Annotated in this window: 42 protein-coding genes and 5 pseudogenes (2 of these 47 cut by a window edge); 18 read left to right on the forward strand and 29 right to left on the reverse strand. The window is 57.6% G+C overall.

Annotated elements, in window-relative coordinates; genetic code table 11:
• Both P0D84_RS34780 and P0D84_RS34785 read right to left on the reverse strand, forming a co-directional pair.
• Window positions 1-388 carry the 5' portion of a substrate-binding domain-containing protein gene (locus P0D84_RS34780; RefSeq protein ID WP_408344469.1) on the reverse strand. The gene continues 935 nt to the left of window position 1, outside the view, so only the first 388 of its 1,323 coding nucleotides appear in the window; the start codon lies at window positions 386-388; its stop codon lies beyond the left edge, outside the window.
• Between the two features lie 657 nt (window positions 389-1,045).
• A complete protein-coding gene (locus P0D84_RS34785; RefSeq protein ID WP_408344472.1) occupies window positions 1,046-2,044 on the reverse strand; it encodes an aldo/keto reductase in 999 nt (332 codons plus the stop codon).
• A 411-nt stretch (window positions 2,045-2,455) separates the two neighbouring features.
• Between P0D84_RS34785 and P0D84_RS34790 the strand changes: the two genes are divergently transcribed.
• On the forward strand, window positions 2,456-3,673 hold the full coding sequence (locus P0D84_RS34790) for an MFS transporter (protein ID WP_408344475.1): 1,218 nt from the start codon (window positions 2,456-2,458) through the stop codon (window positions 3,671-3,673).
• Between the two features lie 129 nt (window positions 3,674-3,802).
• Here P0D84_RS34790 and P0D84_RS34795 read toward each other — a convergent pair whose 3' ends face one another.
• The 5 genes from P0D84_RS34795 to P0D84_RS34815 form a co-directional block, all read right to left on the reverse strand.
• Window positions 3,803-4,807 (reverse strand): transketolase family protein, encoded by a 1,005-nt coding sequence (locus P0D84_RS34795; protein WP_408344478.1) that lies wholly within the window; start codon window positions 4,805-4,807, stop codon window positions 3,803-3,805.
• Window positions 4,808-4,809: 2 nt separating this feature from the next.
• A complete protein-coding gene (locus P0D84_RS34800; RefSeq protein WP_408344481.1) occupies window positions 4,810-5,646 on the reverse strand; it encodes a transketolase in 837 nt (278 codons plus the stop codon).
• Window positions 5,647-5,689: 43 nt separating this feature from the next.
• Window positions 5,690-7,018 (reverse strand): MFS transporter, encoded by a 1,329-nt coding sequence (locus P0D84_RS34805; protein ID WP_408344484.1) that lies wholly within the window; start codon window positions 7,016-7,018, stop codon window positions 5,690-5,692.
• Between the two features lie 257 nt (window positions 7,019-7,275).
• The gene (locus tag P0D84_RS34810) at window positions 7,276-8,025 is read right to left on the reverse strand and encodes an SDR family NAD(P)-dependent oxidoreductase (protein WP_408344487.1); all 750 of its coding nucleotides are present in this window, start codon (window positions 8,023-8,025) and stop codon (window positions 7,276-7,278) included.
• 189 nt (window positions 8,026-8,214) lie between these two features.
• Window positions 8,215-9,105 (reverse strand): LysR substrate-binding domain-containing protein, encoded by an 891-nt coding sequence (locus P0D84_RS34815; RefSeq protein WP_408344490.1) that lies wholly within the window; start codon window positions 9,103-9,105, stop codon window positions 8,215-8,217.
• 297 nt (window positions 9,106-9,402) lie between these two features.
• Between P0D84_RS34815 and P0D84_RS34820 the strand changes: the two genes are divergently transcribed.
• Both P0D84_RS34820 and P0D84_RS34825 read left to right on the forward strand, forming a co-directional pair.
• Window positions 9,403-10,473 (forward strand): alpha/beta fold hydrolase, encoded by a 1,071-nt coding sequence (locus P0D84_RS34820; protein ID WP_408344493.1) that lies wholly within the window; start codon window positions 9,403-9,405, stop codon window positions 10,471-10,473.
• Window positions 10,474-10,703: 230 nt separating this feature from the next.
• On the forward strand, window positions 10,704-11,660 hold the full coding sequence (locus P0D84_RS34825; protein WP_408344496.1) for a hypothetical protein: 957 nt from the start codon (window positions 10,704-10,706) through the stop codon (window positions 11,658-11,660).
• A gap of 37 nt (window positions 11,661-11,697) precedes the next feature.
• Here P0D84_RS34825 and P0D84_RS34830 read toward each other — a convergent pair whose 3' ends face one another.
• The gene (locus tag P0D84_RS34830; protein WP_408344499.1) at window positions 11,698-12,393 is read right to left on the reverse strand and encodes a LuxR C-terminal-related transcriptional regulator; all 696 of its coding nucleotides are present in this window, start codon (window positions 12,391-12,393) and stop codon (window positions 11,698-11,700) included.
• 36 nt (window positions 12,394-12,429) lie between these two features.
• Between P0D84_RS34830 and P0D84_RS34835 the strand changes: the two genes are divergently transcribed.
• Window positions 12,430-13,710, forward strand: a complete 1,281-nt coding sequence (locus P0D84_RS34835) for an MFS transporter (protein WP_408344502.1) — start codon at window positions 12,430-12,432, stop codon at window positions 13,708-13,710.
• 1 nt (window position 13,711) lies between these two features.
• Window positions 13,712-14,716 carry an alpha/beta fold hydrolase gene (locus P0D84_RS34840; RefSeq protein WP_408344505.1) on the forward strand — a complete coding sequence of 335 codons (1,005 nt, stop codon included), beginning with the start codon at window positions 13,712-13,714 and terminating at the stop codon, window positions 14,714-14,716.
• A gap of 126 nt (window positions 14,717-14,842) precedes the next feature.
• Here P0D84_RS34840 and P0D84_RS34845 read toward each other — a convergent pair whose 3' ends face one another.
• Complete coding sequence (locus P0D84_RS34845) at window positions 14,843-15,061, reverse strand: reverse transcriptase domain-containing protein (RefSeq protein WP_459252223.1); 219 nt, start codon at window positions 15,059-15,061, stop codon at window positions 14,843-14,845.
• Between the two features lie 291 nt (window positions 15,062-15,352).
• Between P0D84_RS34845 and P0D84_RS34850 the strand changes: the two genes are divergently transcribed.
• Complete coding sequence (locus tag P0D84_RS34850) at window positions 15,353-16,939, forward strand: methyl-accepting chemotaxis protein (RefSeq protein WP_408344511.1); 1,587 nt, start codon at window positions 15,353-15,355, stop codon at window positions 16,937-16,939.
• Window positions 16,940-17,125: 186 nt separating this feature from the next.
• On the opposite strand, the gene P0D84_RS34855 is transcribed toward P0D84_RS34850, so the two are convergent.
• Window positions 17,126-18,229: an alpha/beta hydrolase gene (locus P0D84_RS34855; protein WP_408344514.1), complete on the reverse strand. Its 1,104-nt coding sequence runs from the start codon at window positions 18,227-18,229 to the stop codon at window positions 17,126-17,128.
• A gap of 1,411 nt (window positions 18,230-19,640) precedes the next feature.
• On the opposite strand from P0D84_RS34855, the gene P0D84_RS34860 reads away from it, so the two are divergent.
• A complete protein-coding gene (locus tag P0D84_RS34860) occupies window positions 19,641-19,838 on the forward strand; it encodes a hypothetical protein (protein WP_408344517.1) in 198 nt (65 codons plus the stop codon).
• Between the two features lie 124 nt (window positions 19,839-19,962).
• On the opposite strand, the gene P0D84_RS34865 is transcribed toward P0D84_RS34860, so the two are convergent.
• Complete coding sequence (locus tag P0D84_RS34865; protein ID WP_408344520.1) at window positions 19,963-20,148, reverse strand: hypothetical protein; 186 nt, start codon at window positions 20,146-20,148, stop codon at window positions 19,963-19,965.
• 541 nt (window positions 20,149-20,689) lie between these two features.
• Between P0D84_RS34865 and P0D84_RS34870 the strand changes: the two genes are divergently transcribed.
• Window positions 20,690-21,685, forward strand: a complete 996-nt coding sequence (locus tag P0D84_RS34870) for a helix-turn-helix domain-containing protein (RefSeq protein ID WP_408344523.1) — start codon at window positions 20,690-20,692, stop codon at window positions 21,683-21,685.
• 65 nt (window positions 21,686-21,750) lie between these two features.
• Window positions 21,751-21,912 (forward strand): annotated as a pseudogene (locus tag P0D84_RS34875) (IS5/IS1182 family transposase); the annotation flags it as partial.
• Window positions 21,913-21,921: 9 nt separating this feature from the next.
• Here the strand turns inward: P0D84_RS34875 and P0D84_RS34880 are convergent.
• The 3 genes from P0D84_RS34880 to pgaA all read right to left on the reverse strand — a co-directional run bounded on the left by P0D84_RS34880 (window position 21,922) and on the right by pgaA (window position 26,364).
• On the reverse strand, window positions 21,922-22,170 hold the full coding sequence (locus P0D84_RS34880; protein ID WP_408344526.1) for a DUF2513 domain-containing protein: 249 nt from the start codon (window positions 22,168-22,170) through the stop codon (window positions 21,922-21,924).
• Window positions 22,171-22,254: 84 nt separating this feature from the next.
• Window positions 22,255-24,297 (reverse strand): poly-beta-1,6-N-acetyl-D-glucosamine N-deacetylase PgaB, encoded by a 2,043-nt coding sequence (gene pgaB / locus P0D84_RS34885; protein ID WP_408344529.1) that lies wholly within the window; start codon window positions 24,295-24,297, stop codon window positions 22,255-22,257.
• A 6-nt stretch (window positions 24,298-24,303) separates the two neighbouring features.
• Window positions 24,304-26,364 carry a poly-beta-1,6 N-acetyl-D-glucosamine export porin PgaA gene (pgaA, locus tag P0D84_RS34890; RefSeq protein ID WP_408344532.1) on the reverse strand — a complete coding sequence of 687 codons (2,061 nt, stop codon included), beginning with the start codon at window positions 26,362-26,364 and terminating at the stop codon, window positions 24,304-24,306.
• Window positions 26,365-28,520: 2,156 nt separating this feature from the next.
• Between pgaA and P0D84_RS34895 the strand changes: the two genes are divergently transcribed.
• Both P0D84_RS34895 and P0D84_RS34900 read left to right on the forward strand, forming a co-directional pair.
• Window positions 28,521-29,537 (forward strand): GlxA family transcriptional regulator, encoded by a 1,017-nt coding sequence (locus P0D84_RS34895; protein WP_408344535.1) that lies wholly within the window; start codon window positions 28,521-28,523, stop codon window positions 29,535-29,537.
• A gap of 205 nt (window positions 29,538-29,742) precedes the next feature.
• A pseudogene (locus tag P0D84_RS34900) lies at window positions 29,743-30,956 on the forward strand (ISL3 family transposase).
• A 244-nt stretch (window positions 30,957-31,200) separates the two neighbouring features.
• On the opposite strand, the gene P0D84_RS34905 reads toward P0D84_RS34900, so the two are convergent.
• Window positions 31,201-32,127 carry a GlxA family transcriptional regulator gene (locus P0D84_RS34905; protein ID WP_408344538.1) on the reverse strand — a complete coding sequence of 309 codons (927 nt, stop codon included), beginning with the start codon at window positions 32,125-32,127 and terminating at the stop codon, window positions 31,201-31,203.
• Between the two features lie 261 nt (window positions 32,128-32,388).
• Here P0D84_RS34905 and P0D84_RS34910 point away from each other — a divergent pair, with 261 nt between their 5' ends.
• From P0D84_RS34910 to P0D84_RS34925, 4 genes and pseudogenes are all read left to right on the forward strand, one after another.
• Window positions 32,389-32,901: an NUDIX domain-containing protein gene (locus P0D84_RS34910; protein WP_408344541.1), complete on the forward strand. Its 513-nt coding sequence runs from the start codon at window positions 32,389-32,391 to the stop codon at window positions 32,899-32,901.
• Window positions 32,902-32,964: 63 nt separating this feature from the next.
• A complete protein-coding gene (gene istA / locus P0D84_RS34915) occupies window positions 32,965-33,975 on the forward strand; it encodes an IS21 family transposase (RefSeq protein WP_408346272.1) in 1,011 nt (336 codons plus the stop codon).
• Complete coding sequence (gene istB / locus P0D84_RS34920) at window positions 33,972-34,760, forward strand: IS21-like element helper ATPase IstB (protein ID WP_408344544.1); 789 nt, start codon at window positions 33,972-33,974, stop codon at window positions 34,758-34,760. The genes istA and istB overlap by 4 nt, the downstream gene beginning before the upstream one ends.
• Before the next feature lie 496 nt (window positions 34,761-35,256).
• Window positions 35,257-35,994, forward strand: a pseudogene (locus tag P0D84_RS34925) (IS3 family transposase); the annotation flags it as partial.
• Here the strand turns inward: P0D84_RS34925 and P0D84_RS34930 are convergent.
• Window positions 35,918-37,288: an IS30 family transposase gene (locus P0D84_RS34930; protein WP_408344547.1), complete on the reverse strand. Its 1,371-nt coding sequence runs from the start codon at window positions 37,286-37,288 to the stop codon at window positions 35,918-35,920. The pseudogene P0D84_RS34925 and the gene P0D84_RS34930 overlap by 77 nt on opposite strands.
• 344 nt (window positions 37,289-37,632) lie before the next feature.
• On the opposite strand from P0D84_RS34930, the pseudogene P0D84_RS34935 reads away from it, so the two are divergent.
• Window positions 37,633-37,879, forward strand: a pseudogene (locus tag P0D84_RS34935) (IS110 family RNA-guided transposase); the annotation flags it as partial.
• Between the two features lie 228 nt (window positions 37,880-38,107).
• Here the strand turns inward: P0D84_RS34935 and P0D84_RS34940 are convergent.
• Window positions 38,108-38,374 (reverse strand): annotated as a pseudogene (locus P0D84_RS34940) (transposase); the annotation flags it as partial.
• A gap of 136 nt (window positions 38,375-38,510) precedes the next feature.
• Complete coding sequence (locus P0D84_RS34945; protein ID WP_408346275.1) at window positions 38,511-39,755, reverse strand: glycosyltransferase WbuB; 1,245 nt, start codon at window positions 39,753-39,755, stop codon at window positions 38,511-38,513.
• A gap of 1,240 nt (window positions 39,756-40,995) precedes the next feature.
• On the opposite strand from P0D84_RS34945, the gene P0D84_RS34950 reads away from it, so the two are divergent.
• Together P0D84_RS34950 and P0D84_RS34955 are read left to right on the forward strand one after the other, a co-directional pair.
• Window positions 40,996-41,820: a glycosyltransferase family 2 protein gene (locus P0D84_RS34950; protein ID WP_408346278.1), complete on the forward strand. Its 825-nt coding sequence runs from the start codon at window positions 40,996-40,998 to the stop codon at window positions 41,818-41,820.
• Window positions 41,821-41,988: 168 nt separating this feature from the next.
• Window positions 41,989-43,137, forward strand: coding sequence for a glycosyltransferase family 4 protein (locus P0D84_RS34955; RefSeq protein WP_408344553.1), 1,149 nt, complete (start codon window positions 41,989-41,991; stop codon window positions 43,135-43,137).
• Between the two features lie 511 nt (window positions 43,138-43,648).
• Here P0D84_RS34955 and P0D84_RS34960 read toward each other — a convergent pair.
• The 11 genes from P0D84_RS34960 to P0D84_RS35010 all read right to left on the reverse strand — a co-directional run.
• Window positions 43,649-45,628 (reverse strand): hypothetical protein, encoded by a 1,980-nt coding sequence (locus tag P0D84_RS34960; RefSeq protein ID WP_408344556.1) that lies wholly within the window; start codon window positions 45,626-45,628, stop codon window positions 43,649-43,651.
• A gap of 91 nt (window positions 45,629-45,719) precedes the next feature.
• A complete protein-coding gene (locus tag P0D84_RS34965) occupies window positions 45,720-47,114 on the reverse strand; it encodes an O-antigen polymerase (protein ID WP_408344559.1) in 1,395 nt (464 codons plus the stop codon).
• A gap of 24 nt (window positions 47,115-47,138) precedes the next feature.
• Window positions 47,139-48,350, reverse strand: a complete 1,212-nt coding sequence (locus P0D84_RS34970) for a glycosyltransferase (RefSeq protein WP_408344562.1) — start codon at window positions 48,348-48,350, stop codon at window positions 47,139-47,141.
• Window positions 48,347-49,582 carry a polysaccharide pyruvyl transferase family protein gene (locus P0D84_RS34975; protein WP_408344565.1) on the reverse strand — a complete coding sequence of 412 codons (1,236 nt, stop codon included), beginning with the start codon at window positions 49,580-49,582 and terminating at the stop codon, window positions 48,347-48,349. Before P0D84_RS34975 ends, P0D84_RS34970 begins: the two co-directional genes overlap by 4 nt.
• Window positions 49,573-50,721 carry a glycosyltransferase gene (locus P0D84_RS34980; protein WP_408344568.1) on the reverse strand — a complete coding sequence of 383 codons (1,149 nt, stop codon included), beginning with the start codon at window positions 50,719-50,721 and terminating at the stop codon, window positions 49,573-49,575. Before P0D84_RS34980 ends, P0D84_RS34975 begins: the two co-directional genes overlap by 10 nt.
• Window positions 50,696-52,006, reverse strand: a complete 1,311-nt coding sequence (locus P0D84_RS34985; RefSeq protein ID WP_408344571.1) for a lipopolysaccharide biosynthesis protein — start codon at window positions 52,004-52,006, stop codon at window positions 50,696-50,698. Before P0D84_RS34985 ends, P0D84_RS34980 begins: the two co-directional genes overlap by 26 nt.
• 54 nt (window positions 52,007-52,060) lie before the next feature.
• The gene (locus tag P0D84_RS34990) at window positions 52,061-54,295 is read right to left on the reverse strand and encodes a polysaccharide biosynthesis tyrosine autokinase (protein ID WP_408344574.1); all 2,235 of its coding nucleotides are present in this window, start codon (window positions 54,293-54,295) and stop codon (window positions 52,061-52,063) included.
• 85 nt (window positions 54,296-54,380) lie between these two features.
• Window positions 54,381-54,863 (reverse strand): low molecular weight protein-tyrosine-phosphatase, encoded by a 483-nt coding sequence (locus P0D84_RS34995; RefSeq protein ID WP_408344577.1) that lies wholly within the window; start codon window positions 54,861-54,863, stop codon window positions 54,381-54,383.
• Window positions 54,864-55,017: 154 nt separating this feature from the next.
• Window positions 55,018-55,989, reverse strand: coding sequence for a GDP-L-fucose synthase family protein (locus tag P0D84_RS35000; protein WP_408344580.1), 972 nt, complete (start codon window positions 55,987-55,989; stop codon window positions 55,018-55,020).
• 4 nt (window positions 55,990-55,993) lie between these two features.
• Window positions 55,994-57,112 carry a GDP-mannose 4,6-dehydratase gene (gmd, locus tag P0D84_RS35005; RefSeq protein WP_408344583.1) on the reverse strand — a complete coding sequence of 373 codons (1,119 nt, stop codon included), beginning with the start codon at window positions 57,110-57,112 and terminating at the stop codon, window positions 55,994-55,996.
• A 123-nt stretch (window positions 57,113-57,235) separates the two neighbouring features.
• Window positions 57,236-57,671 carry the 3' portion of a polysaccharide biosynthesis/export family protein gene (locus P0D84_RS35010; RefSeq protein WP_459252224.1) on the reverse strand. It continues 740 nt past the right edge of the window, so the window shows 436 of its 1,176 coding nt (coding positions 741-1,176); the start codon falls outside the window, past its right edge — the gene reads right to left on this strand; it ends in the stop codon at window positions 57,236-57,238.

A 57,671-nucleotide genomic window follows, 5' to 3' on the forward strand; every position in this document is an offset into this window, starting at 1 on the left:
TGAAACCGACGCATTTGAGCGTCCGTGCCGATTTGTAGGTCGGCAGCATGTTGGGACAGTTTTCGCTGATCACATCCACCTGCCCGTTGAGCAGCAATGCAGTTGCATTGGTGTCGTTGACCTTGAGCCCTTCGGGTGCTGGGTCGATCCCGATACCGACATCCTTGAACCAGCCCTTCTTCATCGCAATGACGTAGAACGTATTGTCGGCAAATGGACGCATGCCGAACTTCACCTGCTGCTGGGGGATGCTCGTCCCTGCTTCAGGCGGCGCGGGCACGAAGCGGTCCGCGGCAAATGCCGAGATGCTCGTCATGAGTCCCAGACCGGCCAGCGCGATCGCCACGCTTGCCCGCTTGAAGGGATGGAAAAGATCTGATTTCGACATCGTCAACTTCCTTATAGTCAAAAACCCGTTGGCAGCTGAAAAAAATAAAGGAGTGCAATTCAGGTGGGTGTTGCGAAAAGACTCGGCAAGCGGCACGGTTCACCCGGCCCGCAGCAGTCATGGTGCTACACGACTGGCAATCAAGATATCGCGTCAATAATCGCCGCGAGACGCCGTTCCCGCACATTGGAAAGACAAAAAAATATTTTTATCTTTCAATGACTTATAGTTTTTTAAGGATGAGATGAAGTGCAAGCGACAGCGCGCCTGACGTGATGCTGATGGGCTTATGCTGATACGTGACCTGGTCCGCTCAAAAAACCCGAGCAGCTTGTTCCAGCAGGACTTCAAAGCAGGAATGGCGTTGTGCGAATTGCAGGGCAAAGCACCCGGGCTCCTCTGCAACCGTCTCGGCATGGGGCCAGACGGACCGGCATTGGTCTACCGGATCTCTTCGCGCTATGTTTGGGCGTTTTAATTCTGCGAGGCTTGCATGTTGCCCATTCCGGAGGAACTGGCGTTCCTGCAGACACGGGTCGCGCGGCCGCACTGGCAGGCGCGACCCATCTCACTCGCATTCGCACCGGAGCGGATGCCCAGCAGCGCGGCGCAACCGACGACATGAGTCGCCGGTTGCGCATGTTCAACGGCGCCGTGTCACGCAGCGAGGACACGTTCCGGCGGCGCCATGAACTCCGGCCCCACGGGATCCTTGACGAACTGCGCGACAATTGCGTCGATCTGCTTGAACGCCTTCTCGTCGAGGCGCCAGCCGAACACATCTTCAATCCCGTCCAGCTGGGCCGGACGACGTGCGCCCCACAGCGCGATCGTCGGGCCGCGATCGAGCACCCAGCGCACCGCCAGCGCGAGCACCGACTTGTCGAAGTTATCGCGCGCGAACACGTTGAGTGCTTTCACGGCCGCGACATACTGCTCGCGACGCGGCTCGCAAAACTTCGGGTCGCGCTGACGCAGGTCGTCGCCCTCGAAGCGTGTCTCGACGCCGATGCGCCCCGCCAGCAGCCCACGGCATAACGCACCGTAGGCAAGCGCGACGAGCCCATGCTGTTTTGCGTACGGCAGCACGTCACGGTCGATATCGCGTTCGAACAGGTTGTACGGCGGCTGCGTGGCCGACAGCGGCGCCACGCTCCGGAACGCATCCATTTGCGCCGGCGAGAAGTTGCTGACACCCAGCGCCCGCACCTTGCCTTCCTTGCGCAGATCGTCGAGCACCGCGGCGGTCTCTTCGATCGGCACCAGCGGATCGGGCCAGTGGACCTGATACAGGTCGATGTAATCTGTGCGCAAGCGCCGCAGCGTATCCTCTACTTCCTGGCGAATGCGCTCTGGCGACGAATTACGGAACACCGCGCCGTCGTGCCATTCCAATGCGACCTTGGTCGCGATGACTGCCTTGTGCCGATACCCATCGGCCAGCGCCTTGCCGACGATCTCCTCTGAAGCGCCGAAGCCGTACACCGGCGCTGTATCGATCAGGTTGACACCGCTATCGAGCGCCCGGCGGATCACCGCGATCGAGTCTTTCTCGTCGGTGCCGCCCCACATCCATCCGCCGATTGCCCAGGTGCCCAGGCCGATACGTGAGACGGGGGTCGTTAAACCTTCAATTGCGATTGTTTCAATAGTCATGTGAAGCTCTTTAATCAAAGTACTGCATAAAGCACCGCATCCGGGTCGAATGCGATCCGACCAACGGCGACGTGCCCCTCGGACGGGCAGGCGATCCGATTATTTCAGCGGCATCCGGCGATCACAAGAAGGCACCTGACGGTTTCATACTTTCCCAATGGAAACTAATTGCTACGACGGCGCTTACGCGCACGACAACCCGCAAAACAAACCGACGACCTGGCGCGGAACATCATCGGGCAGATTGTGGACAGGACAAATGGACGATCCTTGTCATCGATGCGCCCGGCACGCATGGCGAGACGCGTTTTTCGCGAGAGCGAAGCTTATGGCCACGGTCTCGCCGCCAGCAGAGCTGCGAGAAATTGCCCATAATTGCGCGCAGTCTTCTAGCAACCGTTGGAACGTTTAATGAAAGCAGTTTCTGTCACACCGCAATCCCCGATCGCATTTCTGGCGGTAGCGCTAGCGTTCACGATCAACATGATGGGTACAACGCTACCCACGGCGGTCTATCGGTACTACCAGCTGCAGTATGGTTTTACACCGACCGTCATCACGATCATCTATGCCTCGTATGCAATCGGAGTGCTGGGTGCACTGTTGCTGGTCGGAAATTGGTCCGATCAGCTTGGTCGTCGTCGCATGCTGCTGGCGGGACTCTGTGCGTCGGCTGCGTCGGCGCTGACGTTCCTGTTCAGCGACGGAATGGCGCTTCTGATGCTAGGCCGCCTGCTGTCGGGAATCTCAGCCGGCATTTTCACAGGAACCGCCACCGTCGCCGTGATTGAACTCGCGCCGCCTGCGTGGCGCGGCAAAGCCATGCTCGCGGCTACCGCATCCAATATGCTCGGGCTGGGTTTCGGTCCTTTGCTAAGCGGCATCCTGGTCGAACTATTTCCCTGGCCGATGCAGTTGCCCTATGCGGTGCATCTGGCGCTGGTCGGCGTCGCTGCACTATTCGTCCTTGGCGTGCCGGAGACCGCTGCGATTCCGGCGCGGGTGAAGCTCGGCATTCAGAAAATTTCGCTTCCTGCCGAAGTGCGCCGTGCGTTCATTCCTGCCGCGCTGGCTGGGTTTGCCGGTTTCGTCGTAGTGGGCTTCTTTGCGGCGGTCGCCCCTCAACTGATTCGGGTCGTGCTCGGGATTCACAGCGGCATCGTGACCGGTTCGATTGTGTTCCTGCTGTTCGCGTGCTCCGCCCTCGGGCAGATCGTGCAGACGATCATTGCTACCCGGTGGCGGCAAGCGGCCGGCTGCATTGGACTCGTGGTGGGACTGATATGTGTCGGCCTGTGCGTGCCGGAGCGCTCGCTCGGCGCGCTTCTGCTCGGCACCGCCCTGGCTGGGATCGGGCAGGGCATCAGCTTCCGCGCAGGGTTGGGCGAGATCGCGGCCGCGACACCTGCGCACCGGCGAGCGGAAGTCACGTCCAGCTTTTTCGTCGTGCTTTACGTGGCGCTCTCACTGCCTGTGATCGGCTTTGGCATTGCGGTGCAACTCGCCGACATTCAACGCGCGACGCTGCTCTTCGTCGGCTTGACGATCGTTCTTGTGCTTATCGCGCTGCTCCTGCTGATGCGCGGGCAAGCGAAGCGGGAGCCAGACGCCAAAGCGATCGGTGACTGAAAATAGATGGGCGATGAACGGTGCGTCGATGGAACTGACGCACCATCCCCTCAAACTAGCGAAAGACTCGTTTCACACGCAGGCGGACCGCGTTCTGTCGTACTGCGGCCTCTCGATGACACCTTGAACTCATCCAAGCCAGCCCTTGATGGTATCGGCCATGACGTTGGTCGAGATGCCATAGCGATCGTGCAGGGTCGGCAGCGCGCCCGCAGCGAGGAACTCATCGGGCAGTGCGATCTGACGGTACATCGGCGTGACGCCTGCCGTGAGCAGCGGGGTCGCGACCGCTTCGCCAAGCCCGCCGATCACCGAGTGATTCTCGGCGACCACCACCAAGCGACCCGTGCGCCGGGCTTCGCGCAGGATCGTCTCAGTGTCGAGCGGCTTGATGGTCGGCACGTGCAATACACCCACTCCCACGTTGTCCGCGCCCAGCAATTTCGCCACCTCCAGCGAGCGCATCGTCATGATGCCCGACGAGATGATGAGAACTTCGGCGCCGTCGCGCAGCAGCTTGGCCTTGCCGAGTTCGAACTGGTAGTCATATTCGTCGAGCACGGCCGGCACGTTGCCACGCAGCAGACGCGCATACACCGGGCCGTTGTGCGCAGCAATCGCAGGCACCATTTGCTCGGTGTCGAGCGCGTCGCACGGATCGATGACCGTCATGTTCGGCATCGCGCGCATCAGCGCGAGATCCTCGGCCGCCTGATGGCTCGGACCGTAGCCGGTCGTTAGACCCGGCAGCGCGCAGATGATCTTCACGTCGAGGTTGTCCTCTGCGATAGCCTGGTGCATGAAGTCATACGCACGGCGGGTCGCGAACACGGCGTAGGTGGTCACGAACGGTTGGGCACCTTCATGCGCCATACCAGCGGCCGCGCCCATCAGCAACTGCTCGGCCATGCCCATCTGATAGTAGCGGTCTGGAAACTCCTTCCCGAAGATATGCAGGTCGGTGTACTTGCCGAGGTCGGCGGTCATGCCGACCACGTTCTTCTTCTCCCGGGCCAATTGGACCAACGCATGGCCGAACGGCGCGGAACGCGTGACTTGTCCTTCGCCGGCAATGGAAGCGATCATCGCCGAGGTCTTCAGGCGCGGCTTCCTGGTAAGAGTGGTGTCGCTCATGCTTATCTCCCTGCTTCGAGTGCTGCGAGCGCCAGTTGCCACTCATGGGCATCGACGCGGATGAAATGGTTCTTTTCCCGTTCTTCGAGGAACGGCACGCCGCAGCCCATGCGGGTATCGCATACGATAATCCGGGGCTGCGCTTGCGGATGACTGCGTGCGGCATCGAACGCTGCCTTCACTGCGTCAATGTCGTTGCCGTCCACGCGCTGCGTGAACCAGCCGAACGCTTCGAGCTTCTCGACGAGCGGCTCGAACGCCATGATCTTCGAGGAGGGACCGTCGGCTTGCTGGTTGTTGACGTCGACCATGGCGATCAGGTTGTCCAGCTTCCAGTGAGCGGCCGACATAAGGCCCTCCCAGATCGCGCCTTCATCGAGTTCGCCGTCGGAGAAGAGCGTGTAGACGAAGGCGTCCGAGCCCTTGCGCTTGAGTCCCAGGCAGCGGCCCACCGCGATCGTGAGACCGTGGCCGAGCGAGCCGCCGGACATCTCCATGCCGGGCGTGTAGTTCGCCATACCGGACATGGGCAACCGGCTGTCGTCGCTGCCGTAGGTTTCGAGTTCTTCCGGTGGCAGGAAGCCGGCTTCGAAAAGCGCTGCATAAAGCGCTATCGCATAGTGGCCGTTGGATAGCAGAAAGCGGTCGCGGCCTTCCCATTCGGGATCGTCGGCCCGGTAGCGCATCGCGCCGAAGTAGGAAACCGCGAGTACATCGGCGATGTCGAGTGCCTGGCCGATATAGCCTTGACCTTGTACTTCGCCCATCAGCAAGGCGTTTCTGCGAATCCGATAGGCGCGCTCGGCGAGCGTCACCGCATCTGATGAAGGACTGTTCATGGTGTCTCCTTGAATTAAGAGTGAGTCTTTGCAGCAAACGGTGTCAGCGATTGACGGTTTTGGCTGGCACGAGGAAAACAAGCCCGGCACCGATGACGACAGCGACGGAGATAAAGATGAGCCCGGCCGTCGACTTACCGGTCAGGTCGTTCAACCAGCCGACAATGGCCGGCGAGAAGAAGCCTGCGAGATTGGCGAAGCAGTTCACCGCGGCGATACCCGCCGCTGCGGACATGCCCCCGAGAAGCGCGGTCGGCAGTGACCAGAACTGTGACGACGAGGCGAGGATGCCGGCGGCGGCCACACTGACACACACCAGCGACGCGCCGACTCCGCCCAGCATCGGAAGCGTTGCAAAGCCTGCCGCCGATACGAGCATCGGGATCGCAAGATGCAGACGCCGTTCGCGATGGCGGTCAGCGCTTGCTCCCACCAGCGGCAGCGCGATGATGGCGCAGAGGTAAGGAATGGCCGTGAAGATACCGACCCACAGAGGGTCAGCGACACCGGACTTGCGGATGATCGTCGGCAGCCAGAACGTCAGCCCATACTGACCGAGCACGACGCAGAAGTAGATGGCGGCCATCAACCACAAACGACGATCGCCGATGAAAGAACCGATCGACACATGGGCGACCTTGTGGGCATTGTCGTTCGCCACGTTGCGTGCGAGGAGCGCCTTCTCCGCATCCGTGAGCCACTTCGCGGCAGCGATACCGTTGTCGAGGTAGAGCAGGATAGCGACGCCAAGAAGCAGCGACGGCAGCGCTTCGAGGATAAAGAGCCACTTCCAGCCGGCGAGACCCTGTACGCCCTGGAACGCATGCAGGATGTAACCCGACAGCGGCCCGCCGACAATTCCAGCAAGCGGGATCGCCATGAAGAAGAGGGAGAGCGCCTTGGCGCGCCGCGCCGACGGAAACCAGTAAGTCAGATACAGGATGACGCCCGGCGCGAACCCGGCCTCCGCCACACCCAATAGAAAGCGCAGAACATAGAAGGTAGTGGGCGATTTGACGAAGACGAAGCAGGCCGAGATCACCGCCCACGTCAGCATGATCCGAGCGAGCCAGTTTCGGGCGCCCACTTTGTGCAACATGAGATTACTCGGTACTTCGAAGAGAAAATAACCGAGAAAGAAAATACCGGCGCCGAAGCCATACACGGTTTCGCTGAATCGCAGGTCGTTGAGCATCTGCAGTTTCGCGAAGCCCACGTTGACACGATCGAGATAAGCGCCCAGATAGCACAGCATCAGGAACGGTATCAAGCGCCGTCCGACTTTCGCATACGTTTTTGATTCAAAGCTCGCCGGATCGACGAGCGATGTGAGATCGCCCGTCATTGACGGCGCAGTGGCCTTCGTTTTCATGATTGTCTCCTGTCGGCCAGAGTTAGCGCTTTAGCTGTCGATCAGAGTTAGCGCTTTAGCTGTCGATCAGAGTTAGCGCTTTAGCGCTTACTCTGATCCCATGCAAAGCTCTTACTCTGATCCCATGCAAAGCTCTTACTCTGATCCCATGCAAAGCTCTTACTCTGGCCCCATGCAAGATTCTTGCGGACATATCGCCCCCGGTTTTACCGCCGGGTGCCTTGACCCATCCGCCGCAATCGCGACGGATGGCGTACTCAGTGGATCAACATGCCGCCGTTGACGTCGAGCGTGATGCCGGTGAGGTAGGCCGACAGGTCGCTCGAGAGGAACAGACAGGCATTCGCGACGTCGGCCGCATCGCCGAGCCGACCGAGCGGAATGCCCTTGATGATGTCGGCGCGCATCTCCGTCGTGAGCTTGTCGCCGGTGATATCCGTCTGGATCAGGCCCGGTGTGATCGAGTTGACGCGGATGTTGTCCGCTCCGAGTTCACGCGCCATGGCACGAGCGAGGCCGAGTACGCCCGCTTTTGCGGCGCTGTAGTGAGGACCGCCGAAGATACCGCCGCCGCGTTGCGCGGAAACCGATGACATGCAGACGATGCTGCCGCTCTTTTGCTCTCTCATTTGCGGAATGACCGCTTGCGACATGTAGAGCGTACCGCGCAGATTCACGTCGATGACCGCATCGAAGTTATCGGCTCCGATGTCCATCGTCTTCAAAGGCTGGGTGATGCCCGCGTTGTTGATCAAGCCGTCGACACGGCCGTACTTCTCGATGATCGCCTTGGCGGCAGCCATGCATGCGGCCTTGTCGGTCACATCGCAAGCGAGGCCGAGGTGTTCTTCGCCGAGCTCACGCGCGGCACGCTCGGCGTCTTCCTTGCGAAGGTCCAGAATCACCACTCGCGCGCCTTGCGCGGCAAGCGCTTTGGCGGTCGCCTTGCCGATGCCACGCGGCGAAGCTGCACCGGTTACGATTACTACTTTGCTGTCGAGCAACATATTTGTCTCCATCGATCACGTTAGTTGGTAGACGCAGTTTCAGCGCTTCAACCATCTCGATCAATGCAGTTCGGCTCAACTATTGCTGAAGAATTTTCAGGTGTCGCCGCACCGTGGAGTCAGGGGCGTCAGAAAGCACCCCTTTCGCATCAGGCAGCGCGCTGGCGTCCCGCCTGGCGCGGCCTGGCGCTATACGGCGTCACGGCTGATCTCTTGCTCGACCCAGGCCAAAAATTTAGCCACGCGCGGCAAGTCCGCGTTCTGGGAAGGGTAAACGAGGTGATGGGCTCCGACCTCGACCGCATACGTGCGATCGAAGACCCGTACGAGCGAACCGCGTTTTAGATGGACCGATGCGAGCATCGTGCTTTCGAGCGCGATGCCGTGTCCCAATGCCGCGGCCTCGAGCGACATGTACGAGCGGTCGAACGCGAAATCGTATGCCTTGCGCGACACCGCGACGCCGAACTTGCCGAACCATTGCTTCCACTGCACGAGAGGCGTCTCCGAGAAGATCAGGCGCCGCTCGAGCAGATCCTCGGGGGTACGCACCGGGTGTCGTCCAAGGTATTCCTCCGATGCGAGAGGCGCGATGAACTCGTTGCGTAGCGTTTTGATCTCGCCATCGGTCCAATGGGCGTAGCCATGCCGTACGTCGATGTCATAGTAGCCAGAGGTGAACGACACGTCCTCATACGAGCACGCGAGATTCAACTGAATGTCGCCGTTCGCTTCCTGGAACAAAGCCAGCCGCGGCAGCAGCCACATCAACCCAAAGCTGGGGCTCGAGTGAATGCGAAGAATCTCGACACCCGACTGACTCGATGCGCGCTCGGTCGCGCGGCTCAGATCGGCGAGCGATCCGGTGACATCGGCCAGATATTGCTGACCCGTCGGCGTCAGCACGAGTCCTCGCCCCAGTCTTGTGAACAAGGGCCTTCCCACGATGGATTCGAGGTTGGCGATTTGATGGCTGATCGCCGATGGTGTTAGCCCTAATTCATCAGCGGCCCGATTGACGCTCTTGGTCCGGGCGACACTTTCGAACGCGACGATGGCTTTTAGTGGCGGGATGCGCATTGTTCTCGGGTGCAGGGCTCGCGAACCGTCTTGCTTCGGGATGTTCTGCTCGCTACTGGCGATTCCAGAAATGTCGCGTATCCGGGAGGTAAAGGCAATCCGGGGTTCGGCCGATAGGCAATCGCTTCACAGGGGCGCGAGACGTTTCCCTGGCCGCTTCTATTTGATCGGTCTGTGCTATTTCAGGGAAAGGTATTTGTAAAAGAGCGAACGACCACGTTCTCCCCTGGAGGATGTCGGCACCTTTTAATTCGTCGTTTAATTTCTCGTTGACTGCCGGATGCCATGCCAGCCTCCATGCCGTCTCTAAAGCAGGAAATACGCCTTTGCACCGGCGGCGACGGGGTGCGTATTGCGTATGCAACATGCGGAAGCGGCCCGCCGATCGTCAAGGCCGCGAATTGGCTCAGTCACCTCGAATTCGATTTGAAGAGTCCCGTCTGGAGTCATCTGATCGCGGAGTTATGCCTGCAGCACAGATTGATCCGTTATGACCAGCGCGGCTGCGGACTGTCCGATCGCGATCCGGCCGAGATTTCATTCGACGCCTGGCAGCGCGATCTCGACACCGTAATCAACGCCAGTGGCGTGCGGCGCTTTGCCTTGCTCGGCATCTCACAAGGGGCTTCGATTGCCATAGCGTACGCAGTGGCGCAGCCCGAGCGTGTCAGTCACCTGATCCTCTATGGCGGATATGCGCGCGGCAAGCTTAAGCGGTCGGCGGATGCGCGGCTACGCGAAGAAGCGGAAACACTTGTCAAGCTCGCAGAACTGGGCTGGGGTCAACAGAACCCCGCATTTCGCCAGTTCTTTACGACGCAGTTCATTCCGGGCGGCAGCCCGGAACAGCATCACTGGTTCAACGAACTGGAGCGTCTGACGACGACACCGCGCAACGCGGCACGCATCATGCGCGTGTTCAACGAAATCGACGTGGTCGATCTGCTCCCGCTGGTTCAATGCCCGACGCTCGTGCTGCATGCAAGTGGCGATGCGCGCGTGCCGTTCGAGGAAGGCCGCCTGCTCGCCGGCCTCATTCCAGGCGCGCGTTTCGTTCCGCTCGATAGCGAAAACCACCTGCTGCTCGACTCGGAACCGGCGTGGTTGCGCTGGCGCGACGAGTTGCGCACGTTCCTGCCGGTGACGCAGTCCGCTGATCCGGCGTTCGCGACATTGACGCCGCGCGAACGCGACATCGTCGGCTTGATCGCGGGCGGTCGCGATAACGCGCAAATTGCCGCGCATCTCGGTTTGAGCGAAAAGACCGTTCGCAATCACATCACAAGCATCTTTTCGAAACTCGAAGTCGAGAATCGCGCGCAGGCAATCGTGCTGGCCCGCAAGGCCGGATTCGACGCGCCTGCCTGACGCCTGTCTGGCGACTGCAATCAGGACACCTGTCCCAACCAGGCGCGTCTATTTGCGCGTGTCCCGGTGATGATCTGGGACTGCCGCCTCATGTCCGCGAGCCGATCGATCCGGAAAATGCATTCTCGAACGGCGACGCAGCGAACCCTCTCGTGCCGCTCGATACGGGTGCCGCCTGGCGCCCTTCAATGCAAACGCCTCCGCTATCAGGAGGCCTCTGGAGAATAAGCATGAATGATGTCAGCAGCGAAAGTCCGTCCGCACGCTACGCGAAATGCATCGAAGTGTCTCGTCGTATCCGCTGGGATATTGACCGCGATGTGATTCGCGGCCGCCAGCTCGATCCCGTGCACAAGTTTCTGCCGGACGGACTCGCACAAGTCGACCGTCTGCCGTTCCTGACCCCTGCGCAACGTTTGCTGATGTCTCAAGTGCAGGGACGCACGTACGCCAACATGTTCCGGCTCGTGGAGCGCTTCGTCAGCGCGAAGATGCTCGAAGTCAGCCGCAATCATGCACTTGGCGATCAGACGGCGCTGGAAGCGGTTGTGCGTTTCACGGACGAAGAGCTGAAGCATCAAGAACTGTTCCGCCGCATCGAACTGCTGGCTGCGGATAGCATGCTCCCCGGTTATCGCTTCATGCCAAAGGCCGACGAAGTCGCGTCCTTCGTGCTTGGCAAATCCACCTGGTCCGTGCTGGCATTGACCTGTTGCATCGAGATTGTCACGCAGGTTCATTACCGGGAGAGCATGGAGCTGGACTCAGGCCTTTCGCCGCTCTTCAAGGATGTGTTCCTGTTCCACTGGAAAGAGGAATCGCAGCACGCGATTATCGACGAACTGGAATGGGAGCGCGAGGACGCGCAACTGACCGACGCTCGGCGCGACGCAGCAATCGACGATCTGATCGAACTCGTGAACGCCGTGGATGGACTGCTGCAAGTGCAGGCCGCGGCAGACGCCGGATACTTCCTCGTGCACGCTGGCGGCACGATGAGCGTCGGCGAACGGCATGCCGTAAGTGCGGCATTGCTCGACGCATATCGCTGGCAGTACATCGTGTCGGGCGTCACGCAGCCGCGGTTTTCGAAACTGCTGTACAGAATGATCACGCCCGCACAAGCGGAGCATATCGGCGACGCGCTGGCGCCGATCATGCAGCGGACGTCAAATATCGACGCGTAGGTGTCGGCGCGCAGACCGGCTTTCCCGCGGCGAAGCTTCAAAGCGTCAACAGGTTCTTGCACAGGTCAACCGTGTTGCTGACCGAGTATTTGCGCAGCAAGCTCGCACGATGAACATGCACAGTTCGTGGACTGATCTCCAGCCGTCTTGCGATTTCCTTGCTGCTGCAACCCTCGAGCAGCAGCATGGCGATTTCCCGCTCGCGCGGCGTGAGCGAAGCGCGTATGGCCGACACCATTTGCGGTTCAACCGACAAATCTAAAAACGTCCAGATTGCGCGGGCATACGGGGCGCGCCTGTCGACGGTCGTCCCGCTTACATGGCTCCAGAACATTTCCCCATTCAGCCGCTTCATTAGCCAGTTGTCGGAGTAGCTGCCGCGCTTCGCGAGTATTGGACCAATCTTCTTTCCCCGCATATCGAAGTCGCTCTCGCCTGCGTAAAGCACCGCGAACGACAGCCCGATTATCTCTGCACGCGTTCCGCGCCAGATGCTCGCGAACAGCTCGTTGCAATCGACGATGGTGCGCTGATCCAGAACAGCGCAGGCGATAGGGCAGAGCTCGAAAACCTGACGGTAATCAAGTGGTTCGCCAGATACAACCCCGTTCTCTTTCACAATCAACCCTCTCTCTTTGCAGCGCTTACCTAGGTAAACGAAACATTTTGAATCATGTTTTCGGCCCGTTAAACTCGATTTTGCATTACCTAGACGAGTAAGTAAAAGGGCCATCACGCGCAACCCTGCCCGACACTTCACGGAGCAAAAATGGAAATATCGGAATCGCTGGGCATCGCAGAGGTCCGGCCGAGCCCACATCGGGCTATCGTGGCGACTGTTATCGGCAACGGCCTCGAGTGGTTCGATTTCACGGTGTACAGCTATTTCGCCGTGATCCTGGCCAAAGTGTTTTTCCCGACCGGAAACGATTTCAGTTCGCTGCTGCTTGCGGTCGCGACATTCGGCGTCGGGTTTTTCATGCGTCCTATCGGCGGCATCGTGCTGGGCGTCTATGCGGACAAGAAAGGGCGTAAGGCCGCCATGACGCTCACCATCATGATCATGGCCGCCGGCACGACCTTGATCGCGGTGACGCCGTCATACGAATCGATCGGCCCGATCGCGCCATTGATCATCGTGGTCGCGCGTCTGATGCAGGGCTTTTCCGCGGGCGGTGAAATGGGCACGGCCGCGGCTTTTTTGACCGAGCATGCGCCTGAAGGCCGCCGGGCCTATTACTCGAGCTGGGTGCTGTCGAGCATTGGCTTCGCCGTCCTGCTTGGCGCCGCCGCCGGCACATTCGTGACAACGGTCCTCGATCCTGCGTCCGTCAGAAGTTGGGGGTGGCGTTTGCCGTTCCTGCTCGGCCTCCTGATCGGTCCGGTGGGGTTCTATTTCCGCTCCAGGATTACTGAAACACCCGTCTATGAGAACACAACGCATCGTGTTGCTGCGTCGCCGCTGCGGGAATCCATAACGACGCACGCCAGAGACACATTCGGCTGTTTCGCGATGGTCATGCTATGGACAGTCGCCATCTACGTGCTGCTGTTCTATATGCCGACGTATGCGGCAAGTGTCCTGCATCTCCCGCCGTCGGACGGTTTCATTTCGGGAATGGTCGGCGGTTTTGCCATGATGTGCAGCGCGCCACTTGCCGGTTTGCTCGCCGATAGGGTGGGACCGGGACGGGTGTTGGCGCCATCGGCGGTACTTGTTTTTCTGCTCGCGTGGCCAATGTTTACCTACATTAATGCTGTGCCGGGCCTGTCGTCGCTGCTGGTGTTCCAGGCTGTCTTCGGCATTCTGACCGGCACCTATACGGGTCCGATCCTGTACGCGTTTTCACGCCGTTTCCCGAGTCCCGTCCTCGCGACGGCCATATCGATTGCGTACAACTTTGGCGTTACGGTGTTCGGCGGTTTCGCGGCGTTTTTCGTGACGTGGCTGATCGTCGCCACCGGAAGCACCGTCGCGCCAGCGTACTACGTCATGCTCGGCGCGGCTTTCAGTCTGGTAGGCATGTGGCTGCTGCGGCGGAGTGATTGATATGCAATGCGAGACCTTAATCTGCAGGAATATGCTATTGAGCAGTGGCGAAACACTGCCCGAAGCGAAGCTCGTATACGCGACGGCCGGCCGTCTCAATGACGCACGTGACAACGTAATTCTCTATCCCACGTCGTTCGGCAGCAGCCATGTTGACATAGCATGGCTGGTCGGGCCGGGCCGGCCGCTCGACACTGACCGCTATTTCGTGATCCTGGCGAATATGCTTGGTAACGGCTTGTCGTCATCACCGAGTCACTACCCGCCGGGCACGTTTCCGTCGATATCCGTCAGCGACAGCGTGAAGCTCCAGCACACACTCGTTCACGACGTGTTGCGCGTGGAGCGTGTAGCTTTGGTCGTTGGGTTCTCGATGGGGGGACAGCAGGCCTATCACTGGGCCGCCCTATTTCCTGAAATGGTGGAGCGCGCCGCAATCATTTGCGCGTCTGCAAGAACGTCGGTTCATAACCAGGTATTTCTGGAAGGATTGAAGGCGGCGCTAACGCTCGATCCGGCCTGGAACGGCCGGTATTTCTCCGGCGCGGCGCCGCGAGGCATTCGCGCGATGGCGCAAGTCTATGCAGGTTGGGGCATGTCCGCGGAATTCTACAGACGCGGGTTATATCTCACGGCCGGATACCGCGATCTCGAAGATTTCGTGACTAACGACTGGGGCGCGTTTCTCGCCCGTACGAACCCAAACGATTTGCTCGCCATGATCGACGCCTGGCACGGCGCGGACATCAGCAACAACGCGCGCTACAAAGGTGCTTTACCGAATGCGCTCGATGCCATTCAGGCGCGATGCCTGGTCATGCCAAGCCTGACGGATATGTACTTCTCCGCCGCAGAGATCTGCGACGAAGCCCGGCAGATCAATAACGTCGACATCCATCCCATTGATACGATCTGGGGTCACCGAGTCAATAATCCCAGGCAGAATCCCGATGACGCCCTATTGGTGGAGCGCAAGCTCACCGAGCTACTTAGCTATAAGCGTTGATTCATTGGGTTGCCGTCTGTGTGCGTCGTCACGTCAATGTGGGCGGAGTGGCAAAGCAAACCTGACTTCGCACGGTCTCGCGAGCAGCCGACACGCACGCTAGACGGGATCGATGCGCCAGCCTCGTCATTGCGAAAGCGACGGGCGGACTGCTGATCGCCGCGCCCGCACCGTCTCTCCCCTCCTCAGCCCACATTCCGCCAGCCGCGCGGCAATGGCCTGCATAACCTCTTGCGCCTGTGCCTGGCTGCGGCAATGGACCACCGCATCATCGGCATAGCGCGCAAAGGGGCATTGCGGGAAGTGACGCTGCATCCAGGCATCAAGCGCATAGCGCGTACAGATTCATCGAGATCGGACTGACCACTCCCCCCGTGCGGGGTACCGCGGTCCCGCAGCAAGTGTGTCCCCTGTGCAGTTTCGAATGGTGCAGTCAGCCACCACTCGATGTACATCAGGATCCAGTCCTCCTGTTTATGGGTTTTGAACTACGCAATCAAAAAGACGGAAATCATCGAACGCGAAGGCGCTTGGTCGCGATTTGCTTAAGAAATCGGATCATCCTGTCGTAAACGCGTATGACACTTTTTCAGCGTCTGCGAAAAAAACAAACCGCCGACTTCAAGGACTAATTTGATGAACCTGAGTAGCCTCAATGCCAAGTTACGTGTTGCGCTGGCCGCCGTGTGGGCCGGACTACTGGCCATCGCGATCCTGTGGGTGTTTTCCAATCGGGCTACCATGATGGCTGAAAAGCGTGCCGACCTCGTCAATGTGGTTGATTCCGCCGTCAGCATCGCCGAACACTACCAAAAGTTGGCCGCCAGCGGCTCGATGCCCGTCGATGCGGCGAAGAAGGCCGCACTGGAACAATTGCGTGCTATCCGCTTTGGCACGGGCGGCTATATTCCGATCATCGATTCCGCCCCGAATATGGTGCTGCTCGCGCCCAATCCGTCGATGGAAGGCAAATACATGGGGGACGTGACTGATCCCGACGGCGTCAAGCATTTCCGCCGGATCGTTGAAATTGCCAAAGGACCGGGCACCGGCTTCCTGACTTACTACTGGCCCAAACCCGGCGAAACGGAGCCGCTGGGCAAGCTGACCTACATCCATTACATGCGGGACTGGGACTGGTTCGTCTGCGCCGGCGTATATGTCGACGATGTGACAGCAGCGTTTCATCAAAACCTGCTGCGGGCCGTCGGGCTTGTGCTGCTTATCGGCATTGCGGTGACGGCCGTACTGCTGTACATCATCCGCAGCGTGAAGGGCAGCCTTGGTGGTGAGCCGGCCTACGCCTCGGAGATCTCGGCGCGGATCGCCAGCGGCGATTTGACCGGTGCGGTGATGACCGCCCCACGCGATCAATCGAGCATGCTCTTTAGTATGAGGGCGATGCAGGATCAGTTGAGCGGGATCATTGCGCGCATCCGCGCCGGCGCCGAGTCGATCACGTTAGCGTCCCGCGAGATCGCGGCCGGAAACACCGATCTGTCGCAGCGTACTGAAGAGCAGGCCGCAGCGCTCGAAGAAACCGCTTCGAGCATGGAGCAACTCACGGCGACCGTGAAGCAGAACACCGAAAACGCCAGACAGGCAAGCCAGCTCGCCACGAATGCGTCAAGCATCGCCGGAGAAGGGGGCGAGGTTGTCGAGCAGGTCGTCGGTACCATGCGCGATATCTCGAACAGTTCGCACAAGGTGGTCGACATCATCAGCGTGATCGAGGGTATCGCGTTCCAGACCAATATCCTTGCCCTCAATGCCGCCGTCGAAGCGGCCCGTGCCGGGGAGCAAGGACGGGGCTTCGCCGTAGTGGCCGGCGAGGTCCGCACGCTTGCGCACCGCTCGGCAACCGCCGCCAAGGAAATCAAGCAAATGATCGAGGAATCGACAGGCAAGGTGGCCGCCGGCACGCAACTGGTCGAACGCGCCGGCACCACGATGCAACAGATCGTCAAAGCAATCAGGCAGGTCACCGACGTGATGAACGAGATTGCCGCGGCTTCCGAGGAACAGTCCTCTGGCATCGATCAGGTAAACCGCGCGATCGCGCAAATGGACGAGGTAACGCAGCAGAATGCGGCACTCGTGGAGGAGGCAGCGGCCGCAGCGGTGTCGCTGGAAGATCAGGCGACGGCATTGCAGAATGCCGCCGCCATCTTCAAACTCAGGGATTCGCACTCCGCGGTCCCTGCGCTTTCCGGCCGCGCCTAAGGCGGCGGCTCCGCAGAAACCGGCATTGGCCGCCGCTGGCACAATGCCGGGGGACGGGGCCCTGCAGGAACCTCTCCTTCGCGGGCAGGGCGGTCGCGCCCGCGGAGCAACATCGTGCCGCGGAGCGCGCAGCGGTTCGCCCCATCATGGACATCAGTCCTGCGGCGACCGCTGCTCCTCAACCGCTTACTGGCTGGTACCGCCCACGTTTTTGTCGAGCCAGTCCGCCATCACCCCGGCGATGACGTCGCTGTTCTTCTCGAGCATCATCATGTGACCGTTGCCATGGATGCCGAGGTCGGCGAGCCGCAAGTGCGTGTTAGGCACGCCCGCCTGCGTCAGGTACTCCGACGTGCACTGATCGTAGGTCGCGCGAAACGATGCTTCGCTGGTAACGATGGCGATCGGAATACCGCTCAGGTTCGGTAGCTTGCGCGCCGGTTCGGCCTGAAGCCAGCAACGCACAAGACCGGGGCCTTCGGCCTTCTTCTGTTCAACGCGCGCGATCTGGGACGGGTCCGTCACGGGAGGATCGTATGTCAGTGGCACGCGGGTAATGCCCCACGGGCGCTCGGCTTTCTTGCCATAGTGGTACCAGTCCGCCCCGCCGGTGAACGTCGGGTCGTAGAACGCGGGGCCGTTAGGTTCCACGGCGACCACTGCCTTGACCAGTCGCGGGCGCTCGTCGGCGATTTTCCAGCCGATCGTGCCCGACTGGGAGTGCGTGAGCAGGATCGCCGGCCCGATCTTGTCAAGCAGCGCGGCGGCGGCGTCCGCGTTAATGGCCTCGGTTTCGGGCACGTCGGCGATCGATTCAACCTGCGATGCCATGAATTGATCAAAGGTCGGATTGCCCACTACGCCCGGGCCGCCGGGCCATTGAGTGTGAAGCGAAGCTTCCGGCCATAGTTTGGAGCGCTCGGGCGCCGTAAACATCTGCTCCACCGGCAGCGCGGCAAAGCGGGTATAGGTGCCGTAAGCCGATGGGTATTGTCCGGAGCGGGCGCGGCCCACCTGGTCGACCACGTACACCGTATAGCCGCGCGCGACGAAATAATCGGCCCAGCCTCGCCGGCCGTCCGGGGTGCCGAGATAGTTGGTCCCGGTCTGGTCGGTACCGTGAACCATGATGATCGGATACGGATGCTTGACCACCTGCGGCACTTCGTATTGCACGAACATCTGGCCGGTCATTCGTTGACCGTTGGCGTCGCTCTGGTAGTGGCCACCGACGTAAAAGTAGCCCTCGTCGGCTAGCTGGAGAGGCGGCTTCGCAGTGGCGGCTGCCACTGGGCCCGCGGCAAAGGCTCCGGCAAAGGAGAGACAGCATATCGAACGGATGTGCCGCGCGAATCGTGATCGCAACATGATCTTCCTAGCATATATGTGATTAGTGGCGGCTCGGTTCAGAGTCGAACCGGACCAACCTGAATAACGGTTACAGCGGCAAAACCTTGAATTTTTAAAGGCGCTCTTATGTTCAAGGGGCCGCCCCCGACGGCGCCTGGCGGCCAGTTAGCCATCGCAGCTCGTTCGCAAAAAAGCCTCTCATGTCATGTTCAGTCAACAGCTGGACCCAATCCGCCGCTCGCGTCCGGTATCCATTTCGAATGACTAAACTTGGCGTCGGCCTTTCGAGGGGCATTTCTCTCAGGCAACCCCCCCCTCGATTTTTGACCTGCCGCACCCCCGGGCGGCAGGTTCTTTTTTTTGTGCCCAGCATGGGCGCACTCTTGGGGGTGCACCTGCTTCGACCAGTTAAGTCCGATTTCCCCTCGTCATATTCAAGGCGCCGCTATTTTTTATTGGACGAAACTGACAAAAACGTGACGGCATCCGCCACACCTCGGCTTGCCGGGGCGTGCGCATACAGTTCCTGGAGACAATAGGCCGTGTCACGCAAAGGGATCATTGCGGGCTTCACATCTTTACAGACAAGGCCTCGCGCCCGGTTCTCGCCCTCATCGAACCGTTGCCGATGTGATCGCCATAGCCCTCAAATATCTCCCACGAGCCCAAAGCAACAGCGGCCTCAGTTGTGCGAGACTTCTCATGGGTCAGCACTACGGACTCTCACGAACGGAGCACACATGGACGAGAAGGTGACTTATGTGTACGAGTACACGGGAGGTTTTGGTACGTACCGTACTACCGGAACAACGGCCGTGCATCACCTTCCACTTGCCGGTGACAATGTAATCATGAAGGTGGGCAATCTAGGATTCGACAGTATTTTGAGGGTGAAGTCACGGCTCTTCGAGTACGACAAAACTGGATCATTGACCGTCACACTGAGTCTGTCTCATACAATCGCTTAGGATTGCTCCATTCCCATTTCAAATGCATGAATGGTGGCGCCTCCAAAGTTGCGATCGATAACACGCCTGGCTCGTTGAAATTCTCGGCTTATATCTGGACCCATTCAGCCAATAGCTTGCCTCTGACCGCAATGCATCCCCCCGCTCCCGTCTATCGGGTTACAGTGCATTCACCTCGGACCATTTGGGGGATCTCTCGAAATCGTGCGTTCCCTCAAAAGTCTTTTCGGCCAGCCGGCTTGTTCGACTGGCTTTTTTGTCAATGAACAGCGGGTCCACAGGCAAGATAGCGAGCGGGCGCACGAGCATGTCGGCATCATCCAAAACCTGGCGCGGCGAGCCCAGTCAACCGGACAATTGATGCATCGCCTTTTGAGGGAAACATGCAACTGCCGAACGTTGACAATTTCATCAAGAACTGGCAGCAAGGCGTCACCTACAACATCTGCGCCTACCGGAAACTATCTCGGGATGAGATGACGCGTGCCATGCGCATCTTCATTCAGCAGCAGGAAGGACGTGAGCCCGCAAGAGGGACAGTCGTCAAGATATTCTCCTTGGCCGGCCTGGAAGATGCATAGCAGGTCGATCCGACGATCCGATTGATGTGCGCACGACGTCACATGGCCAATGACTTGCTCACTAGCCATCTCGCACGGGACGCAAACCAGTCGGACCGACCCGGCCTGACATCTCGCGATGCGCCTATTTCAGAATTGACAGCAGCTCGGCGATGCTTATGTGGGGCAATTGCTTGGCGACCATGTCCCAGAAGATCAAATCGTGCATCGCGTTAGCATCTTCGACTGTATTCCACTCACGCGCGCCGACTATGGCGTCGGCAGTCTCGGAGGCAGCACTAACGATTTTCTGAATTTCTTGTATATCCATGGACGCCTTAATGGCCATGCTCAGAGTTTTTTAGCCCCGCGCGCAATCGTTTGCTGCAATATGGCAAACCTCGACAAAATTCTCTTTGAAGCCGGTTTTAGGAGAAGAACTGGCAGTAGCAGCTACATGATAACGATATTTTATAACAGAAATGCCCTGGGAAAGTCCTACCTTGAAAAGATCGGTGACACCTCGTAAGTCCCCCAGCAGAGCCAGGATCGGCGCCTTGTCGTTTCTCTTTTATATTTTACTCTTACATAAATTATTCCCAATGTTACGCTATACATCCCGTCTCATTTCTTTTTGAAATTTCTTGAAAAATTCACCAACTATCGCTCGTCGGGTGGCCGATACATCCAACGGAGGTTTGTCACCGCAACCGTGCAAGTTTCGGTAACCCAGGTCGCGAGCGGCCAATCTGTTGGTCAAATCGGACATGCAATAATGACGCCAGACTCATTTGTATAACATGAGCAAACAAGAAAAAAGCACAGAGTCTAGGGAAGGGCTTTGAAGGCCAAAACGTTCCGGGGAAAAGCAAATGGAGCTGGTACATACTCTGCCGCGCTGCTCGCGGCAAAGTGCCGTGCCGACGCAAACGGGTGAGATGACTCGCGTCGACATAGCGTTGTTCAATGGATTTGCACTGCCAAAAGTCGCGGCAATTATCGAAATCTTCCAGAAGGCGAACGCACTCGGTGTATCGCAGCGATCATGTCACGCGCGCTATGACGTCTCATTACTGTCGGCCGCGGGCGGCCGTATCGCAAGCTCGTCGTCGGTATTCGTCTGGACCGAGAGTGTTGAATCGCACCGTGTCACAACCGACAGGCATCTGCTGTTCATCGCCGGTGGTGCGGGCGCGCCGCAGGCATGCCGCGATGAACGCCTTGGCAATTGGCTGCGCCGCAGGCACCCGTTTAGCGAGATCGTTCACCCGATTGCCGAGGGACGGCTGCTACTGGAAGCAGCAAATCTTCCCAGCCGCTACTGCCCCCTCTTATATGGCGACAATGAAATGCGCGACTATTATCAGGCGCGACCGCTGAGCGAAGCGCCGACCGAGGTTGCCACGGCACTGCGCATCGTGGAGGAGGATATGGGATTGGAGGTGGCGCAGCACGTCGCGGAATCAGTCGCGCCTCAGCAGAATATGCATTTCGATACCTCTGTCTCCCGCACCCACGCGCCCCAGGTCAGCGAGAAAATCATGGCGTCGGCGCGGTGGTTGGAGGCAAACGTCGATCGCCCTGTCTCTATCGATGCGGCCGCACAAGTAGCAGCGATGAGCGAGCGCAACTTCCTGCGGCGCTTCAAGAACGAGATCGGCATGACACCCTCGGACTATCTGCTTCGCGCGCGCCTTAACATGAGTTGCCGGATGCTCGTCGAGTCGCGTTTGCCGGTCGACAAGATTGCGCGGCGCTGCGGGATTGGCAGTGGCGGCCAGTTGGCCAAGTTGTTCAGAAAGTATCTTGCGACGACACCGACCGATTACCGCATGGGCAAAGGGGTGCCTTCGACGGAGCAATCCTGAGCGCGCATTTCGGGCTGAACCCTACTGAGTCGGCCGTGAACAATTCGGAAGTCCTTGTGTGGTGAGGCTCTTACGGCCGACATGTGGTCGAGCGTACTCACGCATAGCGCCACAACTTTCGTCACCTTCGCTTTGAGCGTCGCGCCGACATTCACGAAGCATTTCTCAAGCTCGGTTGCTCCCTCGTCTGCTGGCACGGTCTCAGGCGTAGGGAGCAATCCTTCTGATGTGGTCTCTTAACCGAAAATCCCTGATGTCGGCTTCAGAGCATCGTGACCGTCCCACGTAAGCCTGACGCGGCCAGCATTTGATACAGACACAAGTCCTTTGTCTTCCATGATCCGCACATGATGCCGGATGAAGCTTTCTTTGGATTCGTCCCCGGCGGCAAGCACTTTGAAGGCGCTATAAATATTGATGGCGTCCTCTTCCGAATTTTCGAGCAGTTCAAGAATTGATCTCACGAGTTCGTCGCTACGTTTCATGGATTTTCTCCCAGTTTATTGGGCCGGCCGCCGTTTCGTTGTTATCCCCTGGCGCGGGCCTTGCGTGGCGGTCTCCGCCGATCCTCAGCCCAACATTCCTTGATTGGATCGGAGCTTGCCTTGCACCGACATCACGTCGCGCAAGACGGTCGTGTCCGGCCGGTTCGCCATGAAGTCGTCGGGTCCATAGCCGAGATGCACAACGCCCGCCGCATTGAGCCGCATCATCTGCGCGCGCAGTACACGCGCTTCGACGGGCCGTTGCGTCTCACGGTTGAAGGCCGGCAACTCGAACACCGTCTTCGCCAGTGCGCCCGGCTGCGTCCTCACGGCCTTCGTCAGTCCGTCGAGCCATGCATCGTCCGGCCGTGCACCGGCGGCTCCGGGCGCCACAACCAGCGCGACGAAGTCGTAATTCACAAGCGACGACGCGAGGCTCTGCGAGAAGTTACGCGCCGCATTCGCATCGAACACGGCTTCGGCGGGCAGCGTACGCACGGTGAGCACGTTGCCACCGCCCTGATAGGCGCGCACGCGTTCGGCTAGCTGGTTCGTGAACGCGTTCAGATACGCCGTCTTGCTTGCGGCCCAGCGCTGCATCAGTTCGTCCGATAGGTGGATCAGCGCGATGTCGGCGGGCAGCCCCCAAGACCGGTAGACGGCAAGCGCCGCAGTGCTCGTGTCTTCGAACGCGTTGAGCGTCGCGTCCGGGCCGAACACCAGGCCGTTGAAGCTCGCGTAGCGTGTGAGGTCGTCGTACAGGTCCTCGATCACGGCACGCGCCCCGGGATCGAATGGACTGAGGCGCGGCATGCGCATAGTGAGCGCGGCATCCGGGCTGCCGGCCGCCGCTTCAACGAGACGGCCCGAGACTGGATGCTGCGGCGGCAATGCGAAAGCAAGCAACGGCATCCGTGCATAGACTTGAACCCCGGCGCGCGTGATCAGTTGCCACGCGGTACGGTTGAACAGATCGGCGCGCATGGGTAGGTGTCGATTCGGAAAGTACATCGCGCGCGCCACGCCTGTGTTGTCCGGGTCCGAATACGCCTGCAGATACACCGACTTCGGTTCAAGATCCTTGATGCGATCGAGCAGCCGCCCGAGCTTCTCTTCGCTCTTCCGCGGGTCCGGGTCGTACATCTCGTCGAGCGATATGTTCACGACACGCTCCACCGGGTTGTGCTCACCGCGATACGCCTGCGACGAACGCATTTGCGTGATCAGCGTGCCGACGTCCCAGTCGTACGACACGAGCAGACGCCGGATCTGCGTGAGCGGCACATCGGGCGTGTTCGGCCCGTCGTCGAGCGTGAAGTGCACGGCCATGCCGAGAGCCTGCGATACCTTGATCAGCGCGGAGTTGTACATGCCGTACGGCCACACCGCGGAGCGCACGCTGACGCCCGTGTTCTGCCTGATCAGATCGACGCTGCGCTGCAGGTCGCCCTGCACGCGCGCGTGATATTCGTCGTCGGTCTCATAGCGCTTCAGATCGGCCAGATACAGATGCGCGCTGGCGGCTGGCAGCTCGTTTCCTTGCGGATTCGCGAGCGCACCGTGATGCATGTCGTGGGTGTGCGACGCGATTTCGACGAGACCCGATTGCGCCATTTCGCGCAGATCGTCCCAGCTCATGAAGTAGCCGGGCGGCATCACGGACTTATGGCTGATTCGCACCGCCTGGCTGGCCGGCGTATCGGTCCAGCGTGTCACGACGCCGATCAGCGCAGGATAGCCGTATTGCTGCAGCAGCGGAAACGCGCGGGTGTACTGGCTTTTATAGGCATCGTCGAAGGTAAGCAGCACGGCGCGCGGCGGCAGGCGCGGGCCGCCGTTGCGTGACGCGACGATCTGATCCACGCTGACCGGGTGAAAGTCTTTCGCCCTCAGCCACGCGAAGATCGTGTTGAGCGTCGCGGTGCTGATCGCGCAGGTATCGGTGACCGTCGACACGTCCGCGTGAAGGTCGTCGCGCACGTCGTGGAAGGCGAGAACCCTGAACGTGAGGCCGTCGCTCGCGTCCGGCAACGGCAAATGGTCAAGCGCGAGCCCCGCCTGCGCGGCGGGAACCACCGCGAGCCCGGCGGCGAAAGTGAGAAAACGTCTGCGGGTGAGATTGTCCATGGTGGCCTACAGAGGAATGTTCAGGTTCAGATAGATGAGCTTGCTGGTCTCGCGCGTGCGGTCCATGCGCTGGCTCGCGACGCCGATGCCATAGGCAAGCGACGCATGCGCGCTGAACTGCCACTGCTGTTCGAGGCGGACCTCCCACAGCATGCTGTTGCCGATGTCGGTCTGACGGTAGCCGCCGACCGTTGCATAGGCGCGGTTCGCAAGCGACTGATCCGCGTTGCGCCACGAGGTCCACTGGTACATCGCGGTGAGCTGCGCGGTAAGGTCGCGATGCGGACTAAAGTACGCAGCGTTCGTGATCGTGTTGCTGCTCGTGTTCAGTTCGACCCAGGTCGCGACGAGGTGGCTGGGCGTGTTGATCAGGCGCTCGTACCAGGTCGCCACCCACGCCTGGTTGAGGTTCGAATCGCTGTAGCGCGAGGCGCCGTAAGCGAGCTCGAAGTAGCGGTAATCGTCTACGTCGTAACGGATCTCGCCCGTTGCCGCGCGGCCAGTCACGCCCGCCTGATAGGCCTTCCATGGCAGCGTATTGGTGTTGCTGTCGACCCCCGCCGAGAATTTCCAGTGGTCGTCGGGCGCGAAGCTCAGGCTGCCGGCACCGCCCGTCTTCGCTTGCGGTCCCGTCGAGTGGTCCACTTCGGCGGCTGCATCAACGCCATGAAAACGGAAGTCGCCGCCGATGCCGTTGCGAATGCGGCTTAGACTGTCGCCGTCGCCGGTGTCCGCGCGTCCGCTGAACTGATGCGCGAAGATGCGCCAGTAGTCCGCGATCGGCATCGAATAGAGTTGCGTGTCGACGCCCCAGTCGTTGTCCGCGATGACCGAGTTGCCCTTCTGTCCGTTCGCCGCGACGATCAGTTGCGGGCTTTTGTACGCTTCGAAGTCCCGTTGAAACTTCCTCACCGTATTGTCGTCGGGGAAACGGTCGCCGAACGTCGCATTGACTTCCGCCGCGCGGTCATACTGATTCAATTGCAACTCGGTCTTGCCGAGACCCGCAAGCGCTTCGACGTCGCCGGGGTGATTGACAAGTGTGTCCGCATAGACCTTCTCCGCTTCATGCGGACGCTGCCGCACGAGCGCTGCATCCGCTCGCGCATTGATCAACGCGGGATCGAACGGCACTTCGTGACGCAGGTCGTCAAGCGCCGCAACGCCTTCGCGCGTGCGGTCGGTGTAGATGAGGTACTGCGCCTGCAACTTCTTCACACGGCCATAGTCTTCGTTGACGTCTTCCGGATGCTCGGCGAGATCCGCGAGAATCGGCGTGCTCGCTGTAATCGACTTCAGGAGTTGCTGTGCGCTCTCGTAACGGCCCGCGTCGAGGTAGGCGAAGAAGAGACCTTCCTGCACATCGATACGCTTGAGCGCGTACGGTTCGAGCGACGGCGCGAGCGGCTCGACGGGCGTCCGCAACGCGTGCTCATAAGCCGGCGCAGCCTTGCGAGGCTCGTCGAGATACGTGTAAGCGTCGCCCGCAGCGGCGTAAGTGTGCGCCGGCATTGGTTGCGGCGAGCGCGCGAGCTCTTCGTACAGCGCGACCGCTTCCTTCATGCGCCCGACGCCTTGCACTGCCGCGACACGTTCGGCGAGCACCGAGCGCCGAACGTCCTCGTAGTCTTCGCCGGCCGGCATGCGGCTGAGCATCTCGTCGATATGACGAACCGCGGCTCGGGTTTCCGCAAGACGATCGGGCTCATCCGTGGCGAGCGATTGCTGACGTCCCCACTGCACTTCCGTTTCGACGACGAGCGCTTCGATCTGCAGCAGGTCACGTTCAGAGAACGCATCCGCAGTGGCACGTGCCTCCTGCAACGCAAGTTGCGGCGCCCCTGCGCTGGCTTCTTCAAGGACGCGTTTGCGAAACTGGTCACGTTCGGACACGCCCCGCTCTTCCGCAACCGTGCCTTTCGCGATGGCCCCCTCTGCGACGTTCCCCGGCGCCTCCGACGCTGTCGTCGGCTGCGCGGCGCAGTAGTCACGCATTAGCAGCATCAGCAGCAAGGCGGTCGCCTTGGCCGTCGAGTGCCTGCGTTGGCTAGAGCATTTCGTTTCCATGGTTCCTCGCATGTCGATGCCGGCGCTAAGACAAATCGAGACCAGGCGCCATGGAAATGGCGGATAGAAAGCATTGAGAGTCCCCGAAGTCTGGCGTGCGGCGTGGAAGTTTGGCGTCTTATTCGGCATCCGGTCTCGCAATCGCAACGACCCGGGCCCCACTTGCACCGCTACGCATATAGCGAAGTCCGTGCCACGACATGCCCGACCCTTTAGCAGCGACGTTTTGACTGACGAAAGGCGCGGCGGCACGATCAAGAGCAGTCAAAAACGTTGCATCGGTGAACTGTTCCAACATGGCAAAACATTGTTAGGATCGCGAATAGAACGAATAAAATTAGCGCCTTCTCGCCTCAGACCCATGTACAGCAATGGCCGGCTTTCCCGATCGCAATAGGGGCGCGAAGTGTTTCAAACGTGATACAGCGTGTCCGAAATGCACAGATAGTGATGCACGAGGCGAACACGGTGCATGCGCTGGTGCTTCGTTTGACGAGTAGAAAACCGAATTAAATCGATCTCGAATGGGAATAGGCCAGTATATTGCAATATACAAGTTCTGAAGAACACCTCCGGAACGATTGTCGAAAAACCGATGGTGCGTTGCCCTCCTTTTTTTGCACGGATTATTGGTACTGCAGTTGCTCTTTTCTTGAGCTATTCCGTCAATACCTTGTCTTGTACCGCCCGCCCGCTCTGGCGGGCTGTCTAAAGCGTCATACTCGCACCCACCTCGGACAATTTGAGGAGGGTTTATGGTGACTCATCTTCCTCAAAGGTCTTTTAGCCTGCCGGCTGGTCCGCCGGCAGGTGTCTTTTTGCGTATTCAAGTAGATACGACGAGGCTAAGCGCTGTTGTCACTAAAGGGGAAGGTGGAATTCGGAGTGGACAGATATGCTTTGGCAGTCCGACGAAGAAGACGCAAACGCCGCGAAGGAGCCTTGCGCCAAGCAATGCCTCGAGCGTGTTAGCACTTTGTGTGAGACCTGGCATCCTGGCGGGATGAAAAGAGCAAACCGCAAAGGTTATCCGGGTGATGCGTCGGACGAGGGATGAAGCTTCGCGCCGGCTACCCGAAACGCTCGCAGGCTTTCGATTATTTGTCCGACAGCGACAACTACTCGCCAATATCTACCGGCATCACGCATCACCCGCTCAACGTGCGAACGCAATGCCTTCCTCATGCGCCTGTACTGCTTCGCGTGAGCATAGCGGCCAATCCGCAGCCCCGCAATCAGGTTCCTGCAATTCCCACAACCGCTTTTCCGGGGCAAAGCCTCACACCGCAAAGCTTTGAAGATTGTTCAAGTCCGACTAGTTATCGTCTCTTGGCGTACGCGACCGTGCCACGCATAGCAAGCATACGAACACGCCGATCACCGCGCCGATCAACAGAAATGCGGCATGCGTCAAGAAACTTACCATCTTCTACTCCGTTAGAGAGATGAGTCGATTCAACCACCTGCTGGATCGTCAGCCATCTGCATGCCACTTGATGCACAAGTGACTCCAACACTACGAGATGAGTCAGGAGTTCGGCCTGTATGCCGGCATCGGGATACGGCAACAAAAGCATGGTCAATCAGGATGGCAATTGGCTATTCGATACAAATGCGAAGGGTAAACCGGGTGGGTGACTACAGCTCGTGATCGCCTGCAAAGTGCGGAACGATCATAGATCGAAAATGATTGAATACGACGCGAACGGCGGAACAGGCCAAACAGTTGGCCGACCGCAACACGAAAGGCAACAGATACTTCTTTCGAAGTATGCGGCCCTGATCTGTCCACCTGTGTGCCCCGACGCCGGTCCATCCATGTCCTATCCGGCAAAGTCGATGTTGTCTCCGGCCGAGCCCTCCCCGAAGATTCCGACTAATCTATGCGCTGGTGATGAGGCTTAAGACCGCGCAGGAGTTGGCTTCGCGAACACGCATCGCGCTGGCCCGCGCCTTTATCTCCGACTGCGAACCACCTGAAATCAACCCCTCCCGAGCGCATCGAATCCGGAGTTTAGCGTTGACCTTTTACGCCAACGTATTGGCGGATTCGGACGGCACGTCCCACAGCCATGAATGCTTATGTAGGATAACGCAGGATTAATCTGACTCCAAGTCAGTCGGAATATTGCGATCGCTTCCGGGGGAAGGTTAAGATGAAGTGTTCTGCGGACGTTTATGGTGAGAAGGTAGTACTCGTTGAGAAGCGAGCCAACCTGCAACGGATCAGACGTATCGGCATAGTCTTGTTCGATGGCTTCGCGCTTACAGAGACTGCCGCAATCATTGAGGTGTTCCAGTCGGCAAACGCGCTTGCTGGGCCCGAGCAATCCGATAGAACATTGTACGACGTTGGCCTTTTATCGACTTCCTGCGGCAGAGTCGCCAGTTCGTCTTCGGTGTTCGTCTGGACCGAAAGCCTTGAAACCTCCCGCTTCGCCGAAAATTTCCGGGCACTATTCGTTGTCGGCGGTACAGAGGTACACAAGGCACTACGCGACGAACAACTGATTACCTGGCTGCGTCGGGCCTGCCTGCGTAGTGACCTCGTCTTTCCGATTGGCGAAGGACGACTGGTTCTCGAAGCGGCCGAATTCGGACAGACCGTCAACGCCCGGCAACGCGGCGAACCCAATCGCGAAACCCAGCGGGACGTTTCAGGTGCTGCAGTTTTGACCATTCCGTCCAGCCCGTTGCAGGCAGCGTTAAGCGTTGTCGAAGCGGATTTGGGCGTGGCAATTGCCGGCCAGATCGCCGGCTGGGTGGCGCGGCCGGCTGAAACGCAGTTCGGCGTTATTTTGAGCAGGAACGCATCGGTCAGCGTCAGCAAACAAATTCAGGCGGCAGCGCGATGGTTGGAAGAAAACGGTGATCGACCCATTTCGATGGACAAGGCGGCGCAGGTCGCAGCGATGAGTGGGCGAAATTTTCTTCGGCGTTTCAAGATCGAGATGGGCGTAACGCCCTCCGACTATCTTCTGTATGTGCGACTCAACATGAGTTGCCGGCTACTTATTGAAAGCACTCTACCGGTCGATAAGATAGCGCGTCGCTGCGGAATCGGCAGTGGCGGTAGACTTTCTAAACTCTTCCGGAAGCATCTCGGGAAAACGCCTACCGAGTATCGCTCCAGCAAACGGCATTCGGGAATGTCGTCGGAATGGCAGATTTAAACACATTCGATATGCGTGACTGGAGTATCTGTCGTTTAGTGGTCTAATTTTATGGCCTCTTTTGAATTTTCAGTGGGTAGGTTTGGCGGGTCAAGGGCGGGCGTGAGCCCGGCGCAGCGAACCCTTGAGGCGCGGTCAGCCAGTAAGCTGAGTCTTGGGTGATTGCGGCAGAATGCGGGAATCACCCATGTAAAGCCAATCAGCCATGACGAATCAATTGTTCAAATCCGCCCTCGGTATTACGGCTCCCTGGTATGTCCGAAGTGTTGACTTTGATGCTGCTCAGCGGCAGCTCAACATCGCCGTTGACTTCGTTGCAGGCAGCCGATTCGGCTATGCCGGGGTTGCCGGCGAGCATCCCGTGCACGACACGCAAACCGAGCGCCTGCGGCATCTGAATTTCTTTCAGCACGAGTGCTTCCTCGAAGTGCGGGTGCCCAGGGTGCGCCTGCCCGATGGTTTAGTGCGTTTGGTTGAGCCGGGTTGGGTGGGCCAGCTCAGCGGCTTCACATTGTTGTTCGAGGCGCTAGTGCAGATGCTCGCGCAGCAGATGCCGTTCGCCGCCGTTGCACGCGCGGTCAATCTGTGGTGGCATCGAGTACATGCCATCTTTTCGCGGTATGTGGAGCTGGCACTCGCGGCGGCCGACCTGTCGGGTGTGACGGCGGTGGCGATTGACGAAACCTCGTACCGTCGCGGTCATGAGTATCTGACGCTGGTCGCCGACATGTAGGCGCAGCGGGTCGCATTCGTCACCACAGGCGGATGCCAGCACGATAGAGCGCTTTGCCACCTACCTGAGCGAACACGGCGGCTCGCCCGAGCTAGTGAACTCTGTCAGCATCGACATGTCGCCGGCTTTCATCAAGGGCGTCAATGAACATCTCCCCGAAGCGCGAGTTACATTTGACAAGTTCCACGACGTCCCTCACGCGTCCAAGGCGCTCGACGCAGTACGTCGGCAGCAGCAGAAACTCGACCCTCAGCTTAAAGGCATGCGTTGGACGTTGCTCAAGGACGCCGACAGCGCAACTCACCGACCTTGAGGCGTTGGTCAATCAGTACACGACCAATCGCACCGCGCGAGCCTGGCTTTACCGAGAACAATTGCGCGACATTCTCGAGCGCAAACAAATCAACGTCGTCTCCGGGATGCTGCATCACTGGTGCACCAACGTCATGCGCTCCAAGGTCGAGCCCATGAAGGATGTCGTCCGTTTGGTTCGCAGACATTTCGATGGAATCGTTGCCTGGACCCAGACCCGTCAGACCAACGATTTCATCGAGGCCATCAATGGCCTGTCTCAGGCAGCAAAGCGCAAGGCTCGTGGATATGCACGCTTTGAAACCATGCGCAAGGTCCTGTTCCTCATTGCCGGAAAACTTAACTTCGCCGCGTTCAATGCGCATGCCCGCTGAGCCGCATTACCCACTGAGTTTTCAAAAAGGCATTACTTATTTCATTGGTCTTTTGTATTGCCTCGTATCCGGTAATTCTTACCAAACCCTATATACACCCATATTATTTATAAATAATATTCAAATCGAAAGCAATGTGTCTTGTGCGAGAGGGTGGGCACTTTAAAAACCCTCAGCTCATCGCATTTAATTCATAAATTGTGACATTAAGGTGGCTGAATCCCACCACTAACGCGATGGCCCGTTATGACGATGTGTTGGATAGACGCTTACTGGCGCGGTACTCGGTTGGTGTTGTCGAAAGATGTTTGCGGAAGAGTTTCGAGAGCCAGCCACCGCCGCCGAGGCCGCAACGGCGCGCGATCTTGTCGACCGGTAGATCGGTTTCCACCAGAAGGCGACAGCACATGTCGAGCCGCACATAGGACAGATACTCGGACGGCGTGACGCCCATTTCGATCTTGAAGCGGCGCAGGAAGTTTCGCTCGCTCATAGCCGCGACCTGGCCGGCCTCATCAATGGTGATCGGCCGGTCGCCGTTGGCCTCCAGCCACCGGGCCGATGCCTGAATCTTTTCGCTCACGTAAGTGGGCGCATTCTCACGGATGGTCGCTGTAAAGCGCGCCCGTTGAGGCCGGGGCAGGACGTAATCCGCGATCTGACGGGCGATTTCAGGGCCCATATCCTCTTCAACCAGCGCCAGCGCGCTTTGCAACGGACTAGGGGAAACCATCGGGACGCCGCTGTCGGGCGGACAGTAGCGATAGATTTCCGAGGTGTGGCCGCCCAAGCGCTGGGTAGTGCCAGTGCGCCCGAATCCCGCGGCTTCGAGTAGCAACCGCCCTTCGCCGATCGGCACCAGCAGCTCGCTGCCCGGGCATTCGCGCCGCAGCCAGTTCGTCAGGCGCTCATCGCGTACTGCATTGCGCACCCCTACGCCACCGCTGATAAAAAGCGCGTGAAAACCGTCCAGATGGCACTGCTCGTCGACCCTTTCAGTCCATACAAACACGGACGACGAACTGTCGACGCGGCCACCGACCGCGGACAGAAGGCAAACCTTGTAACGTGTTTGGCCGCTCAGAGACGTATCTGCGCCGGAGAGCGCATTCGCCGACTGGAATATCTCCAGAACCGCGGCCGCCTCTGGCAGCGCAAAGCCGCTAAACAAGACTATTCCAATGTTTCTCGCTGCACTCACACCTTGCAAAACACTTAGAGGCCCTACGCCTTTCCTGTGAACCGCATCAAAACGCTCCACTATTTTAATCCCCGTAATTTAGTTGATCCTCCAGCTTCCTTAGAGCTGAATTTATTGGTGAAATCATCGTACAAAACAATTCGTTTCGCCATTATGTATTGGCGAAATACGCCAATATGTTGGCGGATTCAATCAACACTATAAGCGAAATCAATTATGTGAAAACATGCAATGGGGATTTCTGCACTTTTTAACGGGTCGAATGAATTGAAAGTTTTGGCGAGCGAATTTCGGCGGGACTCAATGGCCGATATGAGCAAATGCACATCTGTCGTATGCGGAAATTACCTTGTCGGGTTTCGCCATATCTCGCACAGATTCCTTTTTTCATCAGCGATGCACACTCGTCCGACCGTCCCGGCGGCAGTCACGCGCGGCAGGGACCTACACACAGCCGCTATGCTTCCCATCGAACAATTCATCCAAGCCGTCGATGCCACCCCTTTGGTGGCTATCGATTTGATCGTTCCCAACGAGAACGGCAGCTATCTGCTTGGGCACCGCGTCAACAGACCCGCACAGGGATTCTGGTTCGTGCCGGGCGGCCGCATCCGCAAGAACGAACGCCTCGACGACGCCTTTCGCGGGATTGCACGCGATGAACTCGGCAACGCCTGTGTCGAGCGAGCCGATGCCGATCTCGTCGGCGTGTACGAACACCTATACGTGTTAGCGCCGATGTAAAAATGACCCCGTCGTCGAAGTAAACCTGACCCACCTGGGAGACGATGGCGGCTTTTGCCGCCGATGCTGACTCAGGAGCAAGCAGTGGAAATCAAGGTATTGGCCCGACGCGGGACGGCGGTGCGTGAGATAGCGAGGCAAACGGGTTTATCGCGCAACACCGTGCGCCGCTATCTGAGGAACGAACAGGCGAGCCGCTACAGCCAGCGTGAGCCGCGAGCAACGAAACTCGACCCGTTCAAGGACTATCTGCTGGAGCGCGTCGCCGCCGCGCGGCCGCACTGGATTCCGGCGACGGTTCTGCTACGCGAATTGCAGGACGCTGGATACGATGGCGGCATCAGTCAGCTCAAGGCGTTCCTGGTGCCCCACAAGCGTCCCGAAGCCGAGCCGGTGGTGCGCTTCGAAACCGCGCCCGGCAAGCAGATGCAGGCCGATTTCACCGTTATCCGGCGAGGACGCGAGCCATTGCTCGCGCTGGTCGCGACGATGGGTTACAGCCGCGCGAGCTTCGTGCGGTTCACCGCGCGCGAGGACGCCGCGACGCTGTGCGAATGCCTGCGTGAAGCGCTCGTCTACTTCGGCGGCACGCCGGAACATGTGCTATTCGACAACGCGAAGTCGGTGGTCATCGAACGCGATGCATTCGGCGAGGGCGAGCATCGCTGGAACCCGCAGTTGCTTGCGCTGGCGGAAACCTACGGCTTCAGGCCGAAGGTGTGTCGTCCGTATCGCGCGAAGACCAAGGGCAAGGTCGAACGCTTCAACCGCTATCTCAAGGAGAGCTTTGTCGTGCCGCTTGCTGCAACGCTCAAGTCATCGGGATTGAAGCTCGATGTAGACGCCGCCAATGCACACATCGGCCGATGGCTGGCAGAGGTCGCCAACACGCGCCGTCACGCGACGACGGGCGAGCGACCAGTGACGCTGCTTGTGGCGGAGCAGACGGCGCTCCTGCCGTTGCCGGCGCAGGCGCCAGCGCTCGCCGTGCCGGACAACCGCCGGGTACTGCCACGCGAGAGTCTGCAACATCCGCTGGCGGTCTACGACGCGTTGCTGGAGACCACCGCATGAATCTGCAACATGAACGCATCGCCGCGTTGTGCGCACAACTGAAGCTCGATTGTGTCGCCACCGACTGGGCCCCGCTCGCACAACGCACAGCAACAACCGATTCGAGCATGGCGGACTTCCTCGAACAGCTTCTGCACGCGGAACTCGGCGCACGTGAGCAGCGCAAGCGTCAGGTGCTGACGAAGCTGGCGGCGTTGCCCGGCGTCAAGACGCTGGAGCAATACGACTTCGGCTTCGCCAGCGGCGCGCCGCGAGCGCAGATTCAGGAACTGGCGAGTCTGGCGTTCATCGAGCGCGCCGAGAACGTCGTGCTGCTCGGCCCATCTGGAGTCGGCAAGACCCACATTGCGACCTCGCTGGCGTACCGCGCGGCGCAGGCGGGCATCAAGACGCGGTTCATCACGGCCGCCGACCTGATGATGCAACTGGCCGCCGCACGCCAGCAAAACCGCTTGCGGGAGTTCTTCAATCGCGCGGTCATCGGGCCCAGGCTGCTGGTCATCGACGAAATCGGCTATCTGCCGTTTGGACGTGAAGAGGCAAACCTGTTCTTCAATGTTGTTGCCAAACGCTACGAGCGCGGTTCAATCGTGTTGACCAGCAACCTGCCGTTCACACAGTGGGCGACGGCGTTTGCCGACGACCAGACGCTGACGGCGGCGATGCTCGACAGGCTTTTACATCACGCTCACATCGTGCAAATCAGCGGCGAGAGCTATCGGCTGAAGGACAAGAGAAAGGCGGGACAAACGAACACGCGGGCAAGCGCGAAAGCGGCCGCGTAATACAGGGCCCAGGTGGGTCAGATTTACTTCGGCGAAACCTCGAAATGTGGGTCAGGTTTCAGTCGGCGTTGACATATACGAAGACAACGTTAGCGGGCGACCCGGCATCTCGACGCACTATGTCGTACTCGGCTACAGGCTACGTTGTCCGATCAAACTGGAAAATCTGCCTGATGCCCAGCACACGGCCTATCGCTGGGCATCAGAGGAGGAAATCCTCGCCGGCTCAACGGTTCACCTGAGTACGCGGGCCTATTTTGCGTCGCCACCGCCGCGCTAGCCCTAACCTGGCACTCGGTCGCAGCCGTGATCGCAAGATTGGCCGCTCGCACACGGCGCTAAGGCATGCCAGGTCTTTCTCGCCGATCGGCAATGCCTCGCAGGCACTTTTCCCTAGTGCATAAAGCCGCGCCTGGTCTGCAGCGACCTTGCCGCTTATCACGTCATTTCGATGCGCCCATAACAGTTCGACGGTTGCTTCGACCAGGCTGGTGGCGGGGTACTTCGCGAAGGAATTGATGTGAAGTGCGCGTTCATTGACCGGAATCGACACCATTGGCCGGTCACGGTGCTGTGTGAAGCACTGGGAGTCAGGCCCAGCGGATATCATCAGCGCCAACAGCGCACCGGCTGTGATAAGCCGCACAGAGGCCGTATCAGCAACGATGCGCTGCTCGCGCACATCAAGGTCATTCACGCGCAGGTCAAGGGCGAATATGGCTGGCCGCGCATGTGGAAGGAACTAGTTGCACGCGGCGTGCGCGTGGGCAAGGAGCGCGTTCGCAAGCTGATGGCTCAGCATGGCATCCGTGCCCGGCACAAGCGCAAGTACATCGCGACGACGAACTCGAATCACAACCTGCCTGTGGCTCCTAATCTACTGGAGCGCAACTTCACCGCCGACGCACCGAACCAGGTCTGGACCACCGACATCACGTATCTGGCGACAGCCGAGGGCTGGGTGTACCTCGCGGTCATCATCGACCTGTTCAGTCGGCAGGTGGTGGGCTGGTCGATGCAGCCGCACATTAAGGCTGAACTGGTCACAGACGCGCTACGCATGGCGTGGTTCCGGCGTCGCCCTGAGGCTGGTGTAATCGTGCATAGCGACCGGGGCAGCCAGCTTAGGTTCAAGGAGTCGTTGCAACACTTGTTTTTTAAGCTGTGGATAGTAACTCTTCAAGCGCTTCAGCGGGCGTCTTCCACTGAAGGGCTTTGCGCGGTCGGGCGTTGAGTGTGTTAGCGACCGCATCGAGTTCGCGTTCAGAATATCGACTGATGTCGGTGCCTTTGGGGAAGTACTGTCGCAACAGGCCGTTGGTGTTTTCGTCAGTTCCACGCTGCCACGGGCTTCGCGGATCGCAGAAGTAGATTGCCAGACCCGTGTCGATTTGTAGCTGCGCATGCTGGGCCATTTCCGCGCCCTGATCCCAAGTTAGTGACTTGCGTAAATGCTCGGGCAGCATCGCGATCTTCGCGGCAATGGCATTGCGAACAGCCTCGGCGCCGTGGCCAGCTAACGCCGGCCCGTTCTTCACCCGAGCGCCAGAATTGTGGCCCGGCATGGGCGGTAGGTGCAGCAGCATTGTGAATCGGGTCGTACGTTCAACCAAAGTGCCAATTGCAGAGCTGTTCAGGCCGATGATCAGATCTCCTTCCCAATGCCCAGGTACAGCACGGTCGGCAACCTCGGCCGGGCGCTCACTGATCAGCACCTCGGAGGTGATGAAGCTTTTTCCTCGCTGCTGCGTTCTGGCCCGTGGCACGCGCAGTGCCCGGCCGGTACGCAGACACGCAGAGAGTTCGCGTCGCAATGCACCACGGCCCTGAATGTAGAGTGCTTGATAGATGGCTTCGTGTGAGATCTGCATAGACTCATCATCGGGGAAATCAAGTCGCAACCGGCGGCTGATCTGCTCCGGACTCCAGCAAGTGCCCCAACGCCGGTCGGCCCGACGACCATGCCGTCTTCCCTTCCACGGTACGTTGGGTCCCGGTATCGGCCGGCCCTTCTCATCGGTAACCGCATTCGCCAGTCGGTCCTGCACATAAGCCCGTAATCGCTCGTTCTCGGCGAGCTTGCTGGTCTTGGGCCGCCTTGCCGCTCGCTCGGCTTTCCACTGCGCGACCGTCGCCCGATAGGTCAGCGTACCGCCACGGGTCGCGGCATTGCGGCACAGTTCGCGTGAGATGGTCGAGGGCGAACGACCAAGCCGCCGTGCGATCTCGCAAACCCCGCAGTCCTGCGCCCGAAGCAAGGCAAGCTCCTCACGCTCCGAGAACGATAAATAGCGACCCGAGCGCGGCGCCAAATCTATCGGCGGCATGCCTCCAGCCTGGCGAAACCATCGCGGGCCCAAGGGCTGCGACACGCCGCACGCCAACGCGGCGGCATCACTCTCCATTCCCTCGGCAATGCAGTTCCAGAATGCTTGTTTCGTCTCTAACTGATTGACACCTGGCCTGCCCGGTGAAGACATCGATGCCCGCCCCGTCTGTTGCGCAGCCCAACCTCGTGGTCGTCCCATTTAACACCTCCAATCTCGAGATGTTGCAACGACCGATTGAATTCGCCCTGTGTTGCGGCGGCCTGTTTCAGGACGCTCTGAAGGCCTACGGCATGCGCTCGTCAATGAGCCGACGCGGCGATTGTTGGGACACTCAGTCTAAGATGGCTTCTGAACGTCGGACCGATCTGACCCGTGTTGGGATTGGCCGAGCTGCCCTGGCGTTGACCTGTCGATCGGGTTCCGGCGTTCCCCGAGCGTTGCCGGGCTCGCCGTCTGTGACCTGATAGGAGCTTTGTACTGCACCATGAGTGTCCTGTCCTGCGAGTGGGGTTGGCGATGCGTCCACTACAACGGACACACGCATGGAACAAAACGAAGTGATTCTGGGTGTTGACACGCATCTGGATACGCATGTCGGGGCTCTGATCAGCGACATAGGCAAGCTTCTCGGAACGCTGTCGGTAACGACCGACACGGCAGGATATCTCAACCATGCTGACATGGGCGAACTCGTTCGGCCAGTTACGCCGCGCCGGCGTTGAAGGTATGGGATTCGCGGAACACGGGCAAGGTCAAGGTGCCGACTACGTTGCTCGGCTCCATGACGTACGTCATGCGCACTACGGGAGATCTCATTGGGATTCTTCGAGAGTCGGATGGCGATGGCTTAGGGTGGCATGTCGTCCGTCTTCATCTCCCGCGCCACATGATGTAAGGCGCGGCCATCAGGCCACATTCGCACCCAATGCTAGCTAGAACCAGCACATGATGTGTGTGCAATATTTTCCCTGAATGGAAATCAATGTCGAATGATCTGTTCAGCGTAGAGCACGCCGCCGCTTTTTTTGTGATGTCGAGCTCCATCTTCAGGCGAGACACTTCCGCACGCAAGCGCGCCAGTTCCATCTGTTCTTGACTCACCGGCTTGGCTCCGGCTCCCATGAGCTTGCCCTCCCGGTCGGCCTTCACCCAGTTGTACAGCGTCTGTTCTGCCACGCCCAGCGTCGCTGCTACCGCCGCCATGCTTTGACCGTGCTTGACCAGCCGAACCGCTTCCAGCTTGAATTCAAGCGTGTACTGTGCACGCTTTGCCTTGCTCATCATCTTGACTCTCCTTGCTTGAGTTTACCCGCTCAGCAAGGGATTCGTTTTTCGGGGGCAAGCTCACCTGTTATGGCAATCTCTATTTTTTCCTTTGTAACGAGAACATGCTTACATCTTAGCATTCCTAATTCCGCACCTAAAATTCAGAAGAGCCAGAAACGTCGGCACGCAGCGCGCATAGCTTCGCCTCGAATTCGCTCAGTACGGCGTCGCGCGAGAGCACTGCCTGGGCGAATTCTCGACCTGCCGCTCCGAGACGCGCGCGCTCGGCCGCGTTGCAAACCAGCCGATCAATCGCCGAGACGAGCGGGCTTACTTCTCCCGGCGGCACCACCACACCACGGGAGGACACCGCTTCGTACAATTCAGTACCTGGGCTAGCCATTGCGATAACCGCTCGGCCGCTTGCGAGCATGCCCGTCAACTTTGATGGCATCACCAGATCGGCCGCGCCAGCACGTTGGGGCAGCACGTGAATGTCGGCTAGGTTCAATAGTTCGTTCAGTCGTTCAAGCGGCTGCAGGTCAATGAAGCGACAGTTGTACAGATCAGTGCACAACGCTGCGGTGCCTTCGCGTGCTGGACCGTTGCCACAGAATACAAAGACCACGTCGTCACGCTTGGCAAACGCAATCGCAGCCGCCGCAAGTACTTCAAGGCCCTGCTTCGCGCCCATGTTGCCCGAGTAAAGAATCACTGTCGCGGCCTCCGGAATATTCAGCTCGCCCCTCAGCCAACTATGCCGTTCAAGTGGATAGATCGATCCGGTGTCAGCCCAGTTCGAGAAGCGCACCACCTTGCTTTTCTGGACCCCTTTGCGTATGGCGAGTTCGACCATTTTCCCCGAGATAGTAGACACGGTATCAAACCGCTTGATCAGTACCCGCTCCAACGCTAGTGCAATTCTCTTTAACAAAGAACCCTTCAGAATCCCTAAGCTGAACGCTGCGTCAATCTCATAGTCCTGAATGTGTAGCCAAGCATACGCGCCTGTCAACCGCGCGACTAACCAGCCCGCGGGCGCATTCATCAAACTCGGTGCTATGCAGACGACCACATCAGGTCGCCAGAACGCGTGACGTATTAGCGTCGGGAAACTCGATAACGCGAAACTCATCAGATGCGCAATGCGGCGCGCGCCTTTTGGCTGCGAGGGTACCCAGAGCGGCGTACGCCAGATATGCACACCACTGCGCCATTCGTTCGCGTAGCGGAATGCGGAAAAGCCCGTGGCAACACGCCACTGGGGGTAATAGGGTGGCGCACAAACCACGCGTACCTGGTGACCAGACGCGGCAAGCGTTTCCGCCATCTCGGCGGTGTACTTGCCGATGCCGGTTAATTCCGGTGCGTAGTTGATGCCATATAGAAGAATTTTCATCGGACTCCAGCGCGATATCGCTGCAAAATGCTGGGTTGCATAGTGCACGGTATCTTGATCATTCGCATCGAGCGGGTCGGCCAGGATATTGGCGCGGTCCGCCAATCGTCGTCGCAAGGAGCTTTGGCGACTCCACAGTAAGAAAACAATGGAATACGAGCTTCTTCGCGAGACGGTGGATGTAACGAAGTCGCGAATATGGATTGCGCGCTCCCTCCGGGTTGCTCCGACCATGGAGCAATTCGCTAGGCTTCGACCCGCGATACACATCGCATGGGTCGGCCACGATATTGGCGTAGTCCGACAATCATCGCCGCTTCTCGGGTCGGCACACGCGCAGACCCATAGATCAGCGCACAATATCGCCTTTACAGCAGTTTCTGGAGCGCAGCATCTCGATTTCCGTTATCTCTAGGCACACGCATCGGCCAATACGGGTAACAACCTTGCTGGTGTCTTCGTCGAAAAGTGGTACGACTAGTGCCCGTAGCTCTTGAGCGAAGAAATACTTTATTTTTAAAAAAATTGTGCTTAAGAATTTCACGATTTGGGGGAGTACGTTCACATGATTCAGCAAGGGGTCGATGGGGCTCGACAGCCGTCCTTTTCTCTAGGCAATCGCGCTGCACGTCTCGCATGGTGTCTGACTTATATCATTCTGTTCCGTCCGAGCCCAATACCCTTGCACGCCTGGCGAAGCTGCCTCCTGAGACTTTTTGGAGCAAAGATCGGAACAGGCGTCCACATCTACCCCAAAGTGGACGTATGGGCTCCGTGGAATCTGGTGATCGATGATTTCGCCGGTGTCGCAAATGGCGTGAGCATTTACTCTATGGCGACGGTATCGTTAGGTAAACGATGTGTTGTATCGCAAGGTGCCCAACTATGCGCAGGTAGCCACGACTACAATGATCCCAGCTTCCAGTTGTTTGCAAAACCAATTGAGATCGGACAATTCGCCTGGATCTGTGCGGAGGCATTCGTTGGGCCAGGGGTAACTATCCCTGAAGGTGCCGTTGTCGGCGCTCGATCTGTGGTTGCCCGATCGCTATCGACATCATGGACCGTATACGCCGGGATGCCAGCCCGGAAGATAGCGTCACGTAAGAAGCGGGCTTGATCTGTGTCGTCTTAACGAGGCAGTACCGTCCGATCTATCGCCTGAACGGAGCTTCGAGTGAGCTAGCGTTACGTTTCTCCCGTAACGCTTCCTTTTCGACTTAGAGGGAGCTTGGAATCCATGATGTGTAATGTTTCGGTTCTTATACTGACAAAAAACGAAGAAGAAGATCTCCCGGGTTGCTTGGAAAGCGTTGCATGGTGCAACGACGTCTGGGTGCTAGACTCCGAAAGCCACGACAAAACAGTTGACATTGCGACGGCTTACGGTGCTCATGTGCACGTGAGACCCTTTGACGGGTTCGCCTCCCAACGCAATTTCGGGCTTCACCAATTGGCATTCAAACACGAATGGCTTCTTATTTTAGATGCCGATGAAAGGGTAACGAAGCATCTTGCAGCGGAGATTCACAGATTTATTCAAGCTGCGCCCGATGTGGTCGTTGCTGGACGGCTCCAAAGGCGTGACTATTTTATGCGTCGTTGGCTAAAGCACGCACAGATATCACCATACTTTGTTCGGCTGGTCCGACATTCGCGTGTGAAGTATGAGCGCGAAGTGAACGAGGTAATGATGGTAGATGGCGAAATAATGTCCATCTCGCAGCATCTAGATCACTTTCCCTTTTCGAAAGGCCTCACACATTGGATCGCAAAACATAACGTCTATTCATCAATGGAGGCCGTTCAACTCAGAAATCGAATGAGCACGCCTGCATCGCTAAAATCGGCATTATTTGAACGGGATTTTAATGCTCGACGAAAACATCAAAAAGCACTATTTTATAGACTACCCTGCCGCCCATTTTTAAAATTCGGTTATATGATGATTGTGAGAAGGGCATTTCTGGATGGACTCCCCGGTATAAACTATACCTTCCTGCAATGTTTCTACGAATACCTCATCTCATTGAAAGAACTGGAATATACACCCGAGTCTCGTTGACAGTGTTGACTGATCGAGCCGCTGATTCTTGCCCCGAACCGCCTAAGGAGAATGCTTCGCTGGTGATACCACGCCACAAGCCCGAATGGCAAATTCTCCCGACATTGATGACAACACCTTCGTCCACCGCTGCGTCCGGCTAAGGCCATTTTCACAGAGAGCTAAATCATGAAGGTAAGTGTAGCAGTATGCGGTCGGTTTCATTTTCACAACTACATCGAGCGACTGGACGAACTCGGAATCCTCGACACTTTTTACTACTCTCATAAGGTACGCGCATCGACGTTCTCGCTGACACGCGGCCGCACTGTCAACATCTGGGCAAAGGAATATGCCGTACGACTGCACGCCAAGTTGCTCAAGAACCGGCTCAGCGATCTACTTTTCCCCGCCTATCATGATCTCTGGCAACTCGGTGTTCGACTCAATTGGCGACCGACACCTCTGCTCCACATCATGGCACACGGCACTTCACGACAGGTTATCGAAACGACGAAACGGGAAGGTTCGATCGTAATCGGGGAGGTAGTCAATACCCACCCCATTCATCGAGACATGCTCCTCAGCGACGAAGAGAACAAGCGCGGCATTCCGCGTATAACGCGGATCAATCGGCAGCAACAAAGACTAATCGAAGAATTGAAAATGTACGATTATGTCCTTGCGCCCTCCGCCATCGTTCGGGAATCGTTCATTCAGCAAGGGGTACCGGCAAGCATCATCAAAGTCATTCCCTACGCAGCCAACGTAAAAAGATTCTATCCTTTGGAGAAGCGGCAGAAGGACACCGACCGCTTCAACATATTGTGCGTTGGACACGTCAGCTTGCGCAAAGGTCAGCTCTACCTCCTCGAAGCGGTGAAGCAGCTAAACGACAAGCGATTGCACGTTACACTAATCGGGCAAATCGAGCCGCGAATCGAACCGCTGTTGGTGCCGTATCAACATCTCTTCACGCATATTCCTCGCGTGGAAAATACCCAACTCAACGAGTACTACAACTCGGCGGATGTCTTCGCACTCCCTTCACTCGAAGAGGGCTTAGCCGTCGTTCTATGCGAAGCGCTCGCAACCGGACTGCCGATCATCGCCACGCGTGAATCCGGTGCGGCCGAGATTATCGAACACGACCGTACCGGAAAAATCGTCTCTGCCAGTTCCGCCTCCCAATTGGCTAACGCGATCGCCGAGATGGCGAACTCTCCCGACAAGGTTCATGAATTTTCCAGGCAAGCGACCGTTGCCGCCACCCGTACGCATAACTGGGACCAATACGTAGACAGATTGCGCGGTGTCTACTCCGACTGTCTCCGCTAACAACCGCACGTTGCCTCTCGCAACACTACCAATTGCTCCCCGGTCTTGCACCTTGCATTTGCGTCGATAGACCGCTTACGTTCGGAAGTGCGCTCGATGTCGACGAAGTGGCGCCCGCACCCAGAACTCCGCTACGGCTCAGCTTCGGCACGGCGTCCAATCCGGAGTAGGTGCTGCTGCGCGCGTACCCCATGCGGCCCACGGCTACGGCATAGGGGTTCGCCGCCTCGGCACCGACTGCCGACAATGTCGCCAATTCACTTCGGCTAGATGCGGATCTCGAGTAACCGTTGGAATTATTCTTCAATGATTGGATGTCCGAACTATCATAAATTCCATTCAACTTGGCGTCGGGATCTTGATTGACTATTCCTTCGCAGCCGGGCAACGTGCATGCAGCCAACGAAACCTTCGGTGCACCCGCCATACCTATGGCCGAAGCAGCAACCAGAATTCGCAGAAGAGCCCGCGAATCGAAAATCTCGCACAATTTGACCATTTAACCCCCCCATCAAAATAGTATTTTGAAATCGACATTTTTTGCCACGGCCGAATAATGGCCGGTACAGATTGCTCGCAAACGTACAATCCGCACGCTCGGGAACGGCTGCACTTTGTCCCGTGCCATCGCCACCACCTGATTTTCTCCGATCGTCCGAATTCCCGGCGCTGTCGTATCAATCGAGCCTCGCCACACGGTGTGTCCTGTGTAATCCAGGCCACTCAAGAGCAGCGTCCCGTCACTATCGAGTTCGGCCACGCCTTCTTGATGGCCAACCGATATGATCAATTCCCGCGCGCGCCGATGAATTGTGACGTCGAACGTATGCTGTTCTGAACTCTCACCGAAATCAAACCTGCCCGCGATCATGCTGTCGTTATGATGAGCGTCGAAGATTTTCGTGTTGTCCGCCTTCAACTGAACCGAGACGTCTATAGAAGCGTTCGAACTGCTCCGCGGGCTTGAAAATTTCCTGTCTGTACTCGCCCCAACTCCCAATACGATAGGGTCAGTGATTGACAACCTCTTGCAAATGTTCGCTAAGAGTATTTGATCGACCTGACCTGTCGCTCTCTCGTTCCTGGCTTTGACACGTATCGCTGTCTCACCATTCTCAAGCCATAGGCCGGTCACATCGAATAGCGGTTCTCCGCTCTCGCTCCGGAGAACTGATCCAACCGAAAGTCCTCTCGGGATTGGATCGTTAATACCGGAGAAATTTGCGTACAGCACGTTGGCTTTCGCAGCCGTGACCTTGACCCGGACTACCCCGCCGCCGGTTGTCAACGGCAGTACTCCACCGGCAGACGAGACAAGCCTGGGCCGGTTGAATACAATCGAATCCATTGGTGTGGAAAAGCTCAACGTTACGAATGCACTGGCGGGCCGCCTTTTTCCCAAAAATGTAACGTCATTGAATTCTGCGGCCCTGCAACTGATGATCGGAATCGGCTCCTCTATCGTCGAATCATTCACGACGATCCGGTTGACAGCGGGACCGTTTGAAAAAAAACCTATCTCGCTCCGGTTGTATTCTATGTAATCCACTAGTTTGTCATTTTCGACGAACCTGATATATGAATCGTTAACAATGATGGTTCCACTTGCTGATGGATAAAAGTATCCATTAACCCGCACTCGGTTGCATACGATCCTGTCAGCGGAAAACGCGTATAGACTGCCATCCAGAGATGTAACGTCGTTTTCGTCATGGTGCTCGCGTGATGACACGAACGCCAGATCATCAAGTTCTATATTCCTAGCCACGCGAAAGCCGGGCCGATCCAGGCTCAGGACACGAGCAGCACCCGTCTCATTGTTCTCCCCAACGTAATCTGCGTTCTGCGCGATATCGACCCAGCGTGCGTCGTAGTCGTATCGCAGCGGCGTAATCAGCTCGATCACGCCCGCGTCAGCGTTCGCCACAACGTTCCGTTCGAAATATCGAATAGACGGCGGGTAACCCTGAGAGTCCTGGTTGTATCCATAAATCAATATCGGCAAGCCCGGCCTGTAACTCCTGCCACTATCCGAATTCAGTAGCCGTATTACGGACGATTTGGCCGTGACCGACCGGATGCGGTCGCCACTGGTGAACTCTCCAAATCCTGGAATCGATCCGGCATTATTCAAAAAATAGTCCTGATTGATGACTAGCGGGACGCACTCTGTAGTCTTCTCGGACACTCCGACATTCCGCAACTGGGTGTCTTTCCCGCCACGAACGCGAACATCCCTCACTCCCTGCAGCCACCTGCCGGTCAAGATGTCCAGCCTCCCGTCCGGCAGGATGAGGTCGAAGGCCGAATCGGATGATCGCATTCGAGCGCGAATCTTCAATAGCGCCGCGGAATTCTCTTCTGCGGATGCCTGCGCGGATACCCCATATGCTGCCGCTTCGATGATTTCGTGCGACATGGATGCCGATGCCAAGCCTAATGCAAGAGACTTTTGCGACACGGCCTCCGCGCCGAGAACGGTTGCAAGCATCCTTAGGAACTCTCGCCGGGATTGTCTCGCAAATTTCATTTCAGCGCGCGAGTCATTGTCGCTATAGTAAATGGCCTGAAGAGCCCACCCATCATACTCGATCAGTAAGTGATTGAATCGACAATCGGACAGTGGAAGCGGTTACAGTCGGACGCACCTTTTCACTATTCGACGCAGCAGGCAGAATCCGCGCCATCCTTATTTTCCCGGCCTTCACCAAAATATAAATGGCGACAAACGAGAAACCAAAAAAATAGGCCATGGGGACACCGCCGTCGCGAAACAAGGTAGAAATATATCCATTGAAAATCCAGTACGATGCGAACATTTTCGGATTGTCCGTATATATTATACGATTATGAAACCGGTACAGAAATAATCCAATGATAAACATCCCGCCAACCAATGAAGGGAATCCAAATATCGAGTACAAATCTGCATGCAGCGACCATGTCAGCGCGAAGAAATTCCCATATTTCAACAAGTTGATGCGCTGTGTCGTCGTCGGCTTGCTGGGCCAGATCCCCCGTGGAATAGGCCAAGTCAGCAATCGAAGATATTGTGTTCCCCAGTTAAATCCGGTTCTGTCGGGCACCAGTTCGTAGATCGCAGATGAGACATCGAATTCCTGAAAGTCGCTCGTTCCGACGCCGGCTGCCCTCGCTTGCTGGTAATGATTGAAGATCTCCGCAATGCTCGTACCGCCGGTCAGTATTTTTCGTGCCGCGAGACGGTCCGAACCGACGACGTCGAACAGGAGCACCAAAACAAGGCCTATCAGAATAGTTTTGACAGCGAAACTTCTCCGACCGCGCCTCATTAACGCGATCGTCAAAGCACTTACCACGACAATGACGAAGGACAGGCGCTGCGCCCCGACAAGAATGCGCAGCAGGACAAACGAACCCGTTGCCGCCACCATCGTCGGCGTCATTCCGTAGGTGAGAATCAGGATCAACAACGCCGCCGGAATGAATTCCGCGAAGGCCATCATGTAGCCCGACACCCCCACCAGACGCTGACCACCATTCGCATCAACCTGCACATCGAAGGATTGAACCGAATCGACACCGGCGGAACCATAGGCAACATGAGTCGAATACAGTCCCAGCGCGATAAGGACAATCAAGACAGAGAAAAACCGAACCTTGTCCGAGATAACGAATCGAGTCGGCGGTATCTTGAGCTCTCGAAGATTACGTGGTTCGACGAGCGCCGGCAGAACGACGGCAGCAAATAGTGCGCAATTTATGTTGAGACACGTCAGCCACAGTGTTCCGTCCGACGGGGTTAGTCCGATTGTGTTCCAGAGAAATGATTTTCCAATCAAGTATACGTTGAACGGACGAATCACATATCCGAGAAAGTGATATATCAAATATAAAAATATTGGATGGTAAACGGGCATTCGCATTGAGATGACGAATGCGAAGCACGCGCCCCAACACAGAAGATTAATTACCGCAATATAGCCTACGATTTCCATATCATTTCTTCGCCGAACGAGACATTAGTCGATAATGCAAGCGGGTCTTTCACTAGCCCCCATCAGCCAGCCATATACATCCGCCATTTGTTTTGCAATCGTAGTCCAGGCGAAGCACCTCTCAACCAGCAATCTGCCGTTCTCACCCATTTTTTCGATTCGTGTATCGCTGATAGTGCAAAGGTCGCCAAAAAATTCCCGTAATCCATCAATCGAATTCAGAATTTCGAAGGCGGCATCTTGCGAGAAGCCAATCGATAAATTGCACTCGCGGGTAAGCGCGACCGGCTTACGAAAGGACCAGGCCTCGAGCGGCACCATTGGCAATCCCTCACTGAACGATGGCAAGATCACGCAATCGCATGCCGCGTATGTCTTTGCCTTGTCGTCGTCAAACTGAGAGCCGATGAAGAGAACACCATCGGCGTCGATCCCTTCGTTCACCATGCCGCGCAGTTGAGCGATGTAGGATGGATCCCCCCATCCACCGATAATCAAGTTCCAGCGCTCGTTGACCGCATCGGCGGTGACGCTTTCCTTCCAGGCCGCGAGTAGATTCTCTACGCCTTTCTTGGGGTGCAACCGGCCGAAATAGAGTAATAGCTTTCTCGACGCAAAGTCGGCGTTCCACCAGGACGGCAATCCAGGCCTATCGCTGTCCGGGATCGTCACGCCGTTATGCACGACGGCGATCGGCTGCTTGAGGCCGGCGGCACGGATTGCGTGCGCCTCTTCAAGATTGAGGGCGTGCAAGCAGGCTGCACGATTCAAATGACGACGCTCGTAGGCGGCTAACGCACCCCACTTCTTCAACTTCGAACGATTCAGAATCCACCGGTCGAGCATACCGTGCGGCGAAATAATGTAGGGCTTGCTTTGGCGCCGATGCCACGCAACGACATCGGCTGACGGGTGCATCCAGATTCCGTGCGTATGAATGACTTGTGCGTCAGACGCCAACAGCGCCGCACGCAGCGTCGGAGAGTAGCCAAGCATCGACGGACCGACCCGGTCACATGTGGTTACCTGCGTGCCGCGCCATTGCGGAAGGTCGTCTTCGGTATGAGCGTCTTTCAGAGCGAACACGCGAGGCATGAATCCGGCGGCAGGAAGTTCAAGCGCAAGACCACGCATCGCATCGAACAGCCCTCCGCCGGTGCGCGAAGCCGACGCGGTCACAAACCCGACCTGATGACTCGCACGACGTTCGGCATGGGTGTCAAGTGTCAATTTCACGCAGCCTCCCGCAGCAAGTCAGCGAATCGCGGATACTGATTCTTATAGCGCTGGACCGCACGATTTGCCTCCTCTCGGCCGACGATCGGGTCCCTGTAATCAATGATCATTCTTTGCGCGACCTGTTGTACGTCGAAGGTGTCTATATCGTGAACCCGCGCGCTGAGCCCGAGGTCAGTCATGATGCCGCTGGTCTTAGGCAAGTATGAAAGCGCAACCAGTGGTTGCCCCGCGAGCAAGCCGAAGATGCATGAGTGAAAGCGACTCCCCAGAAACACCGCGGAGCCTGCGATGATGCCTCTCACGTCCACCACCGAGCGATCCCGCTGATCCAGAATGACAAAATCGGGGTGCCGCGAGGCGATCTCGCGCCCGACAGGCAAATCAGCGGCGACCTGATTCACGATGACAACGCGCACACCCAGCGTATCATGCAAGATACCTAGCAGCTGGCAGATCTTGCGCACGTACCGTTGCTTGGCTTCCGCCTGATCCGGCGCAAGAGGGAATGCCCATTCGATCACCGAAACGGCGATATACGGCTCATCCGGCTCAATTGCAAACTCCGTCTTGAGCAGCTCCCTGGCAGGCGGTGTCGATTCATGCCAGAACGCCAGGTCACCGGTCCGGACAACGCGCTTCTCTGGCAACAATAATGTCTCGACTGCGAAATTGTACGATTCGCTCTCTCGCACACAAATCAGATTCGCTTTCGAGAGAATCTTCTGCGCGAACCACTTTCCACGTCGCGACCTGATAGGGCCGACGCTTTGTGGCGCCAATATAATCTTCGCTCCGAATCTCGCCGCTGCCCAAATTTGAATCAGATTGGCGTAATACGACGGGTTCGAATCCTCAAGATAGCCGCCTGGGCAGCTAATGACAACGTCGGCCTCCTTAAGCGCTTTGATCGCACGTCGCTGCTCTCGAGGAATAAGAAGACCCAATGGCCATGGCCGTCCGAACAGGACATAGCAGATCGTTGTCGCCTGACGAATGATGTTACAAAGGCGCCGCCGCCAAACGTTTCTCGACATGCAATTGCCAAGGCGCTCATACCACGTCACTTGGGGCATGTGACGACGCTGCGTCGACGGTTGATAAGCGATACCGCTGACCGATGCGCCAGGAAACGCGCTATAGATCTCATCGATGCATACCTCGATGAGCGCCGCATCGCCCTTATTAACGGCGCCGAAGACGTTCGCCACAACGATCTTGATCACTTCCATTTTGAGAACCCGTTTGCGAAATTCAACACGTTTTCGGAAAACAGCAGCAAATCCCATTCAGCAAGATTCCATGGGTATTTGCTTTTCATCCTGGCAATATTCTCGCTATCGAGTAGCACGCTGATGCCCCGATCTATATCGGATTCCGTACCGTCCGTCACGAAACCGTTCTCGCCATGCCTGACCAGTTCGTGCGCCGCCCCACAGCGATCCGTGCAAAGGACTGGCGTCCCGCACGCCAGCGCCTCATTCAGGCACAGGCCCCATTGATCGTAATCACTAAGGAGCACTAGGAACAGTGCCAATGACAGGAAGATCGGCATGTCCCGATTGGGAACGAGCCGCCTGAATACGACAGAATTCCCCAGACCCAGGCGGTCGCAACGCGCCCTCAGATCTTGTTCCAAGTCTCCTGACCCAATGATTAGCAGGGAAACACCGGTGGCACTCGCCTGCGAGCGTGCGTACGCATCTATAACCTTGTCGACGCGCTTGCGCGCGACAAGCCGAGAAACGCACACGATATATTTTCCCGGCAAACCTAGCTGCGTCCGGTAATCCGCGTCACGCCGATGAGCGGTCTCGGCCGCTCGTCGGAAAAGGCCGTTGTCCACGACGTCATAGCCGACTCGAATATTTTCAACTGGGATTCCCAGGAATTGGAAATAAAGGCTCTGCCGGCGGCCAGCCACGATCGCGCCGTCGTACATCCGTGCAAGCAGTGCCTTGATGACCTCGCGACCGGGCCGCCGCACGCCGTCGTCGAACTTGCTGTCGGCACAAAATACGATCCTCGGGTACCGTTTGATCAAACGATAAACCAGTCCGATAACGGAGTAGTGGAAGTTATATCCGATCGTCACGATCAGATCCGGCTTTTCCCGCGCTATTTCTATCAGCAGTCTAAGCGGGTATCTCCAGCCTGCTCGCTTTTGGCCCTCTCTTGTCAGATACCGCCAACGACTCTCCTCCGCGTCACGCACAGAACCCTGAGCGTGACGATGAAGATAGTCTCTGGAGTCGCGGCTCATCACCAACACGCGAAAATCCATTCTCTCTTTCGACAGACGATCACCCATGTTTTTAAGGCGGGCCGAGTGATAGTCCCCGACGCTACCCGTTAAGAACAACACCTTCATGGCTTTTCTCGCTGTATTCTTGAAATATTTCGTATTCACCAAACACGACCAGGAAAACATCCAGTCCCAATAGGCAAATCGCGACGGACACGAGCCCGCCGTGTCGAACAGCAAATAATCCGATGGCGATAGCCCCAATCGCAGCAACGAGATAGGCGAAGGCGAACCGCATATGGCGGTTGATCGCGATAACGAAGATGGAGCTCGATTGCCACAACGAATTTGCAACCATCGAGAGCAGCAACACGTCGAACAGCGACGCATCGAACGTTATGTGCTTTCCCGTCCACGCTGTATAGAATCGCCCCCCCCACTGGCTCATCGCGATGCCCGCCGCGGTCGCCACCACGATCGTCACGAGCGTCAGCTTGCGCTTTATCTTCTTTACGTCGCCTTTTCGTCCGACAGCGAACAACTTCGACACCTCCGACCAAACTGAGTTGGACAGCAGATTCATCATTTGCACTGCCACACGTGTCAGCGTTCTCATCGTTGAAAACACTGCAACCTGCGCCGGTCCTAACGCGGTCCCGATGACCCACAAGATTCCCTGAAAATTCAAACCGTTACTCAACGGAAATCCGAGGAACGCCAAAGACGGTATCAGAGATTTTTTGAGCCATATCCAATCAATCGTGAGCGGAAACAACGTCGCCCATCGGCAGTATCGATTCTTTACGGTCTGCTGCGCGGCATAACCGATCAAACGCGCGACGAGCATACCCAAGGCAACGGCAATCGGCGTCTTTAACGTTAAAAGCGCGATCAGTGCGAACATGAGCGCCATGAATCTCGTCACATTCAAGATGCCAATCGACAAAGCGTAGCAATTGGCGCTGCGCAATGCAGCGGTATGGGGCCCATACATGACGCTCAAGCAGACGTCGCCGATAAGAATCAATGCGACGAACCGCACGTCGTTGGGTGACATGTATCGGAAGACATGAAATCCCGCTCCAAACGCCCACCACGCCAATCCGGAAACAATCAACACGGCAGAAACAAACAGCCCAACCGCAGCGGTGAGCGTCCGGTAAATGACTTGAATACGATCGTAGTCTCCCACCGCCGCGCGCTGGTCCATTTCATTTGCCGCGACGGTGGATAGGCCAAGATCGCTCAACGCGAGGTAGGTGGGGATCGTCGAGATAAGAATCCATTCCCCATACTTCGCTGCGCCCCACACGGACAGAAACAAAGGAACAGATACGACTTGCGCGAAGACAGTCACGGCCTGTCCAAGGCCGTGCGCGAAGAACGCACGAACAATACGTTGTGCCGACATGGTGGACCCGTGTGTGTGCCCGGCATAACCCGCATCTCATACCAGGCTTTTAGATCAATGACGTGGTGCGTACTCGTACTGATACGCATACTTGTACTTTCCGTACGCGTAGCCGCCGGTGTTCAGCGGGAAGTCGTTGAATACCACCCCCTTCAGCGGACTGCCGCATTGCCGCAATCGCTTCACCGCCAATTCGACTTCTCTTATCGGGTTCGCGCCGAAGCGCAATACCAGCAGCGTGACACCTGCAAGCCGCCCGATAATGGCCGGATCCGTTACCGCCAACACCGGCGAAGTGTCGATAATCACGTTGTCGTATTCGGCTGACAGCTCCTTCAAGACCGCTTCAAAATTCGGATGTAGCAGCAGTTCGGCAGCATTCGGCGGCAGCTGTCCGGTAGGGATGAAGTCCAGGCCTTTGACCAGCTTATCCTTGCGAACGACTGACGTGCGACCGCCTCCTGAACGGATAAGCTCGGTCAATCCAGATTCGCGCGTCTCCCCGATGTAACGATGCAAATCGCCACGGCGAAGATCGCCGTCGATCAGGAGAATCCGCTTGCCGGTGTTCGCCATCAACACAGCAAGGTTGATCGAAATGAAGGACTTGCCGACGTCAGGCGCCGGACCGGTCAGCATCAAAATATTATTCTTGGCGTCAAACTCAGCAAATTGCAACGCGGTACGCAAGCCGCGAATCGCTTCGATCGCGAGATCGTTCGGCGCAGCATGCGCCAATAGTGGAGCCTCGCTCAATTTCGCCCACTCGACACGTCCGAGCGAGGACTGCCGATCGCTATGCGGAACCGTCGCATACACAGGAAGACCGAAGCGGTCTTCCACCTCGTTCGGATCTTCAATACCGCTGCGAAGCGCCTCGAGTCCAAACGCGGCGCCCACTCCCAAGAACACGCCAAGCGTCGTCGCCACCAGGATGATCAAGCCGGGCCGCGGCCATACCGGGACCGTATTGTGTTCGGCGTCGTCCAACAAACGGACGTTACCTGTTTTGCCAGCCTTCAGGACTCGAAGCTGTTCGACGTTGTTCAGTAACGTCGTATAGATTTCCTGCGAGACCATCGCGTCCCGTGCGAGGCCAACGACATCTTGTTCGTTCGCCGGAATCGCCTTCAATCGCCGATTGAAGCTGTCGATTTGCGCATTGACGGTATCCAGTTGCCGATTGACCGCATCGACGTTCGGATGCTGCGGAGTAAATCGCTGCAGCAATTGATCGCGTTGAAGTACAAGCTGGCTCTTCTGAACTTCCGCCTGCACGACTTCGTTCAACAATGTCTGAGCTTCCAACGGAAGATCGACAATCGCATTTTTGGTACGAAAGTTGTTGTACTTGGTTTCCGTTTCTTTCAGATTTTCCTTGAGCCCCGGAAGCTGATTATCCAGGAATTTAATCATGTTGTCCGCTTCCGCGGATTTTCTGTCGACGTTCTGCTTGACGTATAGCCTGCCGATCTCATTCAGTACAGCTTGAGTCTTTCGTGGATCGTCACTACGCCAGAAGGCACTGATGATTCCGGAGTCCTTCCCCTGCTCGGAGATGTTCAACGAATTGTGAAGCAGGTTAATAACGTCGAGGCGCTTGGAATGAACAAGCTGAAACTTGCTGCCCGGCCGGCCGACCAGACGGCTCAGCGTGATGGCAACCGGTCCGGCCGGCGTGGTACCCTGGACTTCTCGCCCAACCTCGGCGTTTCCGACAACCAGGTCGCCGTCCGGCGAGAGAAGGTTGTACTTGCCTCCCGGCTGGGCAACCACCGTCCAGATCACACCGTTATATTCCGACGGCACCTCCATCTTCGTGACTTCGATCGCTTCCGCACCCCATGCGTACGACGACAAGTTGAAGCGCGCAGCGGCGGAGACAGGCACCGGAAGGTGTGAAGCCAAAAACCGGCCAAACAACGGCACATACTTAGGTTTGGCGTCGATATCCAGATGCACCGCGTCGACGGTAGGGCCAAGAATCATGCGTGATCGCAGAATCTCGATTTCGGTGGTCGAGGCGGTCTTCAACTCGAACATGCTGGCCAGATTGCCCAAAGCCGAACCAATCGAGTTGCCGTTCTCTTCGACCTGAACCAGAATGTTCGACTCGTATGCCGGCTTTGCGATCAACGCGTATACCACACCCAAAATCGCCATGCCTAGAGCGAAGCCGAGAATCACATTTCGATACTCCAGCAGCGAAGCCAAATGCTCCCCGAGGCTCGTACCTTCGTCCGATGCTGAACTGCGTTGACTATTCAGGAATTCATCTGCTTCTTGCATGTGCGTGACTTAAATATGTTAGTTACAGAATGACGCGCCGATCGACCTGCTTCAAATACTCGTTGCAACCGTTTCCGGCATCCGGCTACTCGTGGCAGAGAGGCATTCTCATTTCCGACTCTTTTTTCCAGCTATCGGAAGCTTCGATCTTGGTTGCCCAGGCGCGTACGCCCTTTTCGATTGAATCCCGCGCGTTGATAAATTCAGCGCGACCCCGTCCAAATGGATCGCGGATGTCCAGATTATCAAATTGACCCAAACGAAATACTCGTCCTCTAGACCATGGACTGAACCGTTCCACGTAACGCTTTTGCTTCAGATCCATCACCAACAGAAGATCCGCGCTCATGCAATGGGACCTCATCAATTGTTTCGCCCGATGACGTTCGATATCGAGCCCTTCCGCTCGCATCAACTCGCGTGCGAAGGGATCCGCCTGCTGCCCCACCAGAGCGGCCACACCCGCGGACTGCACAACACAGTTCGGCAATTCGCTCGCTAGCAACGCTTCGGCCATCGGGCTGCGGCATATGTTTCCGATGCAAATAGTCAAAATGGAACGAATCATCGAGTCTTCCCTGTAGTGGCTAGTTCAACGCTTGACCCACCTACCATCGTCAATGTCAGAACGGAGTACATTTGTTGTTCTTTTAAGTAGCGGGCGGGCCCCGAAGTGATGCGAGATACTCTGTATCGTGCTTCGCTATTCCGCCCGGCGTGCGTTACGCCGAAACCTGCTCGCCGTATCGCTCGCAGAAATCCTCATACGCGACCGCCAGGCCGTCCTCAAATTTTGTCGTCGCCCTGATACCGTGCGCATGCATGCGTCGCACATCCAATAGCTTACGTGGCGTACCGTCCGGCTTCGATAGATCAAAGAGCACCTCACCCTCGAATCCCACTACCCTGGCAATGGTCTGGGCCAGTTCGGCGATGGACGAATCGACGCCGGTTCCGATGTTTATATGAGAAAATGAAGCTTCGCAGTCCTTCTTCCATTGATCCAGCTGAATTTGCATGATCTCGACGGCCGCGATGGCCAGATCGTCCACATAAAGCAGTTCTCTGCGGGGCGTTCCACTTCCCCAGACCATCACCGAATCCTGACCGCGTACCTTGGCCTCGTGCATTCTGCGTATCAAGGCCGGCACAACGTGACTATTCTCCGGATGGTAGTTGTCGTTCGGGCCATAGAGATTGGTCGGCATGACGCTACGAAAATCGGTTCCGTACTGCCGGTTATAGCTCTCGCAAAGTTTCAACCCGGCAATCTTCGCAATCGCATAGGGCTCGTTGGTCGGCTCCAGATGGCCCGATAGCAACGCGCGCTCCGAAATCGGCTGCTCGGCGAATTTCGGGTAAATGCACGACGAACCGAAGAACATGAGCCTATTCACACCCGCACGATATGCCTGATCGATTACATTCGCTTCGATCATCAGGTTGTCGTAAATGAAGTCGGCGGGATAGACCGAATTGGCCTTAATGCCTCCCACCTTCGCTGCGGCGAGATACACGTGATCAATATCTTCGCTTCGGAAGAAGGCTTCGACGGCGTCCTTGTCGGTCAAATCGAGCTCGTCCCTATTGCGAGTGACAACGGTACAGAAGTCCAGCGCTGCGAGGCGTCGAACAACGGCACGCCCCACCATGCCGTTATGGCCGGCCACAAAGGTCCTGATTTCTTTGCTCATCGCGTTACTCGTTGTATGCAAAGGTAGTGAAACCCGCCAGCTTGATCAACGCATCGCGCTTTGCCGCCTGATAGTCGCCCTGCACCATTTCCTTGACCAAGCTTTCGAACGAGATTTTCGGTGTCCACCCTAACTTCGTTTTCGCATTCGTTGCGTCGCCCAACAGGGTTTCGACCTCTGTCGGCCGGAAGTAGCGCGGATCGACACGCACCATCACGTCCCCCGGTTTTACCTTGACCTCGGGTTTCTGAACCGCCTCTACGAGCGCAATCTCGTCGACGCCAGAACGTTCAAAACGCAGGACAATGCCGAGCTCCATCGCCGCGCACTCGACAAATTTTCGGACACTGTGCTGAACACCGGTTGCAATGACGAAGTCTTCCGCCTGTTCCTGCTGGAGCATCAGCCATTGCATCTCAACATAGTCGCGCGCGTGGCCCCAGTCTCGAAGGGCGGAGAGATTTCCGAGATACAGGCAGTCTTGCAATCCAACGGCGATTCGCGAGAGCGCACGTGTGATTTTCCGAGTGACAAACGTTTCCCCGCGTACCGGCGACTCGTGATTGAAAAGGATCCCGTTGCAGGCGTACATGCCATAGGCTTCCCGATAGTTGACGGTGATCCAGTACGCGTAAAGCTTCGCCACCGCGTACGGGCTGCGCGGATAGAACGGGGTTGTCTCCCGTTGCGGGATCTCCTGGACGAGACCGTACAGCTCGGATGTCGATGCTTGATAGAACCGGGTCTTCTTCTCGAGCGACAGAATACGAATTGCCTCAAGAATGCGGAGTGCACCAATCCCGTCCGCGTTCGCGGTGTACTCAGGCTCCTCGAACGAGACTGCAACGTGACTCTGTGCCGCGAGGTTATAAATCTCGTCTGGCTGCACTCGCTGGATAACGCGCACAATACTCGTCGAATCAGTGAGATCGCCGTGATGCAACACGAATCGACGGTCGGATACGTGTGGATCCTGGTAAAGATGATCGATTCGATCGGTATTGAACAACGAGGCACGGCGCTTGATACCGTGCACCTCGTATCCCCTGTCCAGCAACAATTCCGCCAGGTACGATCCGTCCTGCCCCGTTACACCGGTAATCAACGCAACTTTACGTGTCATCATTCAGCTCCAAATCCAATATCCGCTATCGAGATCGTTCTCAACTATCCCAGTTCACATCTGGGCCGCCTGCCGAATCGCGCCCCTGAAACGATCGCAGCATCGAAACAAGACCCACATCGATTACTTAGTCAGCACGGCAGCTGTCAGGCCCGCATTCACTGCCGGCAACAACAAGCTCAACACGCGATTCAGGCGGACCAGGCCGTTACCGTCGACGTACACGACATCGTTGGGCTGAAGCTGAAACTGATTGGCGAGCACCATCGAAACCGGCGAACGGGCATCAAGATGAAATACATGCGGCTCCGCGTTCAAGGCTCCGCGAATGACATACATCTGCGCGGCGTCGGCCGTATTCGAGTTGATACTTCCTGCCTGCGAAATGGCGTCACTAAGCGAGAGTGTGCCGTCTCGCATTGGGATCGCAGTCACCGGCTTATTCACCTCGCCCATCACATAGATACCGTTCTGATCACGAGGCAGCACACGTAACAAATCTCCATTGCGCAACATAATGCGAGATGGATTCTCACCGCGCGCGATTATCGCCGAGAGG

Origin of the sequence: Paraburkholderia sp. RL17-337-BIB-A, from assembly GCF_046025895.1 — a bacterium.
Lineage (GTDB): Bacteria > Pseudomonadota > Gammaproteobacteria > Burkholderiales > Burkholderiaceae > Paraburkholderia > Paraburkholderia fungorum_C.

Bases quoted from the DNA above. Each gene is read 5' to 3' on its own strand.
- P0D84_RS34785 (WP_408344472.1), bottom strand. From the start codon at position 2,044: ATGACTATTGAAACAATCGCAATTGAAGGTTTAACGACCCCCGTCTCA.
- P0D84_RS34790 (WP_408344475.1), top strand. From the start codon at position 2,456: ATGAAAGCAGTTTCTGTCACACCGCAATCCCCGATCGCATTTCTGGCG.
- P0D84_RS34795 (WP_408344478.1), bottom strand. From the start codon at position 4,807: ATGAGCGACACCACTCTTACCAGGAAGCCGCGCCTGAAGACCTCGGCG.
- P0D84_RS34800 (WP_408344481.1), bottom strand. From the start codon at position 5,646: ATGAACAGTCCTTCATCAGATGCGGTGACGCTCGCCGAGCGCGCCTAT.
- P0D84_RS34805 (WP_408344484.1), bottom strand. From the start codon at position 7,018: ATGAAAACGAAGGCCACTGCGCCGTCAATGACGGGCGATCTCACATCG.
- P0D84_RS34810 (WP_408344487.1), bottom strand. From the start codon at position 8,025: ATGTTGCTCGACAGCAAAGTAGTAATCGTAACCGGTGCAGCTTCGCCG.
- P0D84_RS34815 (WP_408344490.1), bottom strand. From the start codon at position 9,105: ATGCGCATCCCGCCACTAAAAGCCATCGTCGCGTTCGAAAGTGTCGCC.
- P0D84_RS34820 (WP_408344493.1), top strand. From the start codon at position 9,403: ATGCCGTCTCTAAAGCAGGAAATACGCCTTTGCACCGGCGGCGACGGG.
- P0D84_RS34825 (WP_408344496.1), top strand. From the start codon at position 10,704: ATGAATGATGTCAGCAGCGAAAGTCCGTCCGCACGCTACGCGAAATGC.
- P0D84_RS34830 (WP_408344499.1), bottom strand. From the start codon at position 12,393: ATGGCCCTTTTACTTACTCGTCTAGGTAATGCAAAATCGAGTTTAACG.
- P0D84_RS34835 (WP_408344502.1), top strand. From the start codon at position 12,430: ATGGAAATATCGGAATCGCTGGGCATCGCAGAGGTCCGGCCGAGCCCA.
- P0D84_RS34840 (WP_408344505.1), top strand. From the start codon at position 13,712: ATGCAATGCGAGACCTTAATCTGCAGGAATATGCTATTGAGCAGTGGC.
- P0D84_RS34850 (WP_408344511.1), top strand. From the start codon at position 15,353: ATGAACCTGAGTAGCCTCAATGCCAAGTTACGTGTTGCGCTGGCCGCC.
- P0D84_RS34860 (WP_408344517.1), top strand. From the start codon at position 19,641: ATGCAACTGCCGAACGTTGACAATTTCATCAAGAACTGGCAGCAAGGC.
- P0D84_RS34865 (WP_408344520.1), bottom strand. From the start codon at position 20,148: ATGGATATACAAGAAATTCAGAAAATCGTTAGTGCTGCCTCCGAGACT.
- P0D84_RS34870 (WP_408344523.1), top strand. From the start codon at position 20,690: ATGGAGCTGGTACATACTCTGCCGCGCTGCTCGCGGCAAAGTGCCGTG.
- P0D84_RS34880 (WP_408344526.1), bottom strand. From the start codon at position 22,170: ATGAAACGTAGCGACGAACTCGTGAGATCAATTCTTGAACTGCTCGAA.
- pgaB (WP_408344529.1), bottom strand. From the start codon at position 24,297: ATGGACAATCTCACCCGCAGACGTTTTCTCACTTTCGCCGCCGGGCTC.
- pgaA (WP_408344532.1), bottom strand. From the start codon at position 26,364: ATGGAAACGAAATGCTCTAGCCAACGCAGGCACTCGACGGCCAAGGCG.
- P0D84_RS34895 (WP_408344535.1), top strand. From the start codon at position 28,521: ATGAAGTGTTCTGCGGACGTTTATGGTGAGAAGGTAGTACTCGTTGAG.
- P0D84_RS34910 (WP_408344541.1), top strand. From the start codon at position 32,389: ATGGGGATTTCTGCACTTTTTAACGGGTCGAATGAATTGAAAGTTTTG.
- istA (WP_408346272.1), top strand. From the start codon at position 32,965: ATGCTGACTCAGGAGCAAGCAGTGGAAATCAAGGTATTGGCCCGACGC.
- istB (WP_408344544.1), top strand. From the start codon at position 33,972: ATGAATCTGCAACATGAACGCATCGCCGCGTTGTGCGCACAACTGAAG.
- P0D84_RS34930 (WP_408344547.1), bottom strand. From the start codon at position 37,288: ATGGGACGACCACGAGGTTGGGCTGCGCAACAGACGGGGCGGGCATCG.
- P0D84_RS34945 (WP_408346275.1), bottom strand. From the start codon at position 39,755: ATGAAAATTCTTCTATATGGCATCAACTACGCACCGGAATTAACCGGC.
- P0D84_RS34950 (WP_408346278.1), top strand. From the start codon at position 40,996: ATGATGTGTAATGTTTCGGTTCTTATACTGACAAAAAACGAAGAAGAA.
- P0D84_RS34955 (WP_408344553.1), top strand. From the start codon at position 41,989: ATGAAGGTAAGTGTAGCAGTATGCGGTCGGTTTCATTTTCACAACTAC.
- P0D84_RS34960 (WP_408344556.1), bottom strand. From the start codon at position 45,628: ATGCTTGCAACCGTTCTCGGCGCGGAGGCCGTGTCGCAAAAGTCTCTT.
- P0D84_RS34965 (WP_408344559.1), bottom strand. From the start codon at position 47,114: ATGGAAATCGTAGGCTATATTGCGGTAATTAATCTTCTGTGTTGGGGC.
- P0D84_RS34975 (WP_408344565.1), bottom strand. From the start codon at position 49,582: ATGGAAGTGATCAAGATCGTTGTGGCGAACGTCTTCGGCGCCGTTAAT.
- P0D84_RS34980 (WP_408344568.1), bottom strand. From the start codon at position 50,721: ATGAAGGTGTTGTTCTTAACGGGTAGCGTCGGGGACTATCACTCGGCC.
- P0D84_RS34985 (WP_408344571.1), bottom strand. From the start codon at position 52,006: ATGTCGGCACAACGTATTGTTCGTGCGTTCTTCGCGCACGGCCTTGGA.
- P0D84_RS34990 (WP_408344574.1), bottom strand. From the start codon at position 54,295: ATGCAAGAAGCAGATGAATTCCTGAATAGTCAACGCAGTTCAGCATCG.
- P0D84_RS34995 (WP_408344577.1), bottom strand. From the start codon at position 54,863: ATGATTCGTTCCATTTTGACTATTTGCATCGGAAACATATGCCGCAGC.
- P0D84_RS35000 (WP_408344580.1), bottom strand. From the start codon at position 55,989: ATGAGCAAAGAAATCAGGACCTTTGTGGCCGGCCATAACGGCATGGTG.
- gmd (WP_408344583.1), bottom strand. From the start codon at position 57,112: ATGACACGTAAAGTTGCGTTGATTACCGGTGTAACGGGGCAGGACGGA.